The sequence below is a fragment of the Lysinibacillus sp. UBA5994 genome, assembly GCF_002429725.1.
GTDB lineage: Bacteria > Bacillota > Bacilli > Bacillales_A > Planococcaceae > Lysinibacillus > Lysinibacillus capsici.
Map to the genome: position 1 here is coordinate 115,343 of NZ_DJAU01000038.1, position 49,894 is coordinate 165,236.

52 protein-coding genes, 1 pseudogene and 1 other annotated feature (1 of these 54 only partly in view) are annotated in these 49,894 nt (G+C 37.8%); of the genes and pseudogenes, 43 read left to right on the forward strand and 10 right to left on the reverse strand.

The genetic code is table 11. The features are described 5' to 3' along the window. Positions 1-931 carry the beginning of an RNA polymerase recycling motor HelD gene (helD, locus tag B3D98_RS13060; RefSeq protein WP_259420045.1) on the reverse strand. 1,373 nt of this gene lie to the left of the window's left edge, so 931 of the gene's 2,304 nt are visible here — the first part of the coding sequence; it begins with the start codon at positions 929-931; the stop codon falls past the left edge of the window. Between the two features lie 437 nt (positions 932-1,368). Here helD and B3D98_RS13065 point away from each other — a divergent pair, with 437 nt between their 5' ends. Then, on the forward strand, positions 1,369-2,325 hold the full coding sequence (locus B3D98_RS13065; RefSeq protein ID WP_054548519.1) for an AAA family ATPase: 957 nt from the start codon (positions 1,369-1,371) through the stop codon (positions 2,323-2,325). Between the two features lie 24 nt (positions 2,326-2,349). Beyond that, positions 2,350-2,988, forward strand: a complete 639-nt coding sequence (locus tag B3D98_RS13070) for an RNA ligase family protein (RefSeq protein WP_054548520.1) — start codon at positions 2,350-2,352, stop codon at positions 2,986-2,988. 185 nt (positions 2,989-3,173) lie between these two features. Here B3D98_RS13070 and B3D98_RS13075 read toward each other — a convergent pair whose 3' ends face one another. Then, positions 3,174-4,364 carry a coenzyme F420-0:L-glutamate ligase gene (locus B3D98_RS13075; RefSeq protein ID WP_054548521.1) on the reverse strand — a complete coding sequence of 397 codons (1,191 nt, stop codon included), beginning with the start codon at positions 4,362-4,364 and terminating at the stop codon, positions 3,174-3,176. Positions 4,365-4,486: 122 nt separating this feature from the next. Between B3D98_RS13075 and B3D98_RS13080 the strand changes: the two genes are divergently transcribed. Next, a complete protein-coding gene (locus B3D98_RS13080; RefSeq protein WP_048395493.1) occupies positions 4,487-5,404 on the forward strand; it encodes a LysR family transcriptional regulator in 918 nt (305 codons plus the stop codon). A 17-nt stretch (positions 5,405-5,421) separates the two neighbouring features. Here the strand turns inward: B3D98_RS13080 and B3D98_RS13085 are convergent, their stop codons facing one another. Then, a complete protein-coding gene (locus B3D98_RS13085) occupies positions 5,422-6,303 on the reverse strand; it encodes a LysR family transcriptional regulator (protein WP_054548523.1) in 882 nt (293 codons plus the stop codon). A gap of 113 nt (positions 6,304-6,416) precedes the next feature. Between B3D98_RS13085 and B3D98_RS13090 the strand changes: the two genes are divergently transcribed. Continuing rightward, a complete protein-coding gene (locus B3D98_RS13090; protein ID WP_054548943.1) occupies positions 6,417-7,436 on the forward strand; it encodes a YeiH family protein in 1,020 nt (339 codons plus the stop codon). Positions 7,437-7,548: 112 nt separating this feature from the next. Here B3D98_RS13090 and B3D98_RS13095 read toward each other — a convergent pair whose 3' ends face one another. Continuing rightward, positions 7,549-7,881, reverse strand: coding sequence for a heme oxygenase (locus B3D98_RS13095; RefSeq protein WP_048395499.1), 333 nt, complete (start codon positions 7,879-7,881; stop codon positions 7,549-7,551). A 219-nt stretch (positions 7,882-8,100) separates the two neighbouring features. Between B3D98_RS13095 and B3D98_RS13100 the strand changes: the two genes are divergently transcribed. From B3D98_RS13100 to B3D98_RS13155, 12 genes are all read left to right on the forward strand, one after another. Further along, positions 8,101-8,787, forward strand: a complete 687-nt coding sequence (locus tag B3D98_RS13100) for a response regulator transcription factor (RefSeq protein WP_048395501.1) — start codon at positions 8,101-8,103, stop codon at positions 8,785-8,787. Beyond that, positions 8,771-10,186 carry a sensor histidine kinase gene (locus B3D98_RS13105; RefSeq protein ID WP_054548944.1) on the forward strand — a complete coding sequence of 472 codons (1,416 nt, stop codon included), beginning with the start codon at positions 8,771-8,773 and terminating at the stop codon, positions 10,184-10,186. Before B3D98_RS13100 ends, B3D98_RS13105 begins: the two co-directional genes overlap by 17 nt. Before the next feature lie 209 nt (positions 10,187-10,395). Further along, the gene (locus B3D98_RS13110; RefSeq protein WP_048395505.1) at positions 10,396-11,097 is read left to right on the forward strand and encodes a polyphosphate polymerase domain-containing protein; all 702 of its coding nucleotides are present in this window, start codon (positions 10,396-10,398) and stop codon (positions 11,095-11,097) included. Positions 11,098-11,116: 19 nt separating this feature from the next. Beyond that, complete coding sequence (locus tag B3D98_RS13115; RefSeq protein ID WP_004233537.1) at positions 11,117-11,800, forward strand: DUF4956 domain-containing protein; 684 nt, start codon at positions 11,117-11,119, stop codon at positions 11,798-11,800. Between the two features lie 42 nt (positions 11,801-11,842). Beyond that, positions 11,843-13,627 (forward strand): CotH kinase family protein, encoded by a 1,785-nt coding sequence (locus B3D98_RS13120; RefSeq protein ID WP_054548945.1) that lies wholly within the window; start codon positions 11,843-11,845, stop codon positions 13,625-13,627. An 87-nt stretch (positions 13,628-13,714) separates the two neighbouring features. Then, the gene (locus tag B3D98_RS13125) at positions 13,715-14,317 is read left to right on the forward strand and encodes a hypothetical protein (protein ID WP_054548946.1); all 603 of its coding nucleotides are present in this window, start codon (positions 13,715-13,717) and stop codon (positions 14,315-14,317) included. Between the two features lie 403 nt (positions 14,318-14,720). Further along, positions 14,721-15,941 carry an ABC transporter substrate-binding protein gene (locus B3D98_RS13130; protein WP_016992165.1) on the forward strand — a complete coding sequence of 407 codons (1,221 nt, stop codon included), beginning with the start codon at positions 14,721-14,723 and terminating at the stop codon, positions 15,939-15,941. Between the two features lie 146 nt (positions 15,942-16,087). After that, a complete protein-coding gene (locus B3D98_RS13135) occupies positions 16,088-16,963 on the forward strand; it encodes a branched-chain amino acid ABC transporter permease (RefSeq protein ID WP_016992164.1) in 876 nt (291 codons plus the stop codon). 12 nt (positions 16,964-16,975) lie between these two features. After that, positions 16,976-17,911: a branched-chain amino acid ABC transporter permease gene (locus B3D98_RS13140; RefSeq protein ID WP_288583444.1), complete on the forward strand. Its 936-nt coding sequence runs from the start codon at positions 16,976-16,978 to the stop codon at positions 17,909-17,911. Beyond that, positions 17,911-18,690, forward strand: a complete 780-nt coding sequence (locus B3D98_RS13145) for an ABC transporter ATP-binding protein (RefSeq protein ID WP_048395513.1) — start codon at positions 17,911-17,913, stop codon at positions 18,688-18,690. The genes B3D98_RS13140 and B3D98_RS13145 overlap by 1 nt, the downstream gene beginning before the upstream one ends. Beyond that, entirely contained in the window at positions 18,690-19,397 is a 708-nt protein-coding gene (locus tag B3D98_RS13150) for an ABC transporter ATP-binding protein (protein ID WP_048395515.1), read from the forward strand. The genes B3D98_RS13145 and B3D98_RS13150 overlap by 1 nt, the downstream gene beginning before the upstream one ends. A gap of 115 nt (positions 19,398-19,512) precedes the next feature. Continuing rightward, positions 19,513-20,010: a cupin domain-containing protein gene (locus tag B3D98_RS13155; RefSeq protein ID WP_288583448.1), complete on the forward strand. Its 498-nt coding sequence runs from the start codon at positions 19,513-19,515 to the stop codon at positions 20,008-20,010. 41 nt (positions 20,011-20,051) lie between these two features. Here the strand turns inward: B3D98_RS13155 and B3D98_RS13160 are convergent, their stop codons facing one another. Next, positions 20,052-20,771 carry a DUF6904 family protein gene (locus B3D98_RS13160; protein ID WP_288583450.1) on the reverse strand — a complete coding sequence of 240 codons (720 nt, stop codon included), beginning with the start codon at positions 20,769-20,771 and terminating at the stop codon, positions 20,052-20,054. Positions 20,772-20,798: 27 nt separating this feature from the next. Next, on the reverse strand, positions 20,799-21,500 hold the full coding sequence (gene rluF, locus B3D98_RS13165; RefSeq protein ID WP_048395521.1) for a 23S rRNA pseudouridine(2604) synthase RluF: 702 nt from the start codon (positions 21,498-21,500) through the stop codon (positions 20,799-20,801). A gap of 241 nt (positions 21,501-21,741) precedes the next feature. On the opposite strand from rluF, the gene adh reads away from it, so the two are divergent. The 5 genes from adh (at position 21,742) to B3D98_RS13190 (ending at position 27,069) form a co-directional block, all read left to right on the forward strand. After that, positions 21,742-23,262 (forward strand): aldehyde dehydrogenase, encoded by a 1,521-nt coding sequence (gene adh, locus B3D98_RS13170; protein ID WP_257962050.1) that lies wholly within the window; start codon positions 21,742-21,744, stop codon positions 23,260-23,262. 21 nt (positions 23,263-23,283) lie between these two features. After that, the gene (locus B3D98_RS13175) at positions 23,284-23,643 is read left to right on the forward strand and encodes a DUF779 domain-containing protein (RefSeq protein ID WP_048395522.1); all 360 of its coding nucleotides are present in this window, start codon (positions 23,284-23,286) and stop codon (positions 23,641-23,643) included. Positions 23,644-24,080: 437 nt separating this feature from the next. After that, on the forward strand, positions 24,081-25,049 hold the full coding sequence (locus B3D98_RS13180) for a DUF4003 family protein (RefSeq protein ID WP_288583454.1): 969 nt from the start codon (positions 24,081-24,083) through the stop codon (positions 25,047-25,049). 43 nt (positions 25,050-25,092) lie between these two features. Then, positions 25,093-26,520, forward strand: coding sequence for an aldehyde dehydrogenase family protein (locus tag B3D98_RS13185; protein ID WP_288583456.1), 1,428 nt, complete (start codon positions 25,093-25,095; stop codon positions 26,518-26,520). Positions 26,521-26,589: 69 nt separating this feature from the next. Continuing rightward, on the forward strand, positions 26,590-27,069 hold the full coding sequence (locus B3D98_RS13190) for an acyl-CoA thioesterase (protein ID WP_004233566.1): 480 nt from the start codon (positions 26,590-26,592) through the stop codon (positions 27,067-27,069). A 37-nt stretch (positions 27,070-27,106) separates the two neighbouring features. On the opposite strand, the gene B3D98_RS21675 is transcribed toward B3D98_RS13190, so the two are convergent. Next, on the reverse strand, positions 27,107-27,889 hold the full coding sequence (locus B3D98_RS21675; RefSeq protein ID WP_231595752.1) for a methyl-accepting chemotaxis protein: 783 nt from the start codon (positions 27,887-27,889) through the stop codon (positions 27,107-27,109). Next, positions 27,872-28,432 (reverse strand): annotated as a pseudogene (locus B3D98_RS21680) (protoglobin domain-containing protein); the annotation flags it as partial. The gene B3D98_RS21675 and the pseudogene B3D98_RS21680, both read right to left, overlap by 18 nt. Positions 28,433-28,702: 270 nt before the next feature. Here B3D98_RS21680 and B3D98_RS13200 point away from each other — a divergent pair. After that, positions 28,703-28,912 (forward strand): hypothetical protein, encoded by a 210-nt coding sequence (locus B3D98_RS13200; protein WP_048395528.1) that lies wholly within the window; start codon positions 28,703-28,705, stop codon positions 28,910-28,912. A gap of 44 nt (positions 28,913-28,956) precedes the next feature. Here B3D98_RS13200 and corA read toward each other — a convergent pair whose 3' ends face one another. Both corA and B3D98_RS13210 read right to left on the reverse strand, forming a co-directional pair. Continuing rightward, on the reverse strand, positions 28,957-29,919 hold the full coding sequence (gene corA / locus B3D98_RS13205) for a magnesium/cobalt transporter CorA (protein WP_048395530.1): 963 nt from the start codon (positions 29,917-29,919) through the stop codon (positions 28,957-28,959). Positions 29,920-29,952: 33 nt separating this feature from the next. Then, positions 29,953-30,636 (reverse strand): class I SAM-dependent methyltransferase, encoded by a 684-nt coding sequence (locus B3D98_RS13210; RefSeq protein WP_288583462.1) that lies wholly within the window; start codon positions 30,634-30,636, stop codon positions 29,953-29,955. 125 nt (positions 30,637-30,761) lie between these two features. On the opposite strand from B3D98_RS13210, the gene B3D98_RS13215 reads away from it, so the two are divergent. The 21 genes from B3D98_RS13215 (at position 30,762) to rplA (ending at position 49,828) form a co-directional block, all read left to right on the forward strand. Continuing rightward, the gene (locus B3D98_RS13215) at positions 30,762-31,067 is read left to right on the forward strand and encodes a DUF4870 domain-containing protein (RefSeq protein ID WP_048395538.1); all 306 of its coding nucleotides are present in this window, start codon (positions 30,762-30,764) and stop codon (positions 31,065-31,067) included. A gap of 267 nt (positions 31,068-31,334) precedes the next feature. After that, positions 31,335-31,805 (forward strand): CtsR family transcriptional regulator, encoded by a 471-nt coding sequence (locus B3D98_RS13220; RefSeq protein ID WP_288583465.1) that lies wholly within the window; start codon positions 31,335-31,337, stop codon positions 31,803-31,805. A 13-nt stretch (positions 31,806-31,818) separates the two neighbouring features. After that, complete coding sequence (locus B3D98_RS13225; protein ID WP_004233574.1) at positions 31,819-32,361, forward strand: UvrB/UvrC motif-containing protein; 543 nt, start codon at positions 31,819-31,821, stop codon at positions 32,359-32,361. Then, positions 32,358-33,467, forward strand: coding sequence for a protein arginine kinase (locus B3D98_RS13230; protein ID WP_048395539.1), 1,110 nt, complete (start codon positions 32,358-32,360; stop codon positions 33,465-33,467). The genes B3D98_RS13225 and B3D98_RS13230 overlap by 4 nt, the downstream gene beginning before the upstream one ends. Next, positions 33,457-35,901, forward strand: a complete 2,445-nt coding sequence (locus B3D98_RS13235; protein ID WP_048395540.1) for an ATP-dependent Clp protease ATP-binding subunit — start codon at positions 33,457-33,459, stop codon at positions 35,899-35,901. Before B3D98_RS13230 ends, B3D98_RS13235 begins: the two co-directional genes overlap by 11 nt. Positions 35,902-35,992: 91 nt before the next feature. Then, positions 35,993-37,369, forward strand: a complete 1,377-nt coding sequence (radA, locus tag B3D98_RS13240) for a DNA repair protein RadA (protein WP_004233577.1) — start codon at positions 35,993-35,995, stop codon at positions 37,367-37,369. A gap of 282 nt (positions 37,370-37,651) precedes the next feature. After that, a complete protein-coding gene (locus B3D98_RS13245; protein WP_066038315.1) occupies positions 37,652-38,737 on the forward strand; it encodes a PIN/TRAM domain-containing protein in 1,086 nt (361 codons plus the stop codon). Positions 38,738-38,748: 11 nt separating this feature from the next. Beyond that, positions 38,749-39,444, forward strand: coding sequence for a 2-C-methyl-D-erythritol 4-phosphate cytidylyltransferase (gene ispD / locus B3D98_RS13250; protein WP_048395541.1), 696 nt, complete (start codon positions 38,749-38,751; stop codon positions 39,442-39,444). Between the two features lie 314 nt (positions 39,445-39,758). Beyond that, positions 39,759-40,700: a serine O-acetyltransferase EpsC gene (epsC, locus tag B3D98_RS13255; RefSeq protein ID WP_004233580.1), complete on the forward strand. Its 942-nt coding sequence runs from the start codon at positions 39,759-39,761 to the stop codon at positions 40,698-40,700. Positions 40,701-40,841: 141 nt separating this feature from the next. Continuing rightward, positions 40,842-41,318, forward strand: a complete 477-nt coding sequence (gene ispF / locus B3D98_RS13260; protein ID WP_004233581.1) for a 2-C-methyl-D-erythritol 2,4-cyclodiphosphate synthase — start codon at positions 40,842-40,844, stop codon at positions 41,316-41,318. Positions 41,319-41,408: 90 nt separating this feature from the next. After that, entirely contained in the window at positions 41,409-42,869 is a 1,461-nt protein-coding gene (gene gltX, locus B3D98_RS13265; RefSeq protein ID WP_288583472.1) for a glutamate--tRNA ligase, read from the forward strand. A gap of 50 nt (positions 42,870-42,919) precedes the next feature. After that, positions 42,920-43,138, forward strand: a binding site (T-box leader). Between the two features lie 61 nt (positions 43,139-43,199). Then, entirely contained in the window at positions 43,200-44,600 is a 1,401-nt protein-coding gene (cysS, locus tag B3D98_RS13270) for a cysteine--tRNA ligase (protein WP_288583474.1), read from the forward strand. After that, complete coding sequence (locus B3D98_RS13275) at positions 44,585-45,025, forward strand: Mini-ribonuclease 3 (RefSeq protein WP_175400791.1); 441 nt, start codon at positions 44,585-44,587, stop codon at positions 45,023-45,025. Before cysS ends, B3D98_RS13275 begins: the two co-directional genes overlap by 16 nt. Further along, positions 45,025-45,777: a 23S rRNA (guanosine(2251)-2'-O)-methyltransferase RlmB gene (rlmB, locus tag B3D98_RS13280; protein WP_054548957.1), complete on the forward strand. Its 753-nt coding sequence runs from the start codon at positions 45,025-45,027 to the stop codon at positions 45,775-45,777. The genes B3D98_RS13275 and rlmB overlap by 1 nt, the downstream gene beginning before the upstream one ends. A gap of 2 nt (positions 45,778-45,779) precedes the next feature. Then, positions 45,780-46,292: an NYN domain-containing protein gene (locus tag B3D98_RS13285; RefSeq protein ID WP_054548958.1), complete on the forward strand. Its 513-nt coding sequence runs from the start codon at positions 45,780-45,782 to the stop codon at positions 46,290-46,292. Positions 46,293-46,360: 68 nt separating this feature from the next. Then, positions 46,361-47,008 carry an RNA polymerase sporulation sigma factor SigH gene (sigH, locus tag B3D98_RS13290; protein ID WP_004233587.1) on the forward strand — a complete coding sequence of 216 codons (648 nt, stop codon included), beginning with the start codon at positions 46,361-46,363 and terminating at the stop codon, positions 47,006-47,008. A 77-nt stretch (positions 47,009-47,085) separates the two neighbouring features. Then, the gene (rpmG, locus tag B3D98_RS13295; protein WP_004233588.1) at positions 47,086-47,232 is read left to right on the forward strand and encodes a 50S ribosomal protein L33; all 147 of its coding nucleotides are present in this window, start codon (positions 47,086-47,088) and stop codon (positions 47,230-47,232) included. A gap of 48 nt (positions 47,233-47,280) precedes the next feature. Then, positions 47,281-47,466 (forward strand): preprotein translocase subunit SecE, encoded by a 186-nt coding sequence (gene secE, locus B3D98_RS13300; RefSeq protein ID WP_004233589.1) that lies wholly within the window; start codon positions 47,281-47,283, stop codon positions 47,464-47,466. Positions 47,467-47,824: 358 nt separating this feature from the next. After that, a complete protein-coding gene (nusG, locus tag B3D98_RS13305; protein WP_004233590.1) occupies positions 47,825-48,358 on the forward strand; it encodes a transcription termination/antitermination protein NusG in 534 nt (177 codons plus the stop codon). 229 nt (positions 48,359-48,587) lie between these two features. Beyond that, a complete protein-coding gene (gene rplK, locus B3D98_RS13310) occupies positions 48,588-49,013 on the forward strand; it encodes a 50S ribosomal protein L11 (protein WP_004233593.1) in 426 nt (141 codons plus the stop codon). 116 nt (positions 49,014-49,129) lie between these two features. After that, complete coding sequence (gene rplA, locus B3D98_RS13315; RefSeq protein ID WP_004233594.1) at positions 49,130-49,828, forward strand: 50S ribosomal protein L1; 699 nt, start codon at positions 49,130-49,132, stop codon at positions 49,826-49,828. Positions 49,829-49,894 lie beyond the last annotated feature (66 nt).

Here is a 49,894-nt window from a genome sequence, read left to right on the forward strand (position 1 = left end):
CATAAGGATACTCTAATTGAAACTGTTTACCTAATCGTTTTTCAGCATATTCTATAAACGTTAACTGCTGCATATTGTCTTCCCCTAAATCAGGTAAGACAGAATGAACATATTGATTAAAAAGTTGGTTAGGTGTAATTAGCAGAATTTGATCGGCAGTCATTTCATCACGATAACGATAAAGTAGATAAGCTACCCGCTGTAAGGCTACAGCTGTTTTGCCACTACCTGCCACACCTTCAACAATAAGATAGCGTGAATTTACATGGCGAATAATTTTATTTTGCTCTGCTTGGATTGTCGCAACAATACTACGAATATGCTCATTTGCATTTTGCGCAAGGATATCGAGCAGTAGGTCATCACCAATTGTAAGGCCCGTATTAAACATGGATTGTAGTTGACCATTTTTAATAATAAATTGCCGTTTTAACAGCATTTCTCCATGAATTTCTTCACCTAATGTTTCGTAGGATGCATCACCAGGTGTGTAATCATAATACATACTTGATATAGGCGCTCGCCAATCAAAAATGATGATATTTTCATCCTGTTCATCCAATAATGTGGCTACACCAATATAAATTTTTAAAGGGTCTTGTTGACCATCTTGTACAAAGTCAATACGAGCAAAATAGGGTGACTGTTGTAAACGTTCATATACCTTTACATTACGAATTGCACGTTCCTGTGCTAGCTCTGAATCAGATAAAAGCTCTGCCTGCTGCTTAATTGCAAAAAAGGTTTCGTCTACATCCTCAGCGGTATCTAGATTGACTCTCACATCGTTCCAAAAGGATTTCTTTAAGGCAACAGCATTTTCTTTAAAACCTTTTTCTTTATGCTCTAACTCTTTTATTTTATGAACAATAATGTTTAAAGAATCCTCAAGATGATGCTTTTCTTCTAGCCATTCTTTTTGATTTTCCAACGTTTACTCACATTCCTCTCCATAGTTATTTGCTTCCTTTGACAGTAACCCTCACCTCAATAGATGGTGAGAAGAACGTAATTGTGATGCTTTTTTAACTGTTTGTCCAACCACAAATTTGAATATAGTGAAAGTATCCAAATGCACATGATATGGGGGGATTGAAGCAGGAAATTTATCATACATCTACTTCGGAAAGAAGTATAGTCTAGAAATTATTGTAAATTTATGATACAATAAATGTGTAAGGTAATAAGATATTGATAAACAGAGACAGCTCTACAAAAAGGTGGAGCCGTCTTTTTTATATGTAATATTGCTTCATATTATGACTGATTATCATAAATTGTTATTAAAAATAATGGATGAAATGCTATTGAGACACTAAAGAATGTGGCATGCCATACGATAAAGAAACTTGAAGGGAGGTGAAAAGAATGAAGGTAATCTTTACAGTGGGGTTGCCTGGTAGTGGGAAAAGTACATTTGTGAAACAGTTAGCTAAAAATGAAAATGCAATTGTCCTATCAAGCGACGCTATACGTCAGGAGTTATTTGGGGATTCAACAAGGCAAAAATCACGTATAGTCTTTCGTACATTATATGAACGTCTTAATGACTTAGTGGCAAAAGGGTTTTCTGTCATTGTGGATGCAACCAATATTGAACGAGAGCGCAGGATGTTTGCACTTCGCAAAATACCAAGTAATGTGCAGAAGGTATGTTATTACTTTGATACACCTTATTCAATCTGTGTAGCTAGAAACCAGCAAAGGAAAAGACATGTACCATTAATCGTGATGGAAAAAATGAGAAAGCATTTAGAGTTCCCGACAGTAGGAGAAGGGTTTAATGAATTGCATATTATTCATGAATCAAGTCCCTATGATCTTTCTCGACAACAATTTGTTTCACTCATACAAGGTCACCCCACCTATGAAGAGCTTTTTCAAACACTTCAAGCAGTCCCACTTTTCAAAGAAATTTATCAATTCGATCAAGAAAACCCATTCCATCAATTTTTACTATGTCAGCATACGTATTTTGTGTACGCGTACATCAATGAGTACTACTTAGAAAGTGATAAACTAGCTCTACAAATAGCTGCATTGTTTCATGATGTCGGTAAACCAGCTTGTAAAAAATATAAACCTTTGCAACAGCGTTATGGTTATTTTGGGCATGAAAATGTCTCTGCTCAACTGGTTTGCCATTTTCTATTAGAGTTGGGTTTTGAAAAGGAATTTGTATTAAAGGTTGTTCATTTAGTGCAATTTCATATGTTAATCCAGTATGGGGGAGATAGAGGTGGAAGCCAAATTTATCATTTATTAGATGGTGATTTATTAACAAGGCTTTATTTTTTCCGTGAGGCAGATCAATTTGCCAAGTAAACTTTAGGAAAGGAAGGTGAAAATATGACGAAATTAATGAAATACCCAAGAAGTTTTCATTTACCATGGAGCAGGGGTTATACCGATGATGATAAAGTTGCTAGAAATGTGAATCATTTTATTGGAAAGGAGGTTGTTGTCACTGAAAAGTTAGATGGAGAAGGGACAACACTTTACAGAGACTATATGCATGCTAGAAGTATTCATTCAGCCAACCATCCTTCTAGACATTGGGTAAAAACATTTCACGCGAATTTTGCGTATCGGATTCCAAAGGACTGGCGCTTATGTGGTGAAAATGTTTATGCCAAGCATTCTATTTATTATCAAGAATTAACAAGCTATTTCTATTTGTTTAGCATTTGGAATGAAGAAAATATTTGTTTGAGCTGGGATGAAACCGTGGCCTTTGCAGCAGAGTTAGGTATAGAAACAGTGCCCGTTTTATACCGAGGGATTTTTGACGAAGAACAGATAAAACGTACATTCACTGGAAAATCATTCTTTGAAGGGGAACAAGAGGGGTATGTCATTAGAAATACTAGCTCATTCCATTACGAAGATTTCCGCTATAATTTAGGGAAATTTGTGAGACCGCAACATGTTCAAACAAGTGAGCATTGGCTACAAGAAGAAATTATTCCAAATAAATTAAAATCCTAACCAATTAAGAAGAGAAGGGACTGAGCACAATGTAATACTATAGCAAGCATTCAATAATCATCTATTACGAGGTAGGTGCAAGGAGTGCATATCCCTTTCCAATGGGAGTACGGGTTCGATTCCTGTTATCCTCGCCATAAAAAAATGAACTCTCTTTATTAGGACGAGAGTTCATTTTTGTTTGTTTATTTAGTGTAATTATCGAAGTAGCCTTGAATGTAAATCATTGGTGTTCCTTTGTCACCCGAACCAGATGTAAGGTCAGATAGGGAACCGATAAGGTCTGTTAAACGACGCGGTGTTGTTCCTTGTGCAGCCATTTGACCTGTTAAATCTTCATCTTTATTTTGGATGTATTCAGAAATAGCAGCCTTTAGTTCTTCGCCTCGAAGGTCTGCAAAATCATTGTCCGCTAAATATTTTAATTTAACCTCGTTCGGTGTTCCATGTAATCCAGCGGTGAATGCTGGGGATACAACAGGATCTGCAAGCTCCCAAATTTTACCCACAGGATCTTTGAATGCGCCGTCACCATAAATCATAACTTCTACTGTTTTTCCTGTAGCTTCTTTAATTTTTGCTTGGATTCCATCAACAATGGGTTGGCAAGTATGTGGGAATAATTTAACACTATCCTCTGTTGCTTTGTTCGAGCCAAGTAGACCATACTCAGCATTGAAACCAGAGCCATTAATTGATTCAGCTAAAATATTATCAAGGCTGTAAACTTTTTCTGCACCGTTCGCTGTTAGAATACGTTTTGTGCGGAAGCGTGAATGAATATCACACGTTAAGATACTCTTTGTGTAATTTAAAATTGTTTTTGGATTATTTGAGAAGATGACCTCACACGTAGCCCCTTCTGCTTCGATTAACTCTTTATAGTATTCAATATAATCTACACCAGTAAATGTGTGTTTTTTATAGCCAAAATGCTCGCGGAATTCAACCTCATTGAGCGTATCCGTCCATGGGTTAATGCCTTTTACATCGAGCTCATCAATATCTACAAGATGATTACCCACTTCATCAGATGGGTAGCTTAACATTAATACTACCTTTTTTACACCTTTAGCGATGCCTCGTAAACAATTGGCGAAGCGGTTTCGACTTAAGATGGGGAAAATAACACCTACCGTATCATCTCCAAACTTAGCCGCTACATCTATGGCAATATCATCAATTGTAGCGTAGTTTCCTTGTGCACGTGCCACGACAGATTCAGTTACTGTCACAATATCACGATCCTCTATTGTATATCCTTCAATATGTGCAGCATTTAACACTGTATCTACAACAATTTGTTCAATATTATCGCCTTCATTAATAATAGGACCACGAAGACCTCTTACAACTGTACCGATTACACGTTCCAATTTAATCTCTCCTCATTCTATCTAGCGTAAAGTGATATAAAAACCATATGATTTTACTATAAGGCTCGTTAATGATATAAGTAAAATTAATAGTTCATATACTAGCTATAAGAGGTGCTTATATGATAGGGAAATTAGATTTATATCGTGTTTTTAGTGTTGTAGCAAAAAATAATAGCTTTTCTAGTGCGGCAAAAGATTTATATATGACACAGCCAGCTGTAAGTCAGGCAATGATGCAATTAGAAAATGAGCTTGGCACACGTCTTTTTAATCGAACTCCTAAAGGTGTGACATTAACAACAGAGGGTAGCCTACTTTTTGAATATACTAATTCTGCTTTAGGGCTTTTAGATGCTGGTGAAGAAAAGTTACTTGAATTCAAAAATTTAACAACAGGGCAATTAAAAATAGGTGTAGGTGATACGATCTCACGCTTCTTTTTAATGCCTTATTTAGAAGCATTCCATACAATGTATCCGAATATTAAATTGCAAATGCTAAATGGCACAACCTCTGAAATTTGTAATTTTATTAAATCGGGTGAAGTAGATATAGGGTTTTGTAATTTTCCAATTGAAGATTCAACATTACAGTTAACGGTATGTACAGATATTCAGGATATTTTTGTCTGTGGGGAAAAATATAAAACACTTTCATCTAAAAGTTTAAGCTATGAGGACCTTTTAAAATTTCCACTTATCTTTCTAGAGAAAAAATCGAATTCAAGGAAGTATGTGGAAGATTATCTTTTTGCAAGAGGCGTTCACATAGAGCCAGAGTTTGAGCTAGGCTCACATGATTTGGTACTCGAATTTGCGCGTAGTAACCTCGGCATTGCATGTGTAACAAAGGAATTTTCAAAGGACTATCTTCAACGTGGACTTCTTTATGAATTAACTTTAAGGGAAAGTATTCCTACGAGAAGTATTGGTATGTGTTATTTGAAGTCAGTACCTCTTTCTAGAGCAGCAATGAAATTTGTTGAAATCATTGAAAGTAAACATTTTAATACGAGAAGAACCATAAAAAGAGCTTAGCGACGAGAAAAGAATCGCTATGCTTTTTTTATTAAGATATCAATCAGTATGTCGACATTGCGCTTATTTTTCATGGTAGGTGAGCAAAGATAAGAAAATGTTCGCATAAAGTGCTGTCCTTCAAGGCGCAGAATAGTCATATCTCCATTTTTTAATTCACGTTCTATCACACAGGCAGACAATAAAGAAAGACCAAGTCCCTGCATTACACTCTCCTTCACGCCCTGATTACTGCTAATAGTCAAAAGCGAATGAATCTGTAAACCATTTGCTCTGAATAAATGATCCAGATAATAACGTGTTCCAGAGCCTTCTTCACGCGCAACCCAGCTTTGCTGCTGGAGTTTATCAGCAGTCAGAGGTTGTTGCTTTGTAAGAGGATGTTTACTGTCGCTAACAATAAATAACTCATCTTGCATAAATGGCTTAATGACTAGTTCATTATCATGAGCCTGTCCTTCAATTAGACCTATATCGACTTGCAGTAATTTTGTATATTGAATGATTTCTTTTGTATTGCCAATAATAATTTGAAGTTCAAGTTGTGGGAATTGTTGCTGTAAGCTTGCAATAATTGGAGGTAATATATATTCGCCAATTGTAAAGCTTGCCCCAATGACTAGCGTACCTTGTACCTCTTGATGATAGGCAGCGATATCTTCTTTTGCAGCTTCAGCTATCGCCATGATTTGCTTTGCTCGTTTATAAAGAATTTCACCAGTTGGTGTAATTTGCACCGATTTTGGGGAGCGAATAAATAAGGTTGTTTGTAATTCTTGCTCTAGATTCTTAATGTGTAAGCTAACACTTGGTTGTGAAATATGAAGTATTTCAGAGGTCTTTGTAAAATTATTGACCTCAACCAGTGTGATAAATGTTTTTAAAGCATCCAATTGCATATCTTCACCCCTATTATTAGAAATATTAATAATAATAATTATATATATGTATTTTACTAATAGTGCACTCTTTATTAAAGTAATAATCAACAAGGGAGAAAGAAGTGAACATCATGGTTAATAGACAGCATAAATTAAAATCTACTCTTAATCCAAATTTCTTGAAGGGGATATTGTTAACGCTTCTTATTGCTTTAGTAGCGAAATATATTGCCACATTTCCTTTCCTTTCAATATTGGGACAGTTGGTTATTGCCATTATATTAGGGATGACCTGGCGAGCAACATTTAAAGTACAAGATTCTTGGCAAGTAGGTATTTCATTTTCCAGCAAGAAGCTATTACGCTTTGGTATTATTTTATTGGGTATGCGCTTAAATTTGGCAGATATTTATCATGCGGGTGCTAACGTTTTTTTAATTGCAGTCATTAATCTGCTATTTGCCTTAATTGTTGTGTACGGCCTAACAAAAATATTTAAAGTCGATCAAAAGCTAGGGATATTAACGGCTTGCGGGACTGCCATTTGCGGAGCTGCTGCAGTAGTGGCAATTGCACCTCAAATTAAAGCAAATGAAAAGGAAACGGCGGTAGGGGCAGCGATTGTTGCGTTATTGGGGACTATTTTTACACTTATTTATACGGTACTTTATTCCATCATCGATTTAACACCTACTGCGTATGGGATTTTCGCAGGGGGGACATTACATGAAATTGCGCATGTAATTGCAGCTGCATCTGCTGGTGGAAATGAAGCAATTGATATAGCCGTCATCGTGAAATTAACACGAGTGGCCCTACTCGTACCTGTAGCAATTGTTATTGGTATTTTCTATCGAAGAATGGACAAAAGTGAAGAGAAAAAAGCCTTTTCTTTATCCATCATACCGTGGTTTATTTTAGGATTTTTAGCGATGAGTGCTATCAACTCTTTAGGGATTATACCGGCGAATGTATCGCAAGCATTAGTTGATACTGCTTATATCTTAATTGCGATGGCAATGGCTGGTCTAGGGCTAAATGTTGAAATGAAAACATTTAAGGAGCTAGGTGTAAAGGCATTTATTGCAGGTTTAATTGGCTCGGTCTGTCTATCCGTGCTGGGCTATATACTAGTCATTCTTTTATATTGATTTAATCAATGTTTCTTATACCAAGAAAAAAGACCCTGCATGATCGTTCAACCATGCAGGGCTTTTTAGATAGAATCAGAAGATAATGTATAAGTAATTTAATCGTCGTTTATTAATTTAAGGCTTCAATAGAAGAAGCTAATTCCGCCACCACTATTTTGCTGCCGATAATTGGACTGTCAGCCTTTTCTCCCTCAGAGCCCGAATTTGGGCGTTGATGGGCTGCAGCAAATGCATCGCTATTACGCCATGCTTGGAAATGCTCCTTAGATTCCCAATACATATTAACACTCATTTCATCATAAGTAGGATCATCAGTTGAAATTAATACCTCTACTTTATGAAAGCCTTCAAACTGTTGCAGAGGACCTGGCTTTGTAAAATTTGGTGCCATTCTCGCAGCAAAACCGGGTTTTACTTGAATACGATTAGTTACAATAATCATGCTTTTACCCCCCTTAATTTCATTTACTAGGTTTTTGAATGAATTATCATTGATTATCATTCGCACTCAATGATAAGTGGCTGAGGAAGACATTGTCAATAGATGTCCTCTATATAATCTGTGCTAGTAGTTTATGGGTAATGGATAGGCTGACATTTAACTGACATAATCCAGTGCTATAATGAATATAAGAGTGAACTAGTAGCGAGGTGATTGACTTTGGCAAACATTCTAGTAATAGAGGACGAATATCCAATAAGCCAGGTTTTAAAGGTATATTTACAAAAAGTGGGTTATAGTGTGACACAATGTTTTAATGGTGGTCAAGCCTTGGTCATGTTTCGTGAAACAAAGCCAGATCTAGTGTTGCTAGATATTATGTTACCAGAAAAAAATGGTTGGTCCATTTTAAAAGAAATAAGAGAACGAAGTACTTGCCCAGTTATCATGTTAACAGCATTAGGTGAGGTTAATTACCGTCTAGAGGGGTTTGATCATGGGGCAGATGATTATATTGCCAAGCCTTTTATCGCAGATGAAGTTGTTGCAAGAGTGAGGGCTGTTTTAAGACGTGCTGTAGGTAGTTCTGATTCAGCTACTAGTAAGCAGTATGGGTCTCTAGTGATTGATTGTAAAGCGCATAAAGTGCTTTTGGGTGGAGAAGAGATTGTATTAACGCCAAGAGATTTATCAGTGCTCATGTTTTTAGCTGACCACCCTAATCAAACATTTACCCGGGATCAGCTTATAGATCAAGTTTGGGGATGGGAGTATGAGGGTAGTGATCGTGCTGTAGATTTAGCTATAAAGAGGCTAAGGAAGGCTTTAAAAGAATGGGATGAAGCGGAAGGAGAAATAAAGACACTACGTGGATTGGGGTATCAGCTAAGTGTTCAAAAAAAATAAGCGAATATCCTTACTTCAATATTGGACGAGCCGATATTTACTGACACTTTTTATAGGCTTAGCTATTATATCTTTAATCTCAGCAGCGTGGATTCGACATACAACATTTGAAAATCGATTAGAATTAATGGAGTTTTTAGCAGACGAAACGGTCTATCGTTTAACGGATACAACAAATCCTAATAATGGACCTATAAATGGTATTCCAGGTTTCATAGGGGATCGTCAGCGTTTTAATATGAAAGAGATCGATCCGATTTTGTATGTTGTAGATACAGAGGGAAATATACTGACTAGCAACCGTCCTGTACCACCTGGTAGTGCTAAAAATGTTGCTGGCTTGTTAGATGGAAAAGAAGGTACTAAGGAAATAAAGGATGGACTTGAACCTGAATATGTAGTGAAAAGAAAGATAGAAAATAATCATGAGTTATTGGGCTGGGCCCTGGTGATGGAGAAGAAGGAGAATTTAACAAGAGTTAACCAAGCATATGGACAGCTTGCCATATTAATTGGAGCATTAGCATTATTAGGCTGGATCGCTATTTACTTTCTGTCAAAGCGTTTGGCCTATCCCATTAAACAAGTAGCTGAGGCTGCCAAGCATGTACAGGAAGGCAATTATGCAATTGATTTGCCTCAATATAGTAAGGAAAAGGAAATCTATGAGCTTGTTTCCTCCTTTAAAAATATGGCAAATAAATTAGAACAGCTGGAGAAAACTCGAACGGAATTACTAGCAGGTGTCACCCATGAATTGAAAACACCTGTCACCTCTATAAGTGGTTTATTACAGGCTGTAAGAGATGGTGTTGTAACGGGACAGGATGCTATGGAATTCATTGAAATGGCTATGGTCGAAACGACAAAAATGAAAACAATGGTTGGTGACTTACTTGCCTTTAACCATTTTGCTGTCGATGCTGTTCCTGTGCAGATAGAGTCAGTAGATGTTAATCAGCTACTGCGAGAGGCGGTGGCACAGTGGGAAGTCATGCAGGAAGATGAACATGTAAAAGTTCATTTACATTTGTTGGAAAAACCTGTGCTTGTACAGATAGATATTGTTCGTATCCAACAGATCATTACAAACCTATTAACCAATGCTAAACAGGCGATGGACAAAGGAACAATAACCTTGAGGTTGATAGATCATGGCGAGGCTCTGTCAGTGATGGTGAAGGATACAGGACATGGAATCCCTCTAGAGGATCAGTCATTTATTTTTGAGCGCTTTTATAGAGGGGGAAATAAAAAATATACTGTTCGTGGCTTGGGTTTAGGATTACCACTTAGTAAAATGATGGCCCAATCTGTTGGGGGCGATTTGCGATTAATTGAAAGCAATCCCTCTGGAACACATTTTGAATTAGTATTGCAAAAGGCTACTACGCTATAAGAGCGTAGTAGCCTTCTTAGTGTTGGTTTAATCCGTCTCCCAGAAATCTGCTTTGTTTTGTAAAAGAGAGTTGAAGAATTTGTAAAGCTGACATCTGCCTGACACAAAAGCCCTTTATAGTAAACGATGTAGACGGGAAATGAACAAAGGGACGAGCAGCATTAAATGTTAGTCAGTCTGACACTAATACAAGTAGGGAGAGTGATGAAATGCCAATAGTTACTTCATTTAATCCAAATGGTCGCCAAGAAATAAAGCAAGCGATCTCTTATCCAGATTATGCATTATTAAAAGCCAAGCTTCAGCATGTTATGCAGCGTGATCATCATGCTGGCTTAGACGGTAAATATTTAATTCGTAGTACGTACTTCGATAATTTTGCCAATAAAGTGTTAAATGAGAAAAAAGAAGGCTTTATTAATCGAGATAAATATCGAGTACGCATATACGGCAAGTCTAATAATGTTATTAATCTTGAGCGGAAGAGTAAGCGTAACAATGTGACCTTTAAAACAAAATGTTCAATATCTCAAGCTGAGTATGAAAAACTACGTATTGGCGAGATAGCCTGGATGAAGAATGATGACCGAGCGCTAATTCTAGATTTATATCATGAGATGAATTACAACCAGTTGCGACCTACTACGGTAGTGGATTACGAGAGAGAAGCCTATATCTATCCGTTTGGCAATGTGCGTGTGACATTTGATAGTAAGGTGCAATCGAGTCTACGCAACACGGATATGTTTAATAAAAACTTGCCTATGGTCGATGTGCTGGAGCCTAATCTTGTTATTTTAGAGGTAAAGTACGATGAATATCTACCAGACATCATCAAATATTTACTACAGTCAGTGGATACTCGTGCTGAGGCCTATTCAAAATATCAACTTAGTCGTATGTACGGCTAATAATAAAGGAGAATGAACAATGGATACAATTAAATTTAGTGATATTTTTAAATCTAACTTTTTAGAAAAAACAACCTCGTTTTCATTAATCGATTCAATTATTGGTTTAGTAGTAGCGTTTTTTATTGGGCTTTTCATTTATGCTGTTTATAAGAAGACCTTTAATGGAGTCATTTACTCACATTCATTCAATATCTCACTACTTATAATGACAATGGCAACAGCACTAGTGATTATGGGAATCAGTTCAAATGTTCTGCTGTCACTTGGTATGGTTGGTGCTTTATCTATTGTACGTTTCCGTACACCTATTAAGGATCCCATGGATTTAGTCTATATTTTCTGGGCAATTGTTTCAGGTATTTTATGTGGTGCTGGCTTTATTCCTTTAGTGATTATTGGTGCTATTTTAATCGGACTTGTATTGCTAATATTCGTTAATAAAATAACGGTAGAAAATCCGTATTTACTAATTGTAAAGTTTGAAGAGGAATTGGCTAATGCTGAAATTGAGAGAATTATTGCTGCGCAAACAAAAAAATTCGCTCTCAAATCGAAATCCATTATGCAACAGAATGAAATCGAAACAACTTATGAAATTCGTGTAAAACAAAATGATGCAAAATTGATGGATGAACTAACAAAGGTAGCTGGTGTAAAATCAGCCATTATGCTGAGCTATGATGGGAATTTCACAGCGTAATGACCTCATTAACAAATAGAACTACGATGAGAGGTGACGGCTATGATTAAAACACGAATTGTCTATCTATGCATGGTGATTTTACTCCTTCTCTTTGTCGTGATATATGCTGTACTTCCGAATGTAGGCATTGAAACGAAAAATTCTGAGTTCTCCTATGAGAATATAGTATTTAATAAAAATAAAGTAACAACAGTTGATATTGAAATTGCTGAGGAAGATTGGGCTGACATGCTCGAAAATGCTTCTGCTGAAGAATTAAAACAAGCAGATATTACAGTAAACGGCAAGAAAGTTGAGAATGTTGCTATTCGTACAAAGGGCAATCTATCACTACGATCGGTTGTCAATAGTGACTCAGATCGCTATAGCTTAAAAATCGATTTTGATTATTATGATGATACACAAAGCTTGTATGGCTTAAAAAAATTAAATTTAAACAATAATTATAGTGACTCTACATTAATGAGAGAGTATATCTCCTATGAACTGATGGAGCAAATGGGTTTACCAACACCAGCACACTCCTATATGTATGTCACAGTGAATGGTGAGGAGCGGGGTTTGTTCTTAGGGGTAGAAGCTGTGGATGAGACATTCCTGGCTAATAATTACGGCTCTAATGATGGTTTTTTATTTAAGCCAGATGGGACAGGCAGCGATTTAAAATATATTAGCGACGATATCGAAGACTATACAGGTATCGGATTAAAAACAAATGAAGGTACTATTAATCAATCCAAATTAGTTGAAATGCTAGACGCAATTAATAATGGTGGAGACATAGAAAAGTATATCGATGTGGATGAAATGTTACGTTATTTTGCCGTCAACACAGCACTTGTGAATTTAGATAGTTATCAAGGGAATATGAAACATAACTATTATTTATATGAACAGAACGGTGTGTTTTCTATTATTCCTTGGGATTACAACATGTCCTTTGGTGGCTTTGGGGCTGGAGGCGGTAGAATAGCAGGAGGAAACGGTGAAAATCAAGCTGACGTTACTACTAATATGGAAAAACCAGTGGCACAAAACAATGGACAACCCGATCAAACTGGCGATGGGGGTATGCAGCAACAACGAGGTGGCGGCGTTGACATGGGAATGGGCATGTCGGGCAATCTAATAAATGATAGTGCTATTAATTTTAGTGTGACAACACCTGTTTCTGGCACAACATTAGAGGAGCGGCCACTCTTGAAGGCATTGCTTTCGAATGATGAATATCGTGACAAGTATGAAGGTTATTTAGAAGAACTAGCGACAACTTATTTAACAGAAGAGTATGTGCAATCCATTACTAAAAAATTAGCTGTCTTATTAACTACTTATGTGGAGGCGGATCCAACCAAATTCTCTACTACGGAGCAGTTTTTAGAAGCAGTTGAAGGTGAAAATAGCTTGCCGGAATTTGCCAAACAGCGCTCAGAATCTATATTAAAGCAACTGTCTGGGGAGCTTGTTGTGGAAGCATCTACGTCTTCTCAGGGCAATATGGGTATGCCAATACCAAGTGAAAATGGTGAAATGGATTGGATGCCAGATGATTTTGATCCAAGTCAGCTACCAGAGGACTTTGATCCATCAAAGAGCCCACCTTTTAATAGAGAGGGCGAGGGTCCGAGAAATGGACAAAATGGAGAACAAATGCAACCTCCTGATGGAAATGGAGCCCCAATGGGAATGCCTGGTGCGAATAGTGAAGCTGCGAATCACGAGCCTGTTATTGATAAAAATACAATGTTTACAGCCATTACATGCCTGGTGCTACTCCTTCTTGCACTTCTCTTTGTTGTTAAATTTAAACGTAGAGGTCGTTAGAAAATAACCATATCCAATATCTTTGGGTATGGTTTTTGCTTTTTATCGTGTTAAAATAAAGCATTCTTTTCTGAGGAGTCCTTTCATATGAATGAACAGCAATTTGATAAACATTTGCATATAAACACGGTGGGAGAGCAATATGGCTTTCCTAAGCTTGCACACTATCATCGTTATGAACCAACACCCTACAGAGGATTGGAGCAATTATTCGCTGCGTATCAGATGCCTGACAATCCAGTATTTATTGATATGGGGTGCGGGAAAGGGCGAGTTCCTATTTATGTGCACCATAAGTTCCATATACCAACCATTGGGATAGAAATGGATGCAGGGTTTTATACGGAGGCTGAAGAAAATAAACGTAGTTATCTTCAAAAAATGAGAGCACATGCCCCTATTAAGTTTATTCATACAATAGCCGAATCATATGAAATAAAGTCACGTGATAATGTGTTTTTCTTTTTTAATCCTTTTTCAATCCATATTTTTCGCACAGTCATTCACAATATTTGGAAATCCTATGAGCAGCGAATGCGAGATATTCATATAATTTTATATTATCCGCCTTACGATTATTTACAATTTTTACATCATGGAACACCATTTGAGTTGCTTCATGAAGTGCATTTAGAAAATGAAACAAATATTAATGAGCGCCTTTGTGTCTTTGAATTAAAAAAAGCTTAGAGTATGGGGAAACCCACTCTAAGCTTTTTCCTGTTAGCAGTACAGATATAAGCAATTAGTTATTCGTTTTCTTTTGATTATTTTCAGGGAAATAATTGTAATAGAGGAAGAGGTTCTATAAATTAAGCAGACTTTATGTTGAAAAAACAATTTCATCTGATAGTTTTGTACTAGTCTATAGTTTGAATTAAAAGATAATTCATAAATAACTAATTATACTGAAAAATCACTCTAGACTAAATATAAAGAATGTTTTACAATGAAAAAGGCTTATATGAATAATATTTTCTTTTGTTTTTAGATAGTTATAAATAATTATTTTGGCTATTGAGTAAATGAATTTAATTGTTTATAATTATCAGAAATATCTAATATTTGAGAAATTTTCAGGGGGAATTTAATTATGAGAGAGAGCAAAAAGCTTAAGAAGTTCGGTTCACTTTTAGTAGCATCTTCATTACTTGCTGGTGTTCTTGCTGGTTGCGGTAACGGAGACGATTCAAGTTCTGGCGGAGGCTCATCATCAGGCGGAGGTTCATCTGATGGCGATACAATTAAAATCGGTGCCAACTTAGAGCTTTCAGGGAATGTAGCATCTTATGGTTCCTCTATTGGGCTAGGTGCAGAACTGGCTGTAAAAGAAATTAATGATGCTGGCGGTATTGATGGTAAGAAAATTGAACTGATTAAAGTAGATAATAAATCAGAGAACTCTGAAGCAACTTCAGCTGCTATTAAACTAGCAACGCAGGATAAAGTAGTAGCAATGCTAGCACCTGCAACTTCAGGTAATACAGTAGCTACTGTTCAAATTGCAAATGATAATAAAATTCCTATTGTTACGGGTTCTGGTACAGCACCGAATATCACGGTAAATGAGGATGGCAGTGTTAATGAATATGCTTTCCGTACATGCTTTATTGACCCATTCCAGGGGATTGTAGCAGCTAATTTTGCTTCAGGTGAGCTAGATGCGAAAAATGTAGCTATTTTTGCAGATAATGCATCAGACTATGCAAAAGGTTTAGCAAAATCCTTTAAAGAAACGATTACGAAGAGTGGCGGAAAAGTTGTAAAAGAAGAAGCTTATGTAGCGAAGGATACAGATTTCCGTACACAATTAACAAATATTAAAGCGGCAAATCCTGACTTTATCTTTATCCCTGGATATTATGAAGAAGTAGGTTTGATTGTTAAACAAGCACGCGAAATGGGCATTGATGTACCTCTGATGGGTGCTGATGGTTGGGATTCTCCAACTTTAATTGAATTAGCTGGCGCGGATGCATTGAATAACACATTCATCACAAACCACTATTCTGCTGAAGACCCAGATCAAAAAATTCAAGATTTCGTAAAGGCATTTAAAGCGGCAAATGGTGACAAAGCGCCTGACGCATTCAACGCACTTGGTTATGACACAATTTACTACATTGCTGATGCAATTAAACGTGCAGGCTCTACAGATGGGGAAGCAATTAAAAATGAATTAGCTGCAACAAAAGATCTTTCTTTAGTAACAGGTACTTTCTCAGTTGACGAAAATCATAACCCAATTAAAACAGCAACAGTTCTTGAATTTAAAGACGGTAAACAAGTGTTCAACTCTAAAGTTAATCCTTAATGTTTTGTAAGCAAGGGGGAGGCGGGTAAACACGCCTTCCTTTTTTGTGTGTTAGATAACTAGAATCGTAGAGCAAAACATAACTTTTAGTATCGATCTATGTACTTATTTTTCAATTTTCAGAAAATTTAAAGGAGTGAATGCGCATGGAATGGATACAGCAACTTGTGAACGGTATTTCACTTGGAAGTATCTACGCGTTAATAGCGTTAGGGTATACGATGGTATACGGTATTATCAAGCTGATTAACTTTGCTCATGGTGATGTCTTCATGATTGGGTCATTTATTGGCTTTTACGCTATTGCTAAATGGGAGCTTGGTTTCTTCCCAGCATTATTATTGGCGATGTTAGTTTGTGCAATTTTTGGTGTATTAATTGAACGTATTGCCTATAAACGTTTACGAAATGCGACACGTATCGCAGCTTTAATTACAGCGATAGGTGTATCGCTATTAATTGAATATACAACAATTTTCTTCAGAGGTGCACAACCAGCAGCATATCCTGAAGTTTTCAAAAATAAATCATTAGATATTTTTGGCGTTCAAATCAGCAGTACTTCCATCTTAATTTTATCAGTCGCAGTTGTACTGATGATTCTTTTACAATTCATCGTACATAAAACAAAAATCGGTAAAGCGATGCGTGCCGTTTCCCACGATGCAGATGCAGCTCGCTTAATGGGTATTAACGTTGACAATACAATCTCTGCAACGTTTGCGATTGGTTCAGCTTTAGCTGGTGCAGCAGGTGTTATCTTTGGGGTTTATTATACAAAAATTGACCCGTTAATGGGGGTTATTCCTGGGGTTAAAGCATTTATCGCAGCTGTTCTTGGTGGTATTGGTATCATCCCAGGCGCTATGGTTGGTGGTATGTTACTAGGTGTTGTAGAGTCCTTAGTAAGTGCACTTGGCTTCTCGTTATGGCGTGATGCTGCGGCATTCGTTATTTTAATTTTAATCTTAATCTTCAGACCATCGGGTATCTTTGGTAAAAACGCCCGTGAGAAAGTGTAGGTGAGCGGTTTTATGAAAAAGTCTAAAGTTTTCTGGGGCTATGCCGTAATAGCGCTAGTCATCTATGCAGTTGTACAATTGTTGATTACAACAGAAGTAATTGATTTGTACTATAAAAATATGTTGATCACAATGTGTATTAACATCATGTTGGCTGTCAGCTTGCATATTGTTATTGGTGTTACTGGACAGTTTTCAATTGGGCATGCTGGGTTCCTTGCAGTTGGAGCATATGTATCCGCAATTATTACAACAAAGTTAATGTTACCATTCCCATTGGCCATCATATTAGGGGCTGCTGCAGCAGCAGTTGCTGGTTTAATCGTAGGGATTCCAACGCTTCGTTTAAAAGGGGATTACTTAGCGATTGCTACACTTGGATTTGCAGAGATCATTCGTATTATCTTTTTAAATACGGATTATGTTGGTGGCGCAGCAGGGATGCAGGTTAAATATTTATCGAACTGGACATACGCATTCTTTGGCGTAGTGTTAACGATTCTAGTTATCTCAAACTTTACAAATTCTCGTCATGGGCGTGCTTGTATTTCCATTCGAGAAGATGAAATAGCAGCAGATGCGATGGGTATTAACACAACTTACTATAAAGTTGTTGCATTTGCGATTGGGTCTTTCTTCGCAGGTCTAGCAGGAGCCATTTTTGCACATAACTTTTACATTATTCAACCGACAACATTCGGTTTCTTAAAATCATTTGATATTTTAATTTACGTTGTACTTGGTGGTTTAGGAAGTCTTTCTGGTTCAGTGATTGCTGCGATTTTCCTAACAGTCGTGTCTACTTATCTAGCAAACTTCCCAGAAACGCGTATGATTATTTACAGTTTAGTATTAATTATCGTGATGCTTTATCGTCCAACAGGCTTAATGGGAACGAAAGAGATAACACAATTATTTAAGTTTGGTAAAAAGGGAGGTACGAAATAATGACTGGAAACCTTCTTATCAATGTTGAAAATATGGGTATTCAATTCGGTGGTTTAAAGGCAGTACAGGGTGTTAATATGTACCTTAACCAAGGCGAGTTGGTAGGACTTATTGGGCCAAACGGAGCTGGGAAAACAACTAGCTTTAATATGTTAACAGGGGTATATACACCTACGGAAGGTACAATTACTTTTAATGGTCTGAAATTGAATGGACTTGCACCCTATCAGGTTACACAGAAAGGGATCAGCCGTACGTTCCAAAATATTCGATTATTTAAAGAGCTATCTGTTCTTGACAATGTAAAGGTAGCCAATCATTCACTTGCAAAGCATTCTATGTGGGCTTCTATTTTTCGTTTACCTACGCATTTCAAAGGAGAGGCCGAAATGGAGCAACAGTCCATTGAGTTCTTAAAAATCTTTGGCTTAGATGTCTATAAAGATGAGCTAGCTAAGAATTTGCCATACGGGATGCAACGTCGTTTAGAGATTGCTCGTGCGTTAGCAGCAAATCCCAAACTGCTTCTATTGGATGAACCAGCAGCAGGGATGAACCCACAAGAAACTCACGATTTAATGGAGCTAATTGCATTTATTCGTAAAGAGTTCGGCTTAACAATATTGCTGATTGAGCATGATATGAGCTTAGTTATGGGTATTTGTGAGCGCATTTACGTACTTGATCACGGACAATTAATCGCTGACGGGACACCAGAAGAAATTCGCAACAATCCAAAGGTAATAGAAGCGTACCTTGGTGAGGAGGTTATCGGCTAATGCTAAAAGTACAAAATATCGATGTTTTTTATGGCAACATCCAAGCATTAAAGGGCCTCTCTTTAGAAGTAAACGAGGGTGAAATTGTAACTTTAATCGGTGCAAATGGTGCTGGAAAAAGTACGCTCTTAAAGACATTGTCAGGTTTATTAAAGCCAAAAGGTGGCATTATTGAATACGAAGGCTTTTCGATAGCTGGGAAAGCGGCACAGACTATTGTTAAATCAGGGATTTCTCACGTTCCAGAAGGACGCCGTGTTTTTGCCAATATGTCAGTTGAGGAAAACTTAGAGCTTGGTGCGTATCTGCGTAATGATAAAGCAGGTATTAAGAAAGATATGGATCATGTTTTCGAGTTATTTCCACGATTATTAGAGCGCCGAAAACAGCAGTCAGGTACATTGTCTGGTGGGGAACAGCAGATGCTGGCGATGGGGCGCGCCTTAATGGCAAAACCAAAACTGTTATTAATGGATGAACCTTCGATGGGTCTTGCACCGTTGATGGTGAAAAATATCTTCAATATTATTGAGCAGGTTAATAAAGAAGGAACAACCGTATTACTTGTAGAGCAAAATGCTAATATGGCATTATCTGTCGCTAACCGTGCATATGTACTTGAAACAGGGCGTATTGTTTTATCTGGTTCAGCAAAAGAGCTACAAGAGAGCGAGCAAGTAAAGGCAGCTTATTTAGGCGGGTTATAAAAATGGTAGGACATCTCATGTTGAGATGTCCTTTTCGGCTTATATGTTGAAAGAAAATCAGAGGTAGCATTTCCACTTTACTTTTTGGTAAGGTTGAAAAAAGGAGTGATGCTTTTTGAAGTATTCAGCACAATATTTTATTGAACATTTAAAGTTAGCCGAACATCCTGAAGGGGGCTATTACATTTCATCGTTTCGTGCATCGGACGATATAGCAGTGAGAGATGTACAGAGACCGATTTATACTAGTATATATTTCCTTCTGCGCTCACAGGATATTTCACATTTACATCGTCTACAATCGGACGAGCTATGGTATTATCACGCAGGAAGCCCACTAACAGTTCATATGATTTTCCCAGATGGGACATATGAAGCGAAGAAGCTTGGCTTGAATATAGAAGCGGGGGAAGTCCCTCAGCTTGCAGTACCAAAGCATACAATTTTCGGCTCGTCGGTGGAGGAATCTGAGACGTTTAGTTTAGTCGGATGTATGGTGGCGCCAGGCTTTGACTTTGAGGACTTTGAATTGTTCACACAAGAAGAGCTTTTAGCAGATTATCCTCAGCACAAGGAAATTATTTATAAAATGGCCTACAAAACAATTGAATAGAAAAACAGCCGTCTCAATTATTTTGAGACGGCATGATTCGTTCACCACAGTATTTCTTCAGGATAATTAAGTTGAATTTGAATATCATGTAATGCTTGTTTCGTTGCAATAGCTGCTTCCATCAGTTGGGATTTTAATGCTACATATTCATGGTCCTCTACCATTAATCGCACAGCAAATGCAGCTAAATGTGCCTGACGTTCCTCTTTACTTAATTCAATATACTCTAGATTTAGAATATCCACGTACTGTGTTGCAAAACGGAAAGTTAAGGGGTTTTTAGCATGTAACATTCTTAAAAACACAACATAATCTTCGTCACTTACCTCCTGCTCTAAACATTCAGCAATAGCCGCTTGAAATTTACGTATAATAGCTATCTCATGATTCCATATAGAAGCATTGTTTAATTTTTGGTGCAGTTCAATAAAATCATTTAATGCGATTGCACTAAAGATAATTTCTGGCCAAAGAATTTCTGTTGAAAAATAGACATTCTTATTTGGAAAGATGAGTTCATGTTGTGTTAGAACACTCTTATTAAGTCCATTACTAACAAACTCTAGGTGATGCTCACCAAGCATAGCATGTCTTAGTTTATAGCAAACGCTTAAAATACGTAGTCGAGGACCCTGATAATCATAGTATTTATTTTCGTCACCAGTTACTTTATAAATAGCATTAATTAGTTCATCTAAATCCCAATAATCCGCGCTAATTCGTACCCCTGTTAGTTGTTCTGTGCTTTGAATGGATATCATAGTCCTCGTCCCTCCCTTTGGATGTATCTATTTTGGTGTGTAATTGAGTAGTTTGAATAGTTCTGTTCGTTCCTTCTCCGTTAAATCACGCCATTGCCCTACCTTTAAATTACCAAGCTTAATATTCATAATACGAATGCGTTGTAGACGCTTAACGGAATACCCTAGTGCTGAGCACATTCGACGAATTTGGCGGTTTAAGCCTTGCTCTAAAATGATTTTAAATACTTTATCTGAAATCTTTTCCACATGGCATGGTAAGGTTGTTGTATCTAAAATATCGACACCTGCACCCATTTTTTGGATGAATTGCGCAGTTATAGGCTTATCAACTTGAACAATGTATTCTTTTTCATGATGATTTTCAGCACGTAGAATTTTATTGACGATATCACCATCATTCGTTAATAATAATAGCCCCTCTGATTCCTTATCAAGACGCCCGATATGAAAAATACGTAGAGGATGATTGACAAAATCAACAACATTGCCTTTTATATGACGCTCTGTCGTACTTGTAATGCCGACAGGTTTATTTAGAGCAATGTAAACAAGCTGTTGTTCTTTCTTTACCTCTTTTCCATCCACGCAAACAATGTCTCCTGTTTCAACTTGACTACCAACCGTCGCCAGTTCTCCGTTAATTGTTACCTTTCCTTCTGCTATCCATTTATCAGCACCACGACGAGATATGATGCCTGTTTCACTTAAATATTTATTAATACGCATATTGTTCTCCTATATTTTATATTATTTTTAAGTATACCTTAACGTCGCACATACAGTGAATGCTAGAAGCTTTTCTAGCAAAAATAAATTAGTTGGAAAAGTTTTTGAAAAAGTTGAAATTATTTTATGTTTCTGACAATATATTAGGTGAGAGGGTTTCTATGAAAATATTGTTATTCCGATATAAAATAACGTTTTTTGTAGATAGTTCTCATTAAATTGTGTAAAGGGGAGAAGTAAAATGGTTTATGCATTTCCAAACACTGAAGGATCGGTAGTTCAATTCAAAGAGAAATATGATAATTATATCGGTGGCGAATGGACACCCCCAGTGAAGGGTCAATACTTTGATAACGTTACTCCTGTTACTGGACAAGTTTTTACACAAATAGCACGTTCCACAGCTGAGGATATTGAACATGCATTAGATGCGGCACATGCTGCTAAGGAAGCATGGGGTAAAACATCACCAACAGAACGTGCAAACATTTTACTTAAAATTGCGGACCGTATCGAGCAAAATTTAGAAAAGCTAGCCGTTGCTGAAACATGGGATAACGGTAAAGCGGTACGCGAAACATTAAATGCAGACATCCCTCTTGCAATTGATCATTTTCGTTATTTTGCTGGGGTATTACGTGCTCAAGAGGGCTCAGTAAGCCAAATAGATAACGATACAGTTGCTTATCATTTCCACGAGCCAATTGGCGTAGTTGGCCAAATTATACCTTGGAACTTCCCGTTATTAATGGCTGTATGGAAGCTTGCGCCAGCACTTGCAGCTGGAAACTGTGTCGTATTAAAACCTGCAGAACAAACACCAGCATCTATTATGGTGCTTTTAGAATTAATAGAAGATTTACTACCACCAGGTGTCATTAATGTTGTGAATGGATTCGGCTTAGAAGCAGGGAAACCGCTTGCATCAAATCCACGCATTGGTAAGATTGCCTTTACAGGTGAGACAACAACAGGGCGTTTAATTATGCAATACGCTTCTCAAAATCTTATTCCAGTAACATTAGAACTGGGTGGTAAGTCGCCAAACATTTTCTTTGAAGATATTATGGATAAAGATGATGCCTTTTTAGATAAAGCTGTTGAAGGCTTTGTGCTATTCGCTCTAAATCAAGGGGAAGTATGTACTTGTCCTTCACGTGCACTGATTCAGGAATCTATTTACGATAAATTTATGGAGCGCGTATTACAGCGAGTAGAAGCCATTAAAGTTGGCAACCCACTTGATCCAAACACAATGATGGGTGCACAGGCATCTAGTGAACAAATGGAAAAAATTCTTTCTTATTTAGATATTGGTAAGCAAGAAGGTGCAGAATGTCTAATTGGAGGAGACAAAAATAATGTAGGTGAAGGCTTCGAAAATGGCTACTACATTAAACCAACTGTTTTCAAAGGACATAATAAAATGCGTATATTCCAAGAAGAAATTTTTGGACCAGTAGTTGCTGTCACGACATTTAAAACGAAAGAGGAAGCATTGGAAATTGCGAATGATACATTATATGGTTTAGGATCAGGTGTTTGGACGAGAGATATAAATACGGCATATCGCTTCGGTCGTGAAATTCAAGCTGGTCGTGTTTGGACAAACTGTTACCACGCATATCCTGCACATGCTGCATTCGGTGGCTACAAAATGTCGGGTGTTGGTCGTGAAAATCATAAAATGATGTTAGCGCATTACCAACAAACGAAAAACTTATTAGTTAGCTATAGCGAAAACAAACTTGGTTTCTTCTAATTCGTAGGGAGGTGCATGAGCGTGGTTGAACGTGTATTAGCTACGGAAGAAGCGCTAGCACTAATCGATCTATTAAAAGAGAAACATGGGCCCGTTATGTTTCATCAATCAGGCGGATGCTGTGATGGCTCCTCACCAATGTGTTATCCAGAAGGGGATTTGCTAATAGGAGATCAGGATGTGTGCCTTGGTGTAGTGGGTGGTGCCCCTTTCTATATGCACAAAAATCAATATGATTACTGGAAGCATACACAAATCATATTGGATGTGGTGGACGGCAGAGGCGGCATGTTTTCACTCGAGGGCGTAGAAGGAAAACGTTTCCTAACAAGGTCAAGAGCCTTCAACTCTGAAGAACTGCAAGAGCTAGGGTTAATTTAACAAGTTATCTGTACAGCGGCAAAGTTTTTCTGCCGCTGTTTTTTTATCTGGAAGTAGAAAAGTTATTGTATGGAAAGGGAGGCTTTAGGACACATGACTCTTTTCTTATAGGAATGATGAATATTGATTTTGGGTGTTCAAGTGTTTTGATATTAATTTTTATGGAAAAGAGTATGTAAAGCGATATTATTGGATGAATTTTTTAGGAAAAGGAATAGATTTAATCGATCCTTTAAGGTCATGGTAAATAATAGTTTCTTTGTGGTTTTTGCTAACATCGGCCATACCTCCTTCATAGGTTGTTAATATTTTCTATTAAATCAAATAAAGTAAGTAACATACATTAAATTATGTTTACTTTTTATGTTAATTGTTACAAAGAGGGTGAATCTTTCTCACATTATTTTACGTAAAACGGGTAAAGGAGTGTGATAAATATGGATTATGTGATGATTGAAAATGAATTTGCCAATACAGTAGAGGAGGTATCAAAGGCTGCAGGCTGGACGGTGGACCGTAAAATTGTATTAGCTATTGCTAGTACATTTGTAGCCTCAGGAAAAACTTTTGATGCAACGAAGTATAAAAATGTTTTACTAGAGATGAAGAAGCAATCTTCATGGCTGTCTCCTTTACGGACAACCGTTGGATATAGTATTGCTGCCAACCTCATGGAGCAAGATGATGCAGAAAAGGCAGTGAAGAATTTACTTACGAATGTGAGCATCTTAAAGGAAGCGAAATTCAGAAGCGGCAATTTTAGCTATATTGGAGCACAATTCTTGACGGAGGATGAACAGGATAAAAAGACGCATGCACAGGCGGCAAGAGTCTTATTTGATGCTATACGTAAACATCATCCATTTTTAACCTCATATGAGGACATTCCTTATGCCATATTATTAAGCAGTCCATCTGATGATGTTGAATTGCGCGCGGATACCATGAATCGATACTATAAAGAACTAAGAACATCTAATTTTAATGCTGGCAATGAACTCCAATGGCTTTCACAGGTATTAACATTTTTATCACCCAAATTTGATGGTCAGCTAGTACCCGATGTTGTAACCCTTCGTGATGGGCTCAAAAAGCAAAACGTTAAAGTCAAGGCTATGCATTATCCTTTACTTGGCTTTTTAGCCATACTTAATCTGGATAAAGCACAACTTCAAGGGTTGATTGATTTATACCATGAATTAAAAGACATGAAGTTATTAAAGTGGCATCGTGAATTTGTGCTCTTTATGGCTGTACAATTTGCTATTTATGATATGGCAAAGGTACAAAAGTCTTTGTCCATGACCATTATGTCTTCTATTGAGCTATTAATCCAAGCACAGCAAGCAGCAATGATTGCAGCGGTTAGTGCAGCTGCCATTGCGTCTAGTTCAAGTTCTTCGTGATAGAATAAAGAAGAACATGATTATTTGGAGGTGCATTTGAAGGATGAAGGATACAAAACTTTGGATTAATGGTCAGTGGCATGATGCAGAGGAAAGCTATGAGCTAGCTTCTCCATATAGCGGTGAGGTTATTGCTCATGTAGCTAAAGCATCTATTCAAGATGTAGAGAAAGCTATCGAAGGTGCGCAGCAGGCATTCCAATCGTTTAAAAAGACAACAGCCTACGAACGTGCCGAAATATTATATAAAGTCGTTGATATAATGCGACAAAGAAAAGAAGAACTTGCAGAGATTTTAGCCTTAGAGGCTGGAAAACCTATTGTTGCAGGTTTAGCTGAAATTGACCGTACAATCGCAACCTATCAATTTGCAGCTGAAGGAGCTAAACAGGCAAAAGGTGAGACGGTTCCAATGGATGCAGCCCCTGGAGCAGGAGATCGAATAGGCTGGACAAAAAGAGAACCTTTAGGTGTAATATCAGCCATTACGCCATTTAATTTTCCGTTCAATTTAGTGGCACACAAGTTAGGCCCAGCGTTTGCAGTGGGCAATACAGTTGTATTAAAGCCAGCAACACAAACGCCACTAAGTGCTATCGTTATGGCAGAAATTTTCCGAGATGCAGGATTACCCGATGGGGCATTACAAATTGTGACAGGAAGTGGGGGTGAGCTTAGTGATACGCTTGTCACACATCCATATGTCAAAAAAGTAACCTTTACAGGTAGTGGTAAGGTTGGTTTGAAGATTAAAGAAAAAGTAGGCTTACGTAAAGTAACTTTAGAGCTGGGTTCTAATGCTGCAGTAATTGTCGAACCATCTACGCCAATAAATAAAATTATCAGTCGTTGTGTAAGCGGTGCTTTTAACTTTGCTGGACAAGTATGCATTTCGTTACAACGTATATATGTGCATTCCTCCATTATTGATGAATTTACTAAAGCATTTGTTGCAGAAACAGAAAAGCTTATAGTAGGAGATCCATTAGAGAAGACAACAGATGTTAGTGCCATGATAAATCCAAATGAAGTGGAACGTATTAGGGAATGGATTGAGGAGGCACAAGAACAGGGGGCTATGATTGCAACTGGAGGCGTATTTACTGAACGTACTTTAACGCCAACAGTTATGACGAATGTGTCAGCTGATATGAAAATTGTTTGTCAGGAAACATTCGCACCAATCGTCTCAATTGTTTCATATGAAACATTAGACGACGCAATTCGACTTGTAAATGAGTCGGACCTTGGCCTAAATGCAGGTATTTACACGAATATATTGACAGATGCTTTATATGCAGCAGATGAATTACAGGCTGGTGCTGTCATTATTAATGATATTCCGACATTCCGAGTAGATAACATGCCATATGGTGGAGTAAAGATGAGTGGTTATGGACGTGAAGGAATTAAGTGGGCTATAGAAGAAATGACTGATATGAAATTTATTTCGATGAAAAAATCGTTCTAAATTTGCATCAGCTCTTTTTCTGCGATACGATGACGAAAGAACAACATGAGAAGGGAAGTTGCAAGAATTATGCCAAACAACGCTGTACCCATGAGCCAATCACGTACGGTTCAATCGCGTCTCGTATTACCCCCAGACACAAATAATCACAATTCTATTTTCGGTGGAAGAGTGTTAGCTTATATTGATGAAATTGCTGCTATTACAGCAATGAAACATGCGAAAGGCCTTGTAGTGACAGCTTCTATTGACTCGGTTGATTTTTTATCCGCTGCACATGTAGGAGATATTCTTGAAATCGAGAGTATTGTTTCGTCTACAGGACGTTCTTCAATGGAGGTTTATGTTCGCGTTGTTTCTCGCAATATTGAGACTGGCGAGGAAAAATTAACGACAGAATCATTTGTCACGATGGTTGCAGTAAATGAGGAAGGGAAACCCGTACCAGTTCCCTCAATCTATCCTGAAACAGATGAAGAGAAGCGTTTATTTGAAACTGGGCCAGCAAGACGAGAGCACCGTAAACAAAAACGTGCATTGCCGCATTAAGGAAAAAGGGAACTCCAAATGAGTTCCCTTTTTTATTTTACATATTTAGTTCATTGACAACATTAATGAGCGAGTCGGAAGAAGAAGAGACTAGTGTAGCACCTTGCGATAATTCAGTGATTAAATTAGATATAGCTGAAATATCTCTCGATGTATTTACGTATTGCTGCTGAATGCCAGAAACTGCATCAGCAATATCATTAAATGACTTGGATAGACTTTCTTGTGTATTGACACTATGTTGAATTTTTTGATCAACATTAGTAACTGAATTAGCCATAGTCGTAATATTACTTTCTGTTTCCTTAATAAGGTGAGAAACATTTTGGACGGCATTTTTTGTTTCCTCCGCAAGTTTACGAACTTCCTCAGCCACTACTGCAAAACCTTTCCCATGTTCTCCAGCTCGTGCAGCCTCAATAGAAGCATTTAATGCTAATAAATTGGTTTGATCAGCAATGCCTGTAACTAGCCCAACGATTTCAGAAATTTTTTGAGAAGAGGTACGTAGTTGGTTCATCGTTACCTCAAGACCATTGACACTTTGCAAAATAACTTGGATTAAATCATTTTGTTCTTTCAATTGCTGTTGGCCTCGTCTTGATTTTTCTTGTGTATCTGCTACGAAGTTCAATCCTTGCTTGGTTGCTACAGCAATATCATCTGTTTGTGAGGAAATCACTAATAATGATGCGGCTGTTTCTTCACTAATGGCATTAAGCTCTTCTGCAGTACTTTGGATCGTCGTTACAAGGGAATTTTTTGTTGCATCTGCTGCTGAGCGAATACGTTCTTCCTCTTTTTCATATGCCTCAATCACGAGTTGTTGCTCAAAATTAATGATTTTGCAAAAAGCGTTTATAGCACGAATAGCATCTGTTTTAGAAATATCCACCTCGTTCACAAAGTTTGCAAAAGTAGTAGTGAGTGACTGGAATGAGGCAATATACCACTTTGACTGCAAGCCAATTCGAACGTGAGCCTCAGCAATGGCTTTTCGTTCAGCAATGTAGGCATCATTAATATGACTTTCAAAAATGTCACTTAAATGTTTATGTAACGTGATTTTCAAACGATCAATATGTGATGTTCTATTAATAATATCAAGTAAATCTTGGCTCAAACTAATGGCTGCATAAAATTTCTCCACCATTTCAGGAATTAGGTCTTTAGCTAAAGGCTGTAGCTGCTTAATGATAGCTAAATCCTCAAGTGTTAAATTTAAAAGTTGTAATTGTTTTTGAAGATTGGGGTGGTTCAATACATCTAACTGTACACCGCTCTTAAAATTTTCAGGTGTTAATGTAATTGCGTAGCTAGAACTACTATTTTTTGAAAACCAACTCATTATTATTTGCTCCATTCTTAATATCCATAATAAATTGTAAGTAAATAAGCACTTTTGAAATTTGTTAGGTTTGTATATTTAATAAATAAATGGGATTAAATCTATTTTACTATTATTTGCTGAATATTTGGTTAAAAAATTGGATATTTCTTTATTTTTTTACTTTATTGTTAGTCCAAATGGTGAAGCGATGTAAATTTGAATTTAAAATAGGAAACCTGTAAAATACGAACTGTTTAGCAATCTAAAAATCGTACGAAAATAAAAAATGGAAGGAGGGGTGGTATGGAGAAAAAACGTTTTAAATTTGTTATTCCTGTCATGGTGATTGTTGCCATTGGTTCTGTTTATATGCTACGAAACTATCATGCTGAGGTACCAGATGTTGAGCAATTATTAATTACCATATGTGCAGCTTTGGGATCAGGGGTATTAGCCTACTTTTTATTTCCACAGCAGGGTGATAATAAGATTGATGACAGAGGACCGTATTAATAGATTAAAAAAACTGCTCGTTTTCATTAAAACGAGCAGTCTTTTTATGGTTTAAACAGTTTAAACCAGCCTTTATGTTTAAAGACAGCCAACATAAAGATAACGATAATTATCATAATCCCAAGTACAATAAAATAGCTGTATTGCCCATGTAGCTCAGGCATGTTATCGAAATTCATCCCATACACACCAGCAATGAAGGTAAGTGGTATAAAGATAGTTGATACAATTGTTAAAGTCATCATAATGCCATTCATTCGGCTAGAACTCATAGCCATATAACTATCCCGCATGTCTGCTGTAAGCTCTCGATTAGATTCAACCATCTCTGTTAGCTTAAGTAGATGGTCGTAGATATCCCCAAAATAAGCTCTCTCCGACTTTTTTAGTGAGAAACGGTAAGAATTGAGAATGCGATATAAAAGATCACGCATTGGTAAAATAGTACGTCTTAAGTCAAGCAAGTCACTACGGAACTCGAAGACAATTTTCATGGCATTTACATTACTTTGGTATGTAAGTTCACCTTCTAAAGCATTTAGATGATCTTCAATTTTGTAAACGAGTGGAAAATAACTGTCAACAATTTTATCGATAGTTTGATACGTTAGGTATACAGTACCTCGCTCCCAATTCTTCGGTTGGTTTTCCAGCATCTTTTGCACCTTCTCTATCTCAGGGACAGGATTTTTATGGAAGGTTATGATGAATTTATTGGAGGCAAAAATATTAACCTCCTCCGCAGCTAACGTCTCTTCGTTTACCCGATGAATGACAAAGAAATGAAAATCATCATAAAAATCGAGCTTAGGACGCTGCAACCTCATTAAGCAATCTTCAATAGCGAGAGGGTGAAAGTGGAAAAATGTATCCAACAATGATTCCTCCTCGGCTGTAGGACAATTAAAATCAACCCAATACCATTCAAATTCTTGCTGATGTATCTCTTCTAATGGAAAATCCTTTAACAATTGTTGTTGCTTTGTAATGCCAATGGTGCTTATCACGGTTTTCACCTCAAATTATTTACTACAAAATAGTTAGCGCTCCTCTTTAAAGCATACCCAACCACCGAACAAAGTAGTGGCAAAAAATCTAGAAGGTTTAGTAAAACCCGCACTTTGTAAAAGTATTAAAATTTCTTCTTCACTCATAAAAGAAAGGGAACGAATGGATTTTTCCATCTCTACTACATCGGATAAAGAAAGTCTAGTATGCTGTAGCCAATAAGAACGCCATAAATCAAATTGTAGTTCTGTTTCTAAAGAGCCTAGCTGACCATATTTTGAAACAAGGACAAATGGTGCTCCAGGTTTCAAATGTCTTGCTATTTCTGTTATTGTTTCGAGCTTTTCTTTATAATCATGAATAAAATGCAAGACAAGAACACAACTTGCCGCATCATACTGAGTAGAGGGCAGCGAAGCATCAAGTATTGTAGCCTGATGGAATGACATATCATTAGGAAGAGTGAGTAAACGCTCTTTAGCTATAGTAAGCATGGATTCTGATGGATCAATGCCAGTGAATGACCAGTGAGGTCTTCCTTCTGCAAGCTGTATAATTTCATTGCCACTTCCTGCTCCCACGACTAGCATGTTAGCATTTTCTGATAGCCTAGAATGATAAAAAGTTTGTATTAAACGTAGCATGGCATCATAACTAGGCAATGTACGGCGAATACCCTTTTCATATTCATTTGCTAATGTGTTGTTAAATTCCAACGCTCCTCACAGCCTTTCAAAAAAATTTTAAAAAATCTTTCTTAATGTGAAACTATTACGGGTATAGTTCCGTAAATAGTAGTACATAAAACATAGAATAAAGTTCAAAGAAAGGGTTGATATATATGGAGACTAAATGGTCTAAAGTAATCATACACGCAAGTGCATTTTTTGCGCCATGGTTAGTGCCCATTATTTTCTTTTTAATTAGTTCGGATGAGGAAGTAAAGGCAATTTCTATTCAAGCACTGCTATTCCAAATTGTCATGGGTGTTTTAATTGCTATCTCTGTTGGTTTAAGCTTTGTCCTTATTGGCTTACCATTTTTAATCATTTTCGGCATTATGGTATTTGTGGTACCGATCATCGGTATCGTAAAAGCATTGTCTGATGAACCTTGGCGTTATCCAATTGTTGGTCGCTGGGTATAATTTTCATAGACGCAAGTATATGCTAGTTGCATATGCTTGCGTTTTTTCTATGACGAATAAGGGTACATTAGGTGTATAAGGAAATTATTAAACCGTAAACAAATGATCGAAAAAGGGCTCTTTTCGGCTCTTAAAAAGCCTTTTTCTAGACTTTCCACTTTTCTATGGGCGAAATCATTGCAATTTTTTTCAAGCGTTTTGTATAATATACTCAAAGAAAGTCAAAGATAGTCAAAGTCAGTGAAGCAAGCGAGGTGTATTCCTAAAATGCGTAATATATCAGACATCATAGAGGGTTACTTAAAGCAAGTGCTTGAATTAGGTGGGGAAGGGCATATTGAAATTAAACGTAGTGAAATCGCTGATAAATTTCAATGTGTACCATCACAAATAAATTATGTTATTAATACAAGATTTACTGCCGAGCGGGGTTACCTTGTTGAGAGCAAACGTGGTGGTGGTGGATACATTCGAATTTTACGTGTCCGCGCGAATTCACAGATTGATCTAATCGACGATGTTCTCAGGCAAATTGAAGGTGGGGCATCACAAACAATGGCAGAAGATTTGGTTTATCGACTCATTGATGAGCAGGTAATTTCCAAGCGAGAAGCGAAATTAACGTTAGCAGCAATTGATCGCTCCACGATCGACTTGCATCTCCCATTAAGAGATGTCATTCGATCAAAAATATTGCGAGCAATGCTGACAACAATAAAATATGAACAACAAAAATAGTGAGGTGATGGAAATGATATGCGAACATTGTAAACAACGTAATGCGACAGTTACAGTAACACAAGTTCAAAGTGGGCAAAAAGTAGAGCATCATTATTGTGACGTCTGCGCCTCACAATTCCATCCATTTCATGCAGAGTTTAAACAAGAGCCAGTATCTATTCAACAGTTATTGTCTAACTGGTTTGGCTCTCCTACATGGCAAAAGGTGGGGGAAAAACAACAGGTACAACCACAACAGCAAACATGCCCACAATGTGGATTTTCGTATAAGCAATTTTTAAAAGAAGGAAAATTCGGGTGCCCAAGCTGTTATGACACATTTGGAGATCATTTGCCAAAGCTTTTTAATCGTATTCAGGCAGGTCCACAACACATTGGAAAAATGCCTGGTGCTCGCAGTAATGTGTATGTTATTAAAAAGCAAATAGAAGATATCCGCAAGCGTATGAAATCCGCCGTAGATGAAGAACAGTTTGAAGAAGCGGCGAAGCTACGTGATGAAGTTAAAGAGCTAGAGAAGCATCTACAATTTGAAGGTGGTGATGTGACATGATGATTGAATCATTTTTAGAGCGTGCGACACCAACTTGGATGCATATCAAAGATGATTACTCAGATATCGTCATTAGTACACGGATCCGCCTTGCACGAAATTTAGATGGCTATCGTTTTCCATTAGCGTTTTCAGAAAATGAGGCACTGCAAGTGGAACAGGCCGTTACACATGCTGTCAGCGATAGCCCAACTCTTCAAAATGATTATGCTTATTTTGCTATAAAGGATTTAACCCCTTTACAGCGTCAAATTCTTGTAGAAAAGCATTTGATTAGCCCGCAACTGGCTAAAAAAGAGCAAGTGGGCTCTATACTACTCTCTGAAGACGAATCCGTTAGCATTATGGTGAATGAAGAGGATCATTTACGCATTCAATGTATGACAGCAAGTTTTCAACTTCAAAGTGCTTATGAACAAGCAAATAAGATTGATCGTATCCTAGAGAAAGTATTACCGTATGCTTTTCGAGATACTTTTGGTTATTTAACAAGCTGTCCAACGAATATTGGTACGGGTCTACGAGCATCCGTCATGATGCATTTACCCGCTCTTACATTAACTGGGCAAATGAATCAAATTATAAATGCCATGACACGCTTAGGAATGACTGTAAGAGGTATATATGGTGAAGGAAGCGAAAATTTAGGGAATGTTTATCAAGTGTCTAACCAAATTACACTCGGGAAGACAGAGGAAGATATTTTAGCAGATATACAAAGTGTCGCTGAAAAGATTATTCAAAAAGAGCGGCATGCAAGAGGTAAATTAATGGAAAAGGCAGAGCTTGCGCTAGAAGATCGCGTATATCGAGCTTTAGGTACCCTTACACATGCAAGAATTTTAACAAGTGAGGAAGCTGCTACTTGCCTATCTAATGTTCGTTTAGGAGTAGATTTACAATTGATTGATGGTATACAAACAACGACCTTAAATGAATGTGTTGTTAGTATGCAACCAGGTTTTTTACAGCACTATGCAGGTGAGGCATTACCACCTGCTGAGCGGGATCGTGTACGAGCGGAGATGCTTCGTGAGACATTATCTCAAGAACATGCGAATAAGCCTATAAATGGGGAAAAAGGAGAGGATTTATATGATGTTTAATCGTTTTACACAACGCGCGCAAAAAGTATTACAGCTTGCTCAGGAAGAGGCTATTCGTTGGAAGCACGAATCTATCGGTACAGAGCATATTCTATTAGGGCTTATACGTGAAGGCGGCGGTATTGCTGCGAAAGCGTTAGAAGCCATTGATATTAGTCCTCAAATGATTGAAGCTGGCATTGAAGAATTAGTTGGTAAGGGCAAAGAAGATGTCGGTCCAATCGTTCATTATACACCAAGAGCTAAAAAAGTAATTGAATTATCTGTTGATGAGTCACGTAAACTAGGTCACTCCTATATCGGTACAGAGCATTTATTATTGGCGCTTATACGTGAGGGTGAGGGCGTGGCAGCTCGCGTTTTAAACAATGCGGGAGTCGGTTTAAATAAAGCTCGCCAGCAAGTATTATTGCTATTAGGTAATAATGATAATGCACAATCTGGTCAACAAGCAGCTCAAGCTGCCAATACACCAACATTAGATAGTCTAGCACGTGATTTAACACAAATTGCACGTGAAGGTACTTTAGACCCTGTTATTGGCCGAAGCAAGGAAATTACACGAGTTATTGAAGTTTTATCGCGTCGTACGAAAAATAACCCTGTATTGATTGGTGAGCCAGGTGTTGGTAAAACAGCGATTGCTGAAGGATTGGCACAGCAAATTATTAATAACGAAGTGCCAGAAATCCTTCGTGACAAACGTGTAATGACACTAGATATGGGGACAGTTGTTGCAGGTACAAAATATCGTGGAGAATTTGAAGATCGTTTGAAAAAAGTGATGGATGAAATTCGCCAAGCAGGCAACATCATTTTATTTATTGACGAATTGCATACATTAATTGGTGCGGGTGGTGCTGAAGGTGCGATTGATGCATCAAATATCTTAAAACCATCTTTAGCACGTGGGGAGCTTCAATGTATTGGTGCCACAACACTTGATGAGTACCGCAAGTACATTGAAAAGGATGCGGCCTTAGAGCGTCGTTTCCAACCAATCCAAGTGGATGAGCCGACAGTGGAAGAGGCTATTCTAATTATTCAAGGCTTACGCGATCGTTATGAAGCGCATCACCGTGTGAAAATTACAGATGAAGCCATTGAAGCAGCGGCAAAAATGAGTGATAGATATATTTCTGATCGATTCTTACCAGATAAAGCGATTGACTTAATCGATGAAGCAGGTTCTAAAGTACGCTTACGCTCATTCGCAGTACCACCAAACTTAAAGGCGCTTGAGGATAAGCTTGAAAATGTTCGTTCTGAAAAAAATGCAGCCGTATCAGGTCAAGAATTTGAAAAGGCAGCAGCGCTAAGAGATACAGAGCAAAAGCTGAAGGATGAAATTGAAGCTACTCGAAAAAATTGGAAAGAAGAGCAAGGTAAAGCCGAATCTAAAGTGACTGTGGATGATGTAGCAGCAGTTGTATCAATGTGGACAGGAATCCCAGTAGCTAAAATTGCTTCTGAAGAATCTTCGAAGTTATTACAGCTTGAAGAAGAGTTACACAAACGTGTAGTAGGGCAAGGAGAAGCAGTAGAAGCGATTTCTCGTGCAATACGTCGTGCAAGAGCAGGCTTAAAAGATCCAAAACGACCAATTGGCTCATTTATCTTCTTAGGACCTACAGGCGTTGGTAAAACAGAGCTTGCAAGAGCACTTGCTGAGGTAATGTTTGGCGATGAGGATGCGATGATTCGTGTTGACATGTCCGAGTACATGGAGAAACATTCGACTTCTCGTTTAGTAGGTTCACCTCCGGGCTATGTAGGCTTCGATGATGGTGGCCAACTGACAGAGAAAGTTCGCCGTAAGCCATATTCAGTCGTTTTATTAGATGAAATTGAAAAGGCACACCCTGATGTATTCAATATTCTATTGCAAGTGCTTGAAGATGGTCGTTTAACAGACTCTAAGGGACGTGTAGTAGACTTCCGCAATACAGTGGTCATTATGACTTCAAACGTTGGTGCGGATGCATTAAAATACCAAAAGAACCTTGGTTTCAATGTAGGTGGTGCAGAGTCTAAGCATAAAGACATGAAAGGTACGATGTTAGAAGAATTGAAAAAAGCATTCCGTCCAGAATTCTTAAACCGTATCGATGAAATGATTGTCTTCCACGCATTAGAAAAAGAGCACTTAAAAGAAATCATTGCGATGATGGGCAATGCTTTAACAAAACGCTTGCAAGAGCAAGACATTTCGTTAGAGCTGACTGATGCAGCACTTGAAAAAATTGCTGAAGAAGGCTATGACCCTCAATATGGTGCTCGTCCTTTACGTCGTGCATTACAAAAACAAGTAGAGGATCGATTATCAGAAGAATTACTAAAGGGTAATGTAGAAAAGGGTAATCAGGTTGTCATTGATTACGTAAACGATGAGTTTGTTGTAAAGAAAAAAGAGGGAGTTTCCATCTCTAAATAATTTCAAGGAAAGACAGTAAGGCTTTAAGTGCCAAGCTGTCTTTTTTTCTGTACAATTAAGGATAAGAACAAATATTCGAGGTGAAAGCAATTTGGCAAAGAAAAAAACGAAATTTGTATGTTCAGGCTGTGGCTATGAATCTGCTAAATGGATGGGAAGATGCCCTGGGTGTGGTGAATGGAATAAAATGGTAGAAGAAGTAGAAATGGTTGCAAAAGGCCCACGTGGAGCATTTCAACATTCTGCTACAGTTACTCAAAAGGCAATCCCGATTATCCAAGTGGAAGCTACTGAAGAATCGCGCGTAGCAACAGAAATGGGCGAACTCAATCGTGTATTAGGCGGTGGCATTGTACCTGGTTCTCTAGTATTAATTGGGGGTGATCCTGGAATAGGGAAATCAACATTACTATTACAGGTTTCCGCATTACTCTCGAATAAAGGGCATCGCGTACTTTATATTTCTGGAGAGGAATCTATTCGTCAAACGAAATTACGAGCAGAGCGTTTAGGAGTGATTTCTCAAGAGCTCTACATATACTCCGAAACAAACCTAGAGTTTTTAAACCAAACCATTGATGAAGTACAACCTAAATTTGTCATTGTGGATTCCATACAAACGGTCTTTCATCCAGAAGTAACAAGCGCCCCAGGTAGTGTCTCACAGGTTCGTGAATGTACAGCCGAGCTGATGCGAATCGCTAAAACAAAAGGTATTGCTATTTTTCTAGTAGGGCATGTCACAAAAGAGGGACAAATTGCAGGGCCACGTATTTTAGAGCATATGGTGGATACTGTACTGTACTTTGAAGGGGAGAGACATCATAATCATCGTATTTTACGAAGCCAAAAAAACCGCTTCGGATCTACAAATGAAATTGCTATATTTGAAATGCTTCAAGGTGGGTTAAAGGAAGTTCTAAACCCTTCTGAGTTATTTTTACAGGAGCGTTCACAAGGTGCGGCAGGGTCAACTATTGTAGCCTCAATGGAGGGGACAAGGCCAATTCTTGTTGAAATTCAATCCTTAGTTACGCCTACAAGCTTTAACTATCCTAAACGTATGGCCACAGGTGTCGATCAAAATCGAGTACAATTGCTAATGGCTGTACTAGAAAAGCGTATGGGTCTCATGCTACAAGCTCAGGATGCATATATTAAAGTTGCTGGTGGTGTCAAGCTGGATGAGCCAGCAATAGATTTAGCGGTGTTGACAAGCATTGTATCTAGTTTTAAGGATCAGGCAGTGCGTGCAACGGATTGCTTTATTGGTGAGGTCGGACTGACAGGTGAGGTCCGTCGGGTATCACGTATAGAACAGCGAGTCATTGAAGCGGCGAAGCTTGGATTTAAAAGAGCTTTCATTCCTTCTTCAAATATTGGTGGTTGGGAATTTCCGCAGGGAATTGAAATTGTTGGTGTAGAAACGATAAAAGATGCACTAAATGCATGCTTTAGAGAGTTATAAAGGAGGTTGTGCATGTTGGATATTATTCTGACATGCATTTTCCTTCATTTTTAATGCTAATATCGGAAACTCATATAAAAGAATAAACGTCCTAAATAATAGCTGATGAATGAATAAAGGATTTCATCTAGTACGAACAAAATAGAAGTTTGTAAAATTTTGTCTAACTATCTTATCCTTGTTTCACAACATCAAAAATAATGAGATTTTGCCTGAGCTCATGAAAGATTTTCTACCGTAAACTATGTATAATCTTAACTAACAATTAGGAGGTGACAGCTTGTGAAAAAATTTGTTCAAATTGCGTTTTTACTGATTGGAGGAGCATTGGGCCTTGTTTTCTTACCGCCATTATACGAATTGCTTCATTTATCATCTAATCCTTGGCTAGATAATCCTTATGTATCAGTAGCTCTAGGCGCACTTTTACTGTTTACACTATCTTTTGCATTTTCCGATTACTTTGTAAGGCTCATTAGCTGGATGGAAGAAGTTCTGTTTAAGGTTCCTATCGGAGATTTATTATTTGGTACGTTTGGTTTAATAATTGGGTTGATTGTCGCTTACTTTTTAGGCTTTGCCATTGATAGTGTACCATTCCCTATTATTTCGGAAGTATTTCCAATTATCCTGTCATTTGTATTAGGGTATTTAGGGTTCCGTCTAGGTTTTAGAAAAAGAGATGAGCTCATACAGCTTTTTACATTACGTAGTACCAATACGAAGAAAAAAGCTGCTGAAGGTGCTGAAGCTCAAGAGGTTCGTGGAAGCTACAAACTGCTAGATACAAGTGTAATTATTGATGGTCGTATTGCTGATATTTCTGAAACAGGCTTCATTGAGGGTATATTAGTTGTACCTCAATTTGTGCTCACAGAGCTTCAGCATATAGCTGATTCATCTGATACCTTAAAGCGCACAAGAGGTCGGCGTGGTTTAGATATTTTAAAAAAATTACAAGATGAGCGTAAGACAAAAGTTGAAATTACGGACGAGGATTTTGAAGATGTACAAGAGGTAGATTTAAAGCTTGTCCGTCTTGCAAAAAAAATGGGCAATGATACATGCATCGTTACCAATGATTTTAACCTGAATAAAGTCTGTGAGCTCCATCATGTAAAAGTGTTAAATATCAATGATTTAGCGAATGCAGTGAAACCTGTAGTTATACCAGGTGAAGATATGCAGGTTGTGGTTATAAAGGATGGCAAAGAGCATAACCAAGGAGTTGCCTATTTAGATGATGGTACGATGATTGTGGTTGAAGGTGGTCGTAGTTATATCGGACAGGCAATTACAGTTACAGTTACTAGTGTGCTGCAAACATCGGCAGGTCGTATGATATTTGCTAAGCCGAAGGACGATTAGGATGTGGAGAAATGCAATATGAAGTGGTTCTACCTGCTGCCGGAAGTGGAAAGCGTATGGGTGCAGGGCAAAATAAATTATTTTTAAAGCTTTTAGAGAAACCTATTCTGGTACACACGCTAGAAGTGTTTCAACAAGATCCCGCTTGCACAGGTATTTGGCTCGCTGTAAAACCAGAAGAGCGTGGATTTATTCAAAAAATGCTAGAGGACTATAGGATTACTAAAGTGAAGGGTTTACCTGATGGGGGTGCTGAGCGACAGCATTCGGTTCATTCTTGCATGAAAGAGATGCAACAGGTAGATATTGTGCTTGTCCATGACGCAGCACGCCCGTTTATTACGCATGATATCATTGCAAAGCTTGTACAGAACGCGCATCATCATGGTGCAGCAATTGCAGGGGTTCGTGCGAAAGATACGATGAAAAAAGTATCAATGAATGGCATTATAGAGGAAACGGTTGATCGAGAAAGCCTTTGGATGGTGCAAACTCCACAAGCATTCCGTTTTGAATTAATTATGGAAGCGGAGGACGTAGCTGAAAAAGTAGGTTTTCTTGGGACAGATGAGGCAATGCTAATGGAGCGTCTCGGACATCAGGTACACATCGTAGAAAGTAGTTATGAAAATGTAAAAATGACAACACAAGAAGACTTAGTATTTGGTGAGGCAATTTTGCGTAAGCGTGGATCATTCAATCATTAAGAAATATTATTTATAGAGGCTATTCATTCGTAGTTTGTTAAGGATGGATAGTCTTTTTTATTTGTTTTGTTTGGGAAAAATTATATGGTCAGAATGCCTTATTGCTTCGTAATCTGTTCATCCATATATGTATGATAATAATGACATAACTGCTAGTCGAATTAGAAACGAAGGCGTAGAAGAGAATAAAAAGTTGGAATGCTCCAATAAAGTGGATTTTATCCATGTGTGATTGTTTTATATGTAAAATGAAATAGTGGATATATGATTAATAAGGTAATAGAATAGATGAAAAGATGTGAGGGGTGTTTATTGTGTCATTAAATGATTGGTTGAATCAAAAGGTTCCAGAAATTACAGGTTCATTAACTAGTATAAATAAACAGTACATCGACGTTGACAACTCAATAGGCTTTGATGGACGAGATCGGGTTATAAAAATAATAGATAATTTCCATGAGGTGCTGTTTCCTGGCATTTATATGACAAGACCTATTGATGAAACAAGGGTGAACGTAGTTTGCAGTAATAAGCTTCGTGAAACAGCATTAGATTTGCGGGATATTATCGAAAAAGTATTATTTTATAATATGGAGGATAGTGATCCTGCCAATTGCGAGAAGTATTGCCGTGAACAAGCAGACAAAATTGTTATGAATTTGATTAATCGATTTCCTGCCATTCGCCAAGTGCTACAAACAGATATTCAAGCGGCATATAATGGTGACCCAGCAGCTCTTTCCACAGAGGAAATTTTGCTAAGCTATCCATCTATTGTGGCTGTTTATATTCACCGCATCGCACATGAGTTATACGAAATGGGTGTACAAATTGTGCCTCGAATTATGTCAGAATATGCGCACCGATTAACGGGTATCGATATTCATCCAGGGGCTACAATAGGAGAATCATTCTTTATTGACCATGGAACAGGTGTAGTTATCGGTGAAACTTGTACTATCGGTAAGAATGTAAAAATTTATCAAGGTGTAACATTAGGTGCACTAAGCTTCCCATTAGATGAAAATGGTAATCCAATTAAGGGCATTAAGCGTCATCCGAATATTGCCGACAATGTTGTCATTTATGCTGGTGCTACTATCTTAGGGGGCGAGACGACGATTGGGCACGATTCCGTTTTAGGAAGTAATATTTGGCTAACACACTCTGTTCCCCCTTATTCACGTGTTTATAATTCACAGCCATCTCCGAATATTAGCAACAGTCAAATGAAAAATATAGAGTATCATATTTAAAGAATGTGGGGCAGTCTAGAGAGTGTAGCTTTCTAAACTGCCCATTACTGCTATAGGAGGATAATTATTAAAGCGCTTTTCAAACAACCTAGGGCAAATTTTGATATGATAATGATAAATATTAATTAAAGGAAGATGAATATGTTTCGAATTGGACAAGGTTTTGACGTACATGCATTTGAAGAAGGTCGTCCATTAATTATTGGTGGCATTACCATTCCGCATGAAAAAGGACTAGTAGGACATTCAGATGCGGATGTTCTCTTACACACTGTCACAGATGCGGCTCTAGGAGCAATTGGAGAAGGGGATATTGGCCGTCATTTTCCAGATACAGACCCTGCATTTAAGGACGCGGACTCAGCAAAATTATTAGAGTACATTTGGAAGATTGTTGAGGATAAGGGTTATTCTCTAGGTAATGTCGATTGTACCATTATGGCACAGCGTCCTAAAATGGCCCCCTATATTGGACAGATGCAACAACGTATCGCTGAATTATTACACGCAGAGCCTTCACAGGTAAATGTTAAAGCAACTACAACTGAACGATTAGGTTTTACAGGTCGCGAGGAAGGTATTGCGGCAATGGCAACAATTCTATTGATCAAGAAATAAATGTGGATGAACCCCGCTTTTATTTCCTGTAACAGAGTGGTAAAATGAACAAAGTCAATTTTTGATCGAAAATTTAGGAGGCTTTTAATTATGACGAAAGAAGTTCGCGTTCGTTACGCGCCATCTCCAACAGGTTATTTACATATCGGTGGAGCGCGTACCGCATTATTCAATTATTTATATGCAAAACATCATAACGGTAAATTCATTGTACGTATTGAAGATACGGATATTGAACGTAATGTAGAGGGCGGAGAAGCATCTCAACTAGATAACCTAAAATGGTTAGGTATTGAATATGATGAGTCCATTGATATTGGTGGACCTTATGCGCCTTATCGTCAAATGGAACGTCTTGATATTTATAAAGAGCACGCTGAAAAACTATTAGAGCAAGGTGTAGCCTACAAGTGTTTCTGTTCTTCTGAAAAGCTTGAAGCATCTCGTGAAGAACAAAAAGCAAGAGGTGTAGCTGCTCCTACTTATGATGGTACATGTCGCCACTTATCAGCAGATGAAATCGCTGCTAAAGAAGCGGCAGGTGAGCCATACACAATCCGTATGCGTGTACCTGAAAGTGTAACATACGAATTTGAAGATTTAGTTCGTGGACAAGTTACCTTTGAGTCTAAAGATATTGGTGATTGGGTGCTTGTAAAAGCAAATGGTATTCCAACATATAACTATGCGGTTGTTTTAGATGATCACTTTATGGAAATCTCTCACGTTTTCCGCGGTGAGGAGCATTTATCGAATACACCAAAGCAAATGATGATTTTTGATGCATTTGGTTGGGAATATCCACGCTTTGGACATATGACATTAATTATTAACGAAAACCGTAAAAAACTATCTAAGCGTGATGAATCGATTATTCAATTTGTTACGCAATATAAAGATTTAGGTTATCTTCCTGAAGCGATGTTTAACTTCTTTGCGCTACTTGGTTGGTCTCCAGAGGGAGAAGAAGAGATTTTCTCAAAAGAAGAATTTATCAAAATGTTTGATGAAAAACGTCTTTCAAAATCACCATCTATGTTCGATAAACAAAAGCTAACATGGATGAATAATCAATATATTAAAAAGTTGTCTTTGGAAGAAGTGGTAGCATTATCTTTACCACATCTACAAAAAGCAGGCTTATTACCTGAAGAGCTTACTGCAGAGCAACATGCTTGGGCGACGGATTTAATCGCACTTTATCATGACCAAATGAGCTTTGGTGCAGAAATTGTCGAATTATCTAGCCTATTCTTTAAAGACCATATTGAATATGATGAAGAAGCAAAAGAGGTTTTAGCAGGAGAGCAAGTACCTGAAGTAATGGCGGCATTTAAAGCACAATTGGAAGAGCTAGAAGAGTTTACACCAGATGCGGTAAAAGCTGCGATTAAAGCTGTACAAAAGACAACTGGTCATAAAGGTAAAAATCTGTTCATGCCAATCCGTGTTGTGACAACAGGTGAAACACATGGACCAGAGTTGCCGAACGCCATTTGTTTAATTGGTAAAGAGAAAGCAATTGACCGTGTAGAAAAATTTGCACAATAAAGATAAATTTATTGACAATTCATTCTTTCGTTGTAAAATGTATTTACATTGAAAAAGCGTTGATAAGGAGAAGTAAGTGGCGCATGCTCTTAAGAGAGGACCATCATCGGCTGAAAGTGGTCTGAGCCTAGGCAAAACTGAAATGCACCTTTGAGCATAAAGCTGAACGAGAGTAGGCTTTATCGAGTCATCCCCGTTAATGGATGTCCAAAGTGGAAGACCTTTTGTCTTCAATCAGAGTGGAACCACGCAAATCGAGCGTCTCTGTCATTCCTTTTAGGAGTGATAGAGGCGCTTTTTTTATTCAACAGAAAAGGAGAGTGAAATACAATGGGTATTCAAATTTTTAACTCATTAACACGACAAAAGGAAACCTTTGTACCGCTAGAAGAGGGCAAGGTAAAAATGTATGTCTGCGGTCCTACGGTTTATAACTATATCCATATTGGGAATTCACGTCCTGTAATTGTTTATGATACAGTACGTCGTTATTTTCAGTATAAAGGCTATGATGTAAAGTTTGTTTCCAATTTTACGGATGTAGACGATAAAATTATTAAAGCAGCAAATGAGCTTGGTGAAGAAGTACACGAATTAACAGAGCGTTTTATTGCAGCCTATTTTGAAGATGTTACAGCACTGGGATGCAAAAAGGCAGATGTTCATCCACGTGTGACAGAGCATATGGACGATATCATTCAATTTATTCAAGTGCTAATTGAAAAGGGCTACGCTTATGAGTCTGCAGGAGATGTGTATTACCGTACTCGTAAATTTGATGGCTACGGTAAATTATCACACCAATCAGTTGACGATTTAAAAATCGGTGCTCGTATTGAAGCGGGCGAGAAAAAAGATGATGCGCTAGATTTTGCTTTATGGAAAGCTGCTAAGCCAGGTGAGATATTCTGGGAAAGCCCATGGGGAGATGGCCGTCCAGGGTGGCATATTGAGTGTTCTGTAATGGCTCGTGAACATTTAGGAGATACTATTGATATTCATGCTGGTGGGCAGGATTTAACTTTCCCTCACCACGAAAATGAAATTGCTCAATCAGAGGCACACAATGATAAAACATTTGCGCGTTATTGGATGCATAACGGGTATATTAATATTGATAATGAAAAGATGTCCAAATCTCTTGGGAATTTTATTCTTGTGAATGATATCCGTAAACAAATTGACCCGCAGATATTGCGTTTCTTCATGCTATCTGTCCATTATCGTCATCCAATTAACTTTGCGAAGGACCTAGTAGAAGCTGCTGCGTCAGGTTTAGAGCGCATTCGGACAGGATACAACAATGTGAAGCATCGCCTTACGACTACTGTAAGCTTAGGTGATCATTCAGAAGAATGGCTGAACAAAATTGCGGAACAGAAAGCGCATTTTGAAGAGGCAATGGATGATGATTTTAATACAGCCAACGCTATTTCTGTATTATTTGAAGTAGCTCGTATTGCTAATATTTACTTAAATGAAGCCAATACTTGCAAGAAGGTATTAGAAACCTTTATTGAAACCTTTGAAGTACTAGGTGACGTCTTAGGTATTGAATTTGCAAAAGAAGAAGAACTATTAGACGAAGAAATTGAAGCATTACTACAAGAGCGCGTCGAGGCACGTAAAAATCGTGATTTTGCTCGCTCTGATGAGATCCGTGACCATTTGCAAGCCCAAGGTATCATTTTAGAAGATACGCGACAAGGAACTAGATGGAAACGAGGGTAATTAAGTTGGATAAACTTCGCAATGAAGATGTTAAACAATTAAAAGCGCTGGCGTTAGCCTATATGGGTGATGCCGTATTGGAACAAAAGGTCCGAGAATATTTGCTACGCTCTGGTCGTGTTAAACCAAACACACTACATCGAGAGGCAACTCGCTACGTCTCAGCAAAAGCGCAATCGATGATCGTTCATCGCATGATGGATGAAAATTATTTAACAGAGGAGGAATTGGCTGTGTTCCGCCGTGGACGCAATGCCAAATCCGGCTCTGTACCAAAAAATACGGATGTCCAAACCTATCGTAATAGCTCAGGCTTTGAGGCGGTGCTTGGTAGTTTATATTTATTGAATGAACTAGAACGCGTCTACGAAATCATTGCATATGCTATTCAAATAATCGAGGAATCAAAAGGAGTGTCTAAATAATGGCAGAACAGAATGGTGAAATTATTGCCGGTAAAAACCCAGTGTTAGAAGCACTTCGTTCAGGCCGCGATATGAATAAAGTATGGATTGCAGAAGGAGTAAAAAAATCTGGAGTCAATGAACTGCTAGATTTAGCCCGTGAACGTGGTGTCATAGTTCAATTTGTCCCAAAAAAGAAAGTTGATCAATTATCAAGTGCTAATCATCAAGGTATCGTTGCTTCTGTTGCCGCTTATAAGTATGCTGAACTAGAGGATTTATTTGCAGCCGCAGCTAATAAACAGGAAGATCCTTTTTTCTTAATCTTAGATGAGTTAGAGGATCCTCATAATCTAGGGTCTATTATGAGAACGGCTGATGCTATAGGAGCACATGGTATTATTATTCCTAAGCGCCGATCAGTGAGTCTAACAGCAGTAGTGGCAAAGGCATCTACAGGAGCGATTGAACACGTTCCAGTTGTACGTGTAAACAATCTTGCTCAAACTATAGATGAATTAAAAGAACGCGGTGTATGGATTGCAGGGACAGATGCAAAGGGATCTGCAGATTATCGAAAAATGGATGCAACATTACCATTAGCCATCATTATCGGTAGTGAGGGCAAAGGGATGGGGCGTTTATTAAAAGAAAAATGCGATTTTTTATATCACTTACCGATGGTTGGGCATGTCACATCACTGAACGCATCAGTAGCAGCGGCTTTATTAATGTACGAAGTGTATCGTAAACGTCAAGAAGCGATTGAATAACAATGAAAAACATTTTGCTTGTTGATGGCTATAATATGATTGGATCTTGGAAAGAGCTGCGGCCATTGCGTGATACGAATTTTGAGGATGCGCGAAGAAGGTTGATAGAACTCATGGCTGAATATAAAGCAGCAATGGGTTGGCGCGTAATTATTGTTTTTGACGCCCATCTTGTACCAGGAGTAGAGCAATCTTATATAGAAAATGATGTAGAAGTCATTTATACACGAAAAAATGAAACAGCAGATGAACGTATTGAAAAAATGACACATGAATTAAAGGCTAGAAATGTACAAATTCATGTAGCAACTTCTGATATGGCAGAGCAAAGTGTTATATTTGGGAATGGTGCCTTAAGGAAATCGGCTAGAGAGCTAGAAATTGATACAAGTATTATCCAACATAAAATTACTCATGATGTGAAGCGGAAGCAAGAAAGTAAGCCGCCTTCTCGTATAGAATTAAAGCCAGATGTTGCGCTCGCCTTTGAAAAATGGCGACGAGGGTTGAAATGATTGATTGACGCATATTTTCCAATTCCGTTATACTGTTTCTAATTATCTGTTGTGGCTGAGGTGATACCATGTTTAAAAATAGCATTGTACAAGTGACACAAGATTTTGAACGATTCAATGATGAAGAGCTTATTGAAATGGTGCATCAAGGTAATACAGATGCGTTGGATTATTTAATTACAAAATACCGTTTGTTAGTAAGAGCGAAGGCAAGATCCTATTTTTTAATCGGAGCAGATAAGGAAGACATTGTACAAGAGGGCATGATAGGCTTATATAAAGCGATTCGTGATTTTAAAGGAGATAAGCTTGCATCATTCAGAGCTTTTGCAGAGTTATGTATTACAAGACAGATTATCACAGCTATTAAAACAGCAACTAGGCAAAAGCATATACCTCTAAATTCCTATATCTCTTTGGACAAGCCTATATTCGACGAAGAGTCAGACCGAACGCTTATGGATGTACTAACGGGTGCTATTATGGATGATCCAGAAGAATTGATGATTCATAGAGAAGAGTTTGGATATTTAGAAGAAAAGATGAGTGAGATTTTAAGTGAATTAGAGCTACAAGTTTTAGCCTTATATCTAGACGGCCAGTCTTATCATGAAATTTCCGCCAAATTAAATCGTCATGTGAAATCTATCGATAATGCATTGCAGCGGGTAAAACGTAAATTAGAACGTCATTTAGTCCTTGAGGAAATGTCTTAGCCCATTTAGGCCTTTATTGACATTGACAAATATAGGTGTTAGTCTTAAAAAGACAAAGTGCCGAAAAAGGTGATTATATGGCAAAAAAAGTCGTGCTAAATTGTGAGAAATGCGGTTCGAGAAATTACACGTTCCCAGCTAAAGAAGGTTCAACTGTACGTCTCGAATTAAAGAAATTTTGCTCGCATTGCAATGAACATACAATGCATAAACAAACGCTATAAAATGATATGTAAATAGACAGATTTGATTGATTCGGAGGTTAAGCTAGAATGGGCAAGATCAAAAGCTTTTTCAGCGATGTAATGTCAGAAATGCGCAAAACAAGCTGGCCGAAAAGTAAAGAACTGACGAAATATACAGTCGTTGTAATTTCAACTGTTGTCATTATGGCTTTATTTTTTGTGTTAGTTGACTTAGGTATTTCATCATTATTCCGCTGGTACTTAGATTTATAATTTAGTAAATAGCATATTTTTGAAATAGCCCGTCCATTGCAATAACGGGTTTTTTCGTTTGTTTTATCTTCATTCATTCAGCAGAAAACCCCATCTAATGGGATCGGTGGGATGGATGAAGTGAAGCACAAAGCAGTAAAATCTCCTCATTATGATAAATACTACTAGGAGAGTATGATAGTAGCGATAGATGACTATGCTAGTTTCGGTATATATCATCGAGCTTTCGCAAGTAATTAGCGAAAGCTATATTTTTCTAATGAGATGTTTGTGAAAAGAGTAAAAATGCATTGAGCGTATCGCGATTCATTTTCACTTTTATTTGTAAGGGAGGGACGGACGAGGAGTCCTAGTAGTTATGGAGAAAAATTGGTATGTTGTTCATACGTATTCAGGGTATGAAAACCGTGTAAAAGCAAACCTAGAGAAACGTGTAGAAACAATGGGAATGCAAGATAAAATCTTCCGTGTGATTGTTCCTGAGCATGAAGAAACAGAAATGAAGGATGGAAAAAAACGTACAATGATGCGTAAAGTTTTCCCTGGTTATGTGTTAGTAGAGTTAATCATGACAGATGATTCTTGGTATGTAGTTCGAAATACACCTGGTGTTACGGGCTTTATCGGTTCATCTGGTGGAGGAGCAAAACCAACACCGTTATTACCTGAAGAAGCAGATCGTTTACTACAACAAATGGGTATGACTGATAAAGTTGTAGAAGTGGACATTACTGTTGGTGAAGCAGTAGAAGTATTAGAAGGGCCGTTTGCTCATTTCCAAGGACGTGTTGAAGAAATTGACACAGAAAAAGGAAAAATTAAAGTGACGGTTGATATGTTTGGTCGCGAAACGATTATGGAGCTAGATTTCGAACAAGTTCAAAAATTATAGTTCTAACATTAGAACATTACATGCTAATTGGTAGATGTTTCGCAGATTTTGTTAATTACTACTTGCTTAAAAAAATTAAAAGTGGTATCATTTCATAGGTCAGACTGTCATACTTTTGTTTGACGTCTGTAATGATAATTTTAATGTTATCGGCACTTAGCTGACAGACAGATATTGAGTGGGAGGGGCAACCCAATTACCACATCACGGACTTAAGGAGGTGTGTCTCGTGGCTAAAAAAGTTATTAAAGTTGTTAAACTTCAAATCCCTGCTGGTAAAGCTAACCCAGCTCCACCGGTTGGTCCTGCATTAGGTCAAGCGGGTGTGAACATCATGGGATTCTGTAAAGAATTTAATGCGCGTACTGCTGATCAAGCTGGTCTTATTATCCCAGTTGAAATTTCAGTATTCGAAGATCGTTCTTTCACTTTCATTACAAAAACTCCACCTGCAGCAGTTCTACTTAAAGTAGCAGCTGGTATCCAATCTGGATCTGGTGAACCAAACCGTAAAAAAGTGGCAACGGTTAAACGTGATAAAGTTCGCGAAATCGCTGAAACTAAAATGCCAGACCTTAACGCTGCTTCAGTAGAAGCTGCTATGTTAATGGTAGAAGGTACTGCACGAAGCATGGGTATTGTTATCGAAGACTAATCCCAGTTACTTGATGTTTTGTTTTTTGGAAGGTTGCGAAGTTTCTTTGTGAACACGCAACCTTTATTCGTGGGAGGTAAAATCCGCTATAACCACAATCAAGGAGGAAATATATAATGGCTAAAAAAGGTAAAAAACTGCAAGATGCAGCAAAATTAATTGATCGTAACGCACTTTACACTGCACAAGAAGCAATCGAACTTGCTCAAAAAACTAGCACAGTAAACTTCGACGCTACTGTAGAAGTTGCTTTCCGCTTAGGTATTGATACTCGTAAGAACGACCAACAAATCCGTGGTGCAGTAGTACTACCAAACGGTACTGGTAAAACTCAACGCGTATTAGTATTTGCAAAAGGTGAAAAACTTAAAGAAGCTGAAGCAGCTGGTGCTGACTATGTAGGCGATGCAGAATACATCCAAAAAATCCAACAAGGTTGGTTTGACTTCGATGTAATCGTAGCAACTCCTGACATGATGGGTGAAGTTGGTAAACTTGGTCGTGTATTAGGGCCTAAAGGTTTAATGCCAAACCCTAAAACTGGTACAGTTACTTTTGATGTAACAAAAGCTATCGAAGAAATCAAAGCTGGTAAAGTAGAATACCGTGCTGATAAAGCTGGTATTATCCACGCTCCTATCGGTAAAGTTTCTTTCTCAGCAGAAAAATTAGTAGAAAACTTCTTAGCTGTTTTTGATGTAGTTCAAAAAGCAAAACCTGCTGCAGCTAAAGGTACTTACATGAAATCTGTAAATGTTACAACTACAATGGGTCCAGCGGTTAAAATTGACGCTTCTAACGTAGTAGTAAAATAATTTATATATATGTATTGACGATAGTGGCTATATGTGATACTATAGTTGCTGTTGTGAATTATCCAT

Coding starts and splice junctions, on each gene's coding strand:
- rplA (WP_004233594.1), top strand. CDS start 49,130: ATGGCTAAAAAAGGTAAAAAACTGCAAGATGCAGCAAAATTAATTGAT.
- B3D98_RS13190 (WP_004233566.1), top strand. CDS start 26,590: ATGCCAAACAACGCTGTACCCATGAGCCAATCACGTACGGTTCAATCG.
- B3D98_RS13225 (WP_004233574.1), top strand. CDS start 31,819: ATGATATGCGAACATTGTAAACAACGTAATGCGACAGTTACAGTAACA.
- B3D98_RS13125 (WP_054548946.1), top strand. CDS start 13,715: ATGAATGAACAGCAATTTGATAAACATTTGCATATAAACACGGTGGGA.
- B3D98_RS13185 (WP_288583456.1), top strand. CDS start 25,093: ATGAAGGATACAAAACTTTGGATTAATGGTCAGTGGCATGATGCAGAG.
- sigH (WP_004233587.1), top strand. CDS start 46,361: ATGTTTAAAAATAGCATTGTACAAGTGACACAAGATTTTGAACGATTC.
- B3D98_RS13235 (WP_048395540.1), top strand. CDS start 33,457: ATGATGTTTAATCGTTTTACACAACGCGCGCAAAAAGTATTACAGCTT.
- B3D98_RS13095 (WP_048395499.1), bottom strand. CDS start 7,881: ATGATTATTGTAACTAATCGTATTCAAGTAAAACCCGGTTTTGCTGCG.
- B3D98_RS13090 (WP_054548943.1), top strand. CDS start 6,417: ATGGTTAATAGACAGCATAAATTAAAATCTACTCTTAATCCAAATTTC.
- B3D98_RS13070 (WP_054548520.1), top strand. CDS start 2,350: ATGACGAAATTAATGAAATACCCAAGAAGTTTTCATTTACCATGGAGC.
- B3D98_RS13110 (WP_048395505.1), top strand. CDS start 10,396: ATGCCAATAGTTACTTCATTTAATCCAAATGGTCGCCAAGAAATAAAG.
- ispD (WP_048395541.1), top strand. CDS start 38,749: ATGCAATATGAAGTGGTTCTACCTGCTGCCGGAAGTGGAAAGCGTATG.
- B3D98_RS13065 (WP_054548519.1), top strand. CDS start 1,369: ATGAAGGTAATCTTTACAGTGGGGTTGCCTGGTAGTGGGAAAAGTACA.
- B3D98_RS13140 (WP_288583444.1), top strand. CDS start 16,976: ATGAAAAAGTCTAAAGTTTTCTGGGGCTATGCCGTAATAGCGCTAGTC.
- B3D98_RS13220 (WP_288583465.1), top strand. CDS start 31,335: ATGCGTAATATATCAGACATCATAGAGGGTTACTTAAAGCAAGTGCTT.
- B3D98_RS13215 (WP_048395538.1), top strand. CDS start 30,762: ATGGAGACTAAATGGTCTAAAGTAATCATACACGCAAGTGCATTTTTT.
- B3D98_RS13085 (WP_054548523.1), bottom strand. CDS start 6,303: ATGCAATTGGATGCTTTAAAAACATTTATCACACTGGTTGAGGTCAAT.
- secE (WP_004233589.1), top strand. CDS start 47,281: ATGGGCAAGATCAAAAGCTTTTTCAGCGATGTAATGTCAGAAATGCGC.
- B3D98_RS13150 (WP_048395515.1), top strand. CDS start 18,690: ATGCTAAAAGTACAAAATATCGATGTTTTTTATGGCAACATCCAAGCA.
- B3D98_RS13115 (WP_004233537.1), top strand. CDS start 11,117: ATGGATACAATTAAATTTAGTGATATTTTTAAATCTAACTTTTTAGAA.
- B3D98_RS13285 (WP_054548958.1), top strand. CDS start 45,780: ATGAAAAACATTTTGCTTGTTGATGGCTATAATATGATTGGATCTTGG.
- nusG (WP_004233590.1), top strand. CDS start 47,825: ATGGAGAAAAATTGGTATGTTGTTCATACGTATTCAGGGTATGAAAAC.
- B3D98_RS13120 (WP_054548945.1), top strand. CDS start 11,843: ATGATTAAAACACGAATTGTCTATCTATGCATGGTGATTTTACTCCTT.
- B3D98_RS13135 (WP_016992164.1), top strand. CDS start 16,088: ATGGAATGGATACAGCAACTTGTGAACGGTATTTCACTTGGAAGTATC.
- B3D98_RS13230 (WP_048395539.1), top strand. CDS start 32,358: ATGATGATTGAATCATTTTTAGAGCGTGCGACACCAACTTGGATGCAT.
- ispF (WP_004233581.1), top strand. CDS start 40,842: ATGTTTCGAATTGGACAAGGTTTTGACGTACATGCATTTGAAGAAGGT.
- gltX (WP_288583472.1), top strand. CDS start 41,409: ATGACGAAAGAAGTTCGCGTTCGTTACGCGCCATCTCCAACAGGTTAT.
- rlmB (WP_054548957.1), top strand. CDS start 45,025: ATGGCAGAACAGAATGGTGAAATTATTGCCGGTAAAAACCCAGTGTTA.
- rpmG (WP_004233588.1), top strand. CDS start 47,086: ATGGCAAAAAAAGTCGTGCTAAATTGTGAGAAATGCGGTTCGAGAAAT.
- B3D98_RS13160 (WP_288583450.1), bottom strand. CDS start 20,771: ATGATATCCATTCAAAGCACAGAACAACTAACAGGGGTACGAATTAGC.
- B3D98_RS13130 (WP_016992165.1), top strand. CDS start 14,721: ATGAGAGAGAGCAAAAAGCTTAAGAAGTTCGGTTCACTTTTAGTAGCA.
- cysS (WP_288583474.1), top strand. CDS start 43,200: ATGGGTATTCAAATTTTTAACTCATTAACACGACAAAAGGAAACCTTT.
- B3D98_RS13275 (WP_175400791.1), top strand. CDS start 44,585: ATGGAAACGAGGGTAATTAAGTTGGATAAACTTCGCAATGAAGATGTT.
- B3D98_RS13200 (WP_048395528.1), top strand. CDS start 28,703: ATGGAGAAAAAACGTTTTAAATTTGTTATTCCTGTCATGGTGATTGTT.
- B3D98_RS13080 (WP_048395493.1), top strand. CDS start 4,487: ATGATAGGGAAATTAGATTTATATCGTGTTTTTAGTGTTGTAGCAAAA.
- B3D98_RS13180 (WP_288583454.1), top strand. CDS start 24,081: ATGGATTATGTGATGATTGAAAATGAATTTGCCAATACAGTAGAGGAG.
- B3D98_RS13145 (WP_048395513.1), top strand. CDS start 17,911: ATGACTGGAAACCTTCTTATCAATGTTGAAAATATGGGTATTCAATTC.
- adh (WP_257962050.1), top strand. CDS start 21,742: ATGGTTTATGCATTTCCAAACACTGAAGGATCGGTAGTTCAATTCAAA.
- rluF (WP_048395521.1), bottom strand. CDS start 21,500: ATGCGTATTAATAAATATTTAAGTGAAACAGGCATCATATCTCGTCGT.